This window comes from Kitasatospora purpeofusca (assembly GCF_034043715.1).
Classification (GTDB): Bacteria; Actinomycetota; Actinomycetes; order Streptomycetales; family Streptomycetaceae; genus Kitasatospora; species Kitasatospora purpeofusca_A.
In genome coordinates this window covers 1-50,471 of record NZ_JAXCLC010000069.1, presented here as the reverse complement: position 1 = coordinate 50,471, position 50,471 = coordinate 1, and the positions used below count along the sequence as shown (strand labels likewise).

Annotated in this window: 42 protein-coding genes; 13 read left to right on the top strand and 29 right to left on the bottom strand. The window is 72.2% G+C overall.

Going from position 1 to position 50,471, the window contains the following annotated elements; genetic code table 11:
- Positions 1-61: 61 nt before the first annotated feature.
- The 6 genes from SM793_RS28880 to rfbB form a co-directional block, all read right to left on the bottom strand.
- Positions 62-970 carry a glycosyltransferase family 2 protein gene (locus tag SM793_RS28880; RefSeq protein WP_320441242.1) on the bottom strand — a complete coding sequence of 303 codons (909 nt, stop codon included), beginning with the start codon at positions 968-970 and terminating at the stop codon, positions 62-64.
- Between the two features lie 5 nt (positions 971-975).
- Positions 976-1,374, bottom strand: a complete 399-nt coding sequence (locus SM793_RS28875; protein WP_320441241.1) for a DUF2304 domain-containing protein — start codon at positions 1,372-1,374, stop codon at positions 976-978.
- Entirely contained in the window at positions 1,371-2,060 is a 690-nt protein-coding gene (locus SM793_RS28870) for a glycosyltransferase family 2 protein (RefSeq protein WP_320441240.1), read from the bottom strand. The genes SM793_RS28875 and SM793_RS28870 overlap by 4 nt, the downstream gene beginning before the upstream one ends.
- A gap of 71 nt (positions 2,061-2,131) precedes the next feature.
- Positions 2,132-3,469 (bottom strand): hypothetical protein, encoded by a 1,338-nt coding sequence (locus SM793_RS28865; protein ID WP_320441239.1) that lies wholly within the window; start codon positions 3,467-3,469, stop codon positions 2,132-2,134.
- Positions 3,466-4,401, bottom strand: coding sequence for a dTDP-4-dehydrorhamnose reductase (gene rfbD / locus SM793_RS28860; RefSeq protein WP_320441238.1), 936 nt, complete (start codon positions 4,399-4,401; stop codon positions 3,466-3,468). Before rfbD ends, SM793_RS28865 begins: the two co-directional genes overlap by 4 nt.
- Positions 4,398-5,375 carry a dTDP-glucose 4,6-dehydratase gene (gene rfbB, locus SM793_RS28855; RefSeq protein ID WP_320441237.1) on the bottom strand — a complete coding sequence of 326 codons (978 nt, stop codon included), beginning with the start codon at positions 5,373-5,375 and terminating at the stop codon, positions 4,398-4,400. The genes rfbD and rfbB overlap by 4 nt, the downstream gene beginning before the upstream one ends.
- Positions 5,376-5,456: 81 nt before the next feature.
- Here rfbB and rfbA point away from each other — a divergent pair, with 81 nt between their 5' ends.
- Both rfbA and rfbC read left to right on the top strand, forming a co-directional pair.
- The gene (gene rfbA, locus SM793_RS28850; RefSeq protein ID WP_320441236.1) at positions 5,457-6,332 is read left to right on the top strand and encodes a glucose-1-phosphate thymidylyltransferase RfbA; all 876 of its coding nucleotides are present in this window, start codon (positions 5,457-5,459) and stop codon (positions 6,330-6,332) included.
- The gene (gene rfbC, locus SM793_RS28845; RefSeq protein ID WP_320441235.1) at positions 6,329-6,937 is read left to right on the top strand and encodes a dTDP-4-dehydrorhamnose 3,5-epimerase; all 609 of its coding nucleotides are present in this window, start codon (positions 6,329-6,331) and stop codon (positions 6,935-6,937) included. The genes rfbA and rfbC overlap by 4 nt, the downstream gene beginning before the upstream one ends.
- A gap of 81 nt (positions 6,938-7,018) precedes the next feature.
- Here rfbC and SM793_RS28840 read toward each other — a convergent pair whose 3' ends face one another.
- From SM793_RS28840 to SM793_RS28800, 9 genes are all read right to left on the bottom strand, one after another.
- Positions 7,019-7,477, bottom strand: a complete 459-nt coding sequence (locus SM793_RS28840; protein WP_320441234.1) for a GtrA family protein — start codon at positions 7,475-7,477, stop codon at positions 7,019-7,021.
- Positions 7,474-8,433: a glycosyltransferase family 2 protein gene (locus tag SM793_RS28835; RefSeq protein ID WP_320441233.1), complete on the bottom strand. Its 960-nt coding sequence runs from the start codon at positions 8,431-8,433 to the stop codon at positions 7,474-7,476. The genes SM793_RS28840 and SM793_RS28835 overlap by 4 nt, the downstream gene beginning before the upstream one ends.
- A gap of 125 nt (positions 8,434-8,558) precedes the next feature.
- Positions 8,559-10,616 (bottom strand): hypothetical protein, encoded by a 2,058-nt coding sequence (locus tag SM793_RS28830; RefSeq protein ID WP_320441232.1) that lies wholly within the window; start codon positions 10,614-10,616, stop codon positions 8,559-8,561.
- Between the two features lie 114 nt (positions 10,617-10,730).
- Positions 10,731-11,924, bottom strand: coding sequence for an elongation factor Tu (tuf, locus tag SM793_RS28825; RefSeq protein ID WP_320441231.1), 1,194 nt, complete (start codon positions 11,922-11,924; stop codon positions 10,731-10,733).
- 195 nt (positions 11,925-12,119) lie between these two features.
- Positions 12,120-14,225: an elongation factor G gene (gene fusA / locus SM793_RS28820; RefSeq protein WP_320441230.1), complete on the bottom strand. Its 2,106-nt coding sequence runs from the start codon at positions 14,223-14,225 to the stop codon at positions 12,120-12,122.
- A gap of 39 nt (positions 14,226-14,264) precedes the next feature.
- Entirely contained in the window at positions 14,265-14,735 is a 471-nt protein-coding gene (gene rpsG / locus SM793_RS28815; protein WP_030393278.1) for a 30S ribosomal protein S7, read from the bottom strand.
- Positions 14,736-14,737: 2 nt separating this feature from the next.
- A complete protein-coding gene (gene rpsL / locus SM793_RS28810) occupies positions 14,738-15,109 on the bottom strand; it encodes a 30S ribosomal protein S12 (RefSeq protein WP_014144289.1) in 372 nt (123 codons plus the stop codon).
- A 379-nt stretch (positions 15,110-15,488) separates the two neighbouring features.
- Positions 15,489-17,090: a DUF2142 domain-containing protein gene (locus tag SM793_RS28805; protein ID WP_320441229.1), complete on the bottom strand. Its 1,602-nt coding sequence runs from the start codon at positions 17,088-17,090 to the stop codon at positions 15,489-15,491.
- 312 nt (positions 17,091-17,402) lie between these two features.
- Positions 17,403-18,011, bottom strand: coding sequence for a DUF1707 and DUF4190 domain-containing protein (locus SM793_RS28800; protein WP_320441228.1), 609 nt, complete (start codon positions 18,009-18,011; stop codon positions 17,403-17,405).
- Positions 18,012-18,306: 295 nt separating this feature from the next.
- On the opposite strand from SM793_RS28800, the gene SM793_RS28795 reads away from it, so the two are divergent.
- From SM793_RS28795 to SM793_RS28745, 11 genes are all read left to right on the top strand, one after another.
- Positions 18,307-19,116, top strand: coding sequence for an ABC transporter ATP-binding protein (locus SM793_RS28795; RefSeq protein WP_320441227.1), 810 nt, complete (start codon positions 18,307-18,309; stop codon positions 19,114-19,116).
- Complete coding sequence (locus tag SM793_RS28790) at positions 19,113-20,795, top strand: transporter (protein WP_320441226.1); 1,683 nt, start codon at positions 19,113-19,115, stop codon at positions 20,793-20,795. The genes SM793_RS28795 and SM793_RS28790 overlap by 4 nt, the downstream gene beginning before the upstream one ends.
- Before the next feature lie 106 nt (positions 20,796-20,901).
- A complete protein-coding gene (locus SM793_RS28785; protein WP_320441225.1) occupies positions 20,902-21,642 on the top strand; it encodes an SIR2 family NAD-dependent protein deacylase in 741 nt (246 codons plus the stop codon).
- Positions 21,643-21,852: 210 nt separating this feature from the next.
- Positions 21,853-23,316, top strand: a complete 1,464-nt coding sequence (locus SM793_RS28780) for a methyl-accepting chemotaxis protein (protein WP_320441224.1) — start codon at positions 21,853-21,855, stop codon at positions 23,314-23,316.
- Complete coding sequence (locus SM793_RS28775) at positions 23,313-23,831, top strand: hypothetical protein (RefSeq protein ID WP_320441223.1); 519 nt, start codon at positions 23,313-23,315, stop codon at positions 23,829-23,831. Before SM793_RS28780 ends, SM793_RS28775 begins: the two co-directional genes overlap by 4 nt.
- Positions 23,832-23,881: 50 nt before the next feature.
- The gene (locus tag SM793_RS28770) at positions 23,882-24,541 is read left to right on the top strand and encodes a vWA domain-containing protein (RefSeq protein ID WP_320441222.1); all 660 of its coding nucleotides are present in this window, start codon (positions 23,882-23,884) and stop codon (positions 24,539-24,541) included.
- Positions 24,542-24,554: 13 nt separating this feature from the next.
- Positions 24,555-25,907: a protein phosphatase 2C domain-containing protein gene (locus tag SM793_RS28765; RefSeq protein WP_320441221.1), complete on the top strand. Its 1,353-nt coding sequence runs from the start codon at positions 24,555-24,557 to the stop codon at positions 25,905-25,907.
- Complete coding sequence (locus SM793_RS28760) at positions 25,904-26,890, top strand: hypothetical protein (RefSeq protein ID WP_320441220.1); 987 nt, start codon at positions 25,904-25,906, stop codon at positions 26,888-26,890. The genes SM793_RS28765 and SM793_RS28760 overlap by 4 nt, the downstream gene beginning before the upstream one ends.
- A gap of 131 nt (positions 26,891-27,021) precedes the next feature.
- The gene (locus tag SM793_RS28755) at positions 27,022-28,236 is read left to right on the top strand and encodes a cytochrome P450 (RefSeq protein ID WP_320441219.1); all 1,215 of its coding nucleotides are present in this window, start codon (positions 27,022-27,024) and stop codon (positions 28,234-28,236) included.
- A 20-nt stretch (positions 28,237-28,256) separates the two neighbouring features.
- The gene (locus SM793_RS28750; protein ID WP_320441218.1) at positions 28,257-29,258 is read left to right on the top strand and encodes an ADP-ribosylglycohydrolase family protein; all 1,002 of its coding nucleotides are present in this window, start codon (positions 28,257-28,259) and stop codon (positions 29,256-29,258) included.
- A 207-nt stretch (positions 29,259-29,465) separates the two neighbouring features.
- Positions 29,466-30,785, top strand: coding sequence for a serpin family protein (locus SM793_RS28745; protein WP_320441217.1), 1,320 nt, complete (start codon positions 29,466-29,468; stop codon positions 30,783-30,785).
- Positions 30,786-30,857: 72 nt separating this feature from the next.
- On the opposite strand, the gene SM793_RS28740 is transcribed toward SM793_RS28745, so the two are convergent.
- The 14 genes from SM793_RS28740 to rplK all read right to left on the bottom strand — a co-directional run bounded on the left by SM793_RS28740 (position 30,858) and on the right by rplK (position 50,313).
- Positions 30,858-31,982: an ADP-ribosylglycohydrolase family protein gene (locus tag SM793_RS28740; RefSeq protein ID WP_320441216.1), complete on the bottom strand. Its 1,125-nt coding sequence runs from the start codon at positions 31,980-31,982 to the stop codon at positions 30,858-30,860.
- Positions 31,983-32,130: 148 nt separating this feature from the next.
- Positions 32,131-33,450 (bottom strand): DUF2786 domain-containing protein, encoded by a 1,320-nt coding sequence (locus SM793_RS28735; protein ID WP_320441215.1) that lies wholly within the window; start codon positions 33,448-33,450, stop codon positions 32,131-32,133.
- A 178-nt stretch (positions 33,451-33,628) separates the two neighbouring features.
- Positions 33,629-34,246: a hypothetical protein gene (locus tag SM793_RS28730; RefSeq protein WP_320441214.1), complete on the bottom strand. Its 618-nt coding sequence runs from the start codon at positions 34,244-34,246 to the stop codon at positions 33,629-33,631.
- Between the two features lie 160 nt (positions 34,247-34,406).
- A complete protein-coding gene (locus tag SM793_RS28725) occupies positions 34,407-35,087 on the bottom strand; it encodes a response regulator transcription factor (protein WP_320441213.1) in 681 nt (226 codons plus the stop codon).
- Positions 35,084-36,340, bottom strand: a complete 1,257-nt coding sequence (locus SM793_RS28720) for a sensor histidine kinase (protein WP_320441212.1) — start codon at positions 36,338-36,340, stop codon at positions 35,084-35,086. Before SM793_RS28720 ends, SM793_RS28725 begins: the two co-directional genes overlap by 4 nt.
- Positions 36,341-36,449: 109 nt before the next feature.
- Complete coding sequence (locus SM793_RS28715; protein WP_320441211.1) at positions 36,450-37,130, bottom strand: hypothetical protein; 681 nt, start codon at positions 37,128-37,130, stop codon at positions 36,450-36,452.
- 175 nt (positions 37,131-37,305) lie between these two features.
- Positions 37,306-41,196 carry a DNA-directed RNA polymerase subunit beta' gene (locus SM793_RS28710; protein WP_320441210.1) on the bottom strand — a complete coding sequence of 1,297 codons (3,891 nt, stop codon included), beginning with the start codon at positions 41,194-41,196 and terminating at the stop codon, positions 37,306-37,308.
- Between the two features lie 101 nt (positions 41,197-41,297).
- On the bottom strand, positions 41,298-44,774 hold the full coding sequence (gene rpoB / locus SM793_RS28705; protein ID WP_320441209.1) for a DNA-directed RNA polymerase subunit beta: 3,477 nt from the start codon (positions 44,772-44,774) through the stop codon (positions 41,298-41,300).
- Positions 44,775-45,654: 880 nt separating this feature from the next.
- The gene (rplL, locus tag SM793_RS28700; RefSeq protein WP_320441208.1) at positions 45,655-46,038 is read right to left on the bottom strand and encodes a 50S ribosomal protein L7/L12; all 384 of its coding nucleotides are present in this window, start codon (positions 46,036-46,038) and stop codon (positions 45,655-45,657) included.
- A 90-nt stretch (positions 46,039-46,128) separates the two neighbouring features.
- Complete coding sequence (rplJ, locus tag SM793_RS28695; protein WP_320441207.1) at positions 46,129-46,692, bottom strand: 50S ribosomal protein L10; 564 nt, start codon at positions 46,690-46,692, stop codon at positions 46,129-46,131.
- Positions 46,693-47,043: 351 nt separating this feature from the next.
- Positions 47,044-47,922 (bottom strand): hypothetical protein, encoded by an 879-nt coding sequence (locus tag SM793_RS28690; RefSeq protein WP_320441206.1) that lies wholly within the window; start codon positions 47,920-47,922, stop codon positions 47,044-47,046.
- A gap of 143 nt (positions 47,923-48,065) precedes the next feature.
- Positions 48,066-48,896, bottom strand: coding sequence for a hypothetical protein (locus tag SM793_RS28685; protein WP_320441205.1), 831 nt, complete (start codon positions 48,894-48,896; stop codon positions 48,066-48,068).
- A 183-nt stretch (positions 48,897-49,079) separates the two neighbouring features.
- A complete protein-coding gene (gene rplA, locus SM793_RS28680; RefSeq protein WP_320441204.1) occupies positions 49,080-49,802 on the bottom strand; it encodes a 50S ribosomal protein L1 in 723 nt (240 codons plus the stop codon).
- Positions 49,803-49,878: 76 nt separating this feature from the next.
- Entirely contained in the window at positions 49,879-50,313 is a 435-nt protein-coding gene (rplK, locus tag SM793_RS28675) for a 50S ribosomal protein L11 (RefSeq protein WP_266269952.1), read from the bottom strand.
- Positions 50,314-50,471 lie beyond the last annotated feature (158 nt).

The window sequence follows — 50,471 nt, the reverse complement described above, 5'->3', positions numbered from 1 at the left end:
CGCCCCGCCCCCCCCCCCCCCCCCACGGCCGTTCTGCTCGCCGTCACCGGCGCGGGACGCCTCAGGCGTCGTGCCGCTGCCCCGAGGTCAGGGCGTGGCGGACGAGCACCTTGGCCCCGCCGCTCTTCCCGCGGCGCAGCGCGCCGGGCAGCATCGTCAGCGCGTGCAGGCGCGAGGCGCTGCGGAACCGGGCCGCCCGGGCGGCCTTCGGCCAGCCGCGGGCGTCCATCCGCTCCGCCACCGCGTTGAAGTACTTCTCCGCCTCGGCGAAGCGGGTGCCCGAGAACGCCTGCACGGAGGACTCGCTCACCGCGTGCCGGCGGTACTGGAAGACGACGGTGGTGTTGTCCACCATCATCGTCTCGCCGCGCTCCAGCAGGTCCACGACCAGTGCGAGGTCCTGGATGACCGAGTACTCGTCGCGGAAGTTGACCTGCCGCAGCACCTCGCCGCGCCAGCAGATCGACGGGAAGTACAGCCAGTTGCCGCGCAGCACGCTGGCCGCCAGCTCCTCGCCGCCCATCAGCCGCCGGCCCTTGACGCTCGGCGAGTAGAGCTTGTCCTTGACGTTGTCGGCCAGGCCGCTGGTGACGACACCGGCCCCGTCGATCACCTCGACGCCCGGCTGCACCATGCCCAGGTCGGGGTTGTCCTTGAGGACCGCCCGGACGGTCTCCAGGTAGTGCGGGTGCAGCAGGTCGTCGCAGCCCATGATGACCACGTGGTCCGCCGTGGAGAGCTCCACGCACTTCTGGAAGTTCTTGGTGATGCCGAGGTTCTGCTCGTTGCGCAGGTAGCGGACCCGGTCGTCGCCGAGCCCGGCGAACCAGCCCGGGACCTCGGGCTCCTTGCCGTCGTCGACGACGGTCAGCCGGAAGTCCGGGTCGCTCTGGGTGAGGATGCTGCGCACGGCGGCCTGCATCAGGGCCACGTCGCCGTAGTACGGCAGCATGAACTCGAAGGTGGCCATCGAGGTCAGACTCCGTCGCTGTTCACCGGGGCGGAGACCGGGAGGTCCAGGTCGAAGCGCTCCTCGTTCAGCCGGGCACCCTCGTTGATGGCCACGGTCCGGGCGAGGTCGGTGAGCTTCTTCTCCAGCGAGCGGAAGCGCAGGAAGGTGTTCAGGGTCAGGAAGCCCATGGCCAGGACCATCACGTACAGCACCAGGTCGGTGCCGCGGCCGACGCCCATCTTGTGGGCGAACCAGGTGACGTCACTGGGGCGCAGGATCGCGTAGATGTTCGCGACCACGAAGACGGAGAACGCGATGCGCTTCCAGGCCCGGGTGTTCGCGGCGTCCCAGCGCCGGATGAACATGAACGCGAGGACGACCGCGCCAGCGATCAGGACCAACTGGATCCAGAAGTAGTTCATCGGCGGCCACGCTCCCGAAGCGAGATGTCGAAGATGATGTTGACGCCGTTGATCAGGGACTGACCCTTGGCGCGTGAGTAGTCGGTGTAGAGGATGTCGACCGGGAGCTCGGCGACCCGCAGGTCCGCGCCGGCCAGGAAGCTGACGATCTCCGAGGCGTGGGCCATGCCGTTCATGGTGATCCGCAGCCGGCCGGCCGCCTCACGGTTGAGCACTCGCAGGCCGTTGTGCGAGTCGGTCAGCTTGAGCTTGCGGGCGGTGGGGCTGACCGTCGCGGCGGTCCGCAGGACCACTCGCTTGATCCACGGCACCTGGCCGTTCTGCTCGATGAAGCGCGAGCCGAGGACCACGTCGGCCTCGCCGGTGCGCAGCAGCGCGACCATCTTCTCGACGTCGGCGGTCTGGTGCTGGCCGTCCGCGTCGAAGGTGGCGAAGTACTTGGCGCCGTTCTGCGCCAGGGCGTAGGCCAGCCCGGTCTGCAGTGCGGCGCCCTGGCCGAGGTTGACCGGGTGCCGCACCAGGTGCGCGCCGGTGCTCATAATGTGCTTGGCGGAGTCGTCGGCGCTGCCGTCGTCGACCACAACGATGTTCGGGAACGTCTTGCGCGCTCCCTCCACAACGTCAGCGATCACCTGGCCTTCGTTGTAGGCCGGGATCACCAGCCAGACATCGTCGTACTGGGACATGGGGGCTCCATGTTCGTGGTGTCTCCCGCGCTCGTGCGCGGCAAAAATCCGTATGTCGGGGGGCGAGACGGTCATTCGCCGCTCACCCGGGCAGTCATGGTGGGCACAGCCTGCCCCGACGTACTCGGCGCGGTACCGGCCTGGTTCGCCGTCGAACCGGGGAAGCCGCTCCTGAGAGCGGCAAGCATACCGAGCACGGTCGCCACCGATCCGGCGGTGTACGCCACCACCACCCGGGTGGCGACCTCGCCGGGCATGAAGGTGATGCCGGCGAGTACGCCGGTGCCGAGCGCCCAGCAGAGCAGTTGCAGGTTGTGCCGCTTGAATACCATCAGCGCCTGACCCAGCACCATCGCGAACATGTACGCCACGGTGCCGGCGGACATCCAGAAGAAGTCGAGGTGCCCGAGCACCGGCTCGGCCCCGAACAGCAGCTGGATCAGCCGGGGTCCGAGGAGCACCGCCGGGATTCCGCCGAGCAGACCGAGGCCGCCGACCACGGCGCCGATCCGGCGAAGCATACCCGTGAAGGCCGCGCGGTCGCCCACCGCGATCGCCGCGGAGAGGCCGCTGAGCAGCGAGGCCTGGAGCGAGCCGAAGACGAAGAGCGGGACCCGGGCCAGCACGAGCGCGTTGAGCAGCGCCGCGATCAGGGCCGACTCCTCCGGGGCGAGCAGCTTGGTGCTCACCACCGCGGCGTTCACCACGACCTGCGACAGCAGGGTCGAGCAGATCAGCAGGCCGAGGCCGGAGCAGAGCTCGGACCAGGGGATCCGCGGGCCGGGCCGGACCGCCTTGAACAGCGGCGGCAGCGTCAGCACGGTGGCCGCGACCGGCGCCAGGGCGAGGATCAGGCTGAACGCCAGCGCGGAGTGCACCCCGGCCAGGCCGGCGCCGAACGCGAGTCCGATCCGCAGGCCGCCGTCGATGCCGAGCTGGGTGCCGTAGGCGCCGAACCGGCCGAGGCCGGCCAGCACACCGCGGGTGAGGTAGCAGACGGCCATGCCGGCGAACGCGCCGCCGAGGGCCAGCACCAGCGAGCGGTCGCCGTGGAACATCACATCGGCGATCTTCCGCGAGCCGATGCCGAGCCCCAGCAGGACGACGCCGAGGATCCCGCCGGTCAGCAACGTGGCACGGCGCAGCACCGGTGCCGCACCGTGGCCGAGCGCGGCGCGGGCGGCGACGATCCGGGTGAGTTCCTGCTCGATCGGGAAGAACACACCGATCCCGACGGACATCACGATCGTCCACAGCAGGGAGACGTTCGCCATGTCGTCGACGGAGAGGCTGTGGCCGGCCACCCCGAGGTGGATGTACGAGGCGGCACCGAGCACCACGGTGCCGCCGGCCACCGCCAGGGTTCCCGGCGGCAGCGCGGCGGCGACCTTGGTCAGCGGATTCTTCACTGAGACCTGTCACTCTCGGTCGAACGGGCCACCGCGCCCAGCTCGGCGAAGACCGGCGTGCCGAGCGCCTCGGCCAGCTGCTCCCGCCAGTCCGGCAGCGGGCTCAGCCCGGCGTCGGCCCAGCGGTCGTGGCCGAGCACGCTGAACGCGGGCCGGACGGCCGGCGTCACGTACGCGGCGGAGGTGGTCGGGCGGATCCGCTCCGGGTCCAGCCCGCTCAGCCGGTACGCCTCCCGGGCCAGGCCGTACCAGGTGGTCCGGCCGCCGCCGGTGCCGTGGTAGACGCCGGCCGGCGCCTGCCCGGCGAGCGCGGCCAGGCCGAGCGCGACGAGCTGACGGGCCAGGGCCAGCGACCAGGTCGGCTGGCCCTGCTGGTCGTCCACCACGTCGAGGCTGTCGCGCTGGGCGGCGAGCCGGAGCATGGTGGCGACGAAGTTCTTGCCGTGCTCGCCGTACAGCCACGCGGTGCGGACCACGTAGCCGTGCTCGGGGAGGAGTTCGGCCACGGCCTGCTCCCCCACCAGCTTGCCCCTGCCGTAGGCGTTGACCGGGCCGGTCGGCGCGGTCTCGGCGTACGGCTCGGTGGCGTCGCCGGGCAGCACGTAGTCGGTCGACACCTGGAGCAGGCGGGCGCCGGTCTTGGCGCAGGCGGCCGCCAGGTGGCGGACGCCGGTGCCGTTGACGGCGGTGGCGGCCTCCTCGGCCGTCTCGGCGCCGTCGACGTTCGTCCAGGCCGCGCAGTTGACGACGACGTGGTGGCCCTCGACGGCGGCCAGCACGGCCGCCGCGTCGGTGATGTCGAGGTCGGCCCGCCCGAGGGCGGTCACCTCGGCCGCCGGGTCGCCGGCCAGGACCGTCAGCAGGTCCTGGCCGAGCATCCCGGCCGCGCCGGTGACCAGCCAGCGGACCGGACCCGAGGAGGTCCCGGTCACTTCGCCAGAGCCGCCTTCGTCTTCAGCGGCTCCCACCAGGCGCGGTTCTCGCGGTACCAGGTGATGGTCTCGGCGAGGCCGTCCTCGAAGCGCACCTGCGGCTCGTAGCCGAGCTCCTCGCGGATCTTGCTGATGTCGATCGAGTAGCGCAGGTCGTGGCCCTTGCGGTCGGTGACGTGCTCGACCATGTCCCAGCCCGCCCCGGCGGCCTCCAGCAGCAGCCCGGTGAGCTCCTTGTTGGTGGCCTCGGTGCCGCCGCCGATGTTGTAGACCTCGCCGGCGCGGCCCTTGCGCATGGCCAGCTCGATGCCGCGGCAGTGGTCCGAGACGTGCAGCCAGTCGCGGACGTTGCCGCCGTCGCCGTACAGCGGCACCTTCTTGCCGTCGATCAGGTTGGTGGTGAACAGCGGGATGACCTTCTCCGGGAACTGGTAGTGCCCGTAGTTGTTGGAGCAGCGGGTCACCACGACGTCCATGCCGTGCGTGCGGTGGTAGGCCAGCGCCAGCAGGTCCGAGGAGGCCTTGGAGGCCGAGTACGGGGAGTTCGGCACCAGCGGCCACTCCTCCGTCCAGGAGCCCTCGCTGATCGAGCCGTACACCTCGTCGGTGGAGATGTGCACGAAGCGGCCGACGCCGTGCTTGCGGGCGGCGTCCAGCAGGACCTGGGTGCCGACGACGTTGGTCAGCACGAACGGGCCCGCGCCCGCGATGGAGCGGTCCACGTGCGACTCGGCCGCGAAGTGGACGACCACGTCATGCCCGGGCATGACGTCGTCGACGGCCGCGGCGTCGCAGATGTCGCCGCGGACGAAGGTGTAGCCGCTGTGCCCCGCGACGGAGGCCAGGTTGGCCTCGACACCGGAGTAGGTGAGCTTGTCGAAGACGGTGATCCGAGCTTCGGCGTCGGCCCCGAGGAGCTGACGGACGAACTCCGACCCGATGAACCCGGCGCCGCCGGTCACAAGGATGCGCATAATGCGCGCAGTCTATAGCCGTCCCGCACCCGCCCAGGACCCCGGCCGTACCCCCCGGCCGTTCTCGCATAAGGTGCACGCATGCGTGGAATCCTTCTGGCCGGCGGCACCGGCTCCCGGCTGTGGCCGCTGACTCGAGCGGTGTCGAAGCAGCTCCTCCCGGTCTTCGACAAGCCGATGATCTACTACCCCCTCTCGACCCTCGTGATGGCCGGGATCAGCGAGATCCTGATCATCACGACCCCGAACGACCGCGACCAGTTCGAGCGCCTGCTCGGCGACGGCTCCCAGCTGGGCCTCCGCCTGGAGTACGCCGTCCAGGAGAAGCCCGAGGGCATCGCCCAGGCGTTCGTCCTGGGTGCCGACTTCATCGGCGACGAGTCCGTCGCGCTGATCCTCGGCGACAACATCTTCCACGGCAGCGGCCTCGGCACCCGGCTCTCCGAGCACACCGACGCCAAGGGCGGCCGGGTCTTCGCCTACCCGGTGGCCGACCCGACCGCCTACGGCGTGGTCGAGTTCGACGAGGACGGCCAGGCCATCTCCATCGAGGAGAAGCCGACCGAGCCCAAGTCCCGGTACGCCGTCCCCGGCCTGTACTTCTACGACAACCGCGTGGTCGAGATCGCCCGCGGCCTGGAGCCGAGTGCCCGCGGCGAGCTGGAGATCACCGCGGTCAACGACGCCTACCTCCGGGCCGGCGACCTGCACGTGACGATCCTCGACCGGGGCACCGCCTGGCTGGACACCGGCACGTTCGTCTCGATGGTGCAGGCCTCGGAGTTCGTCCGGGTCATCGAGGAGCGCCAGGGCTTCAAGATCGGCTGCATCGAGGAGGCGGCCTGGCGGGCCGGCCTGATCGACGACGCGCGGCTGCGCGAGCTGGCCGAGCCGCTGCTGAAGAGCGGCTACGGCCAGTACCTGGTGGCGCTGCTGGACGAGGAGGGCACCCGATGAAGATCCGCGAGCTGTCGATCGAGGGCGCCTGGGAGCTCACCCCCCAGGTGCACGGTGACGCGCGTGGCCACTTCACCGAGTGGTACCGCTTCGACCGGCTCGCCGAGGTGGTCGGCCACCCGCTGCGGCTGGCGCAGGCCAACCTGTCGCTGTCCAGCCGGGGCGTCGTCCGCGGCATCCACTTCGCCGACGTCCCGCCCGGCCAGGCCAAGTACGTCACCTGCGTGCGCGGCGCCGTCCTGGACGTCATCGTCGACCTGCGGGTCGGCTCGCCGACCTTCGGCACCTGGGAGGGTGTGCGGCTCGACGAGACCGAGCGCAAGGCGGTGTACATCTCCGAGGGCCTCGGCCACGGGTTCTGCGCGCTGAGCGACGACGCGACGCTGACCTACCTCTGCTCGGAGACCTACAACCCGACCGGCGAGCACGGCGTGCACCCGCTGGACCCGGACCTGGGCATCGAGTGGCCGGCCGACGCGCCGCAGCTGTCCGCCAAGGACACCGAGGCGCCCTCGCTGGCCGAGGCGCTGGCGAGCGGCCTGCTGCCCGACTACAAGGCGGTCAAGGCGTTCACCGCCGAGCTGGGCCAGGCCCACCGGGCCTGATCCGGAACGCTCCGAACGAGAAGGGCCCGGCCGCGTCGAACGCGGCCGGGCCCTTCTGGTCGTCCCGGGCACCCACAGGGCTCAGCGGCCCCGGAACACCCAGACCTTCAGCAGCAGGAAGCGGACCACCGTGGCGAGCCCGTTCGCCAGCACCAGCCCGGCCACCTCGACCGGGCGGGAGGCGGCCGGCGCCAGCAGGTCGAGCAGTGCCAGCACACCGCTGCTCAGGCCGAGCGCGATCAGGAAGGCCACCGCCCCCTGGGCCTGGTGGCGCAGCGCGCCCTCGCTGCCGGTCACCCCGAAGGTGAAGCGCCGGTTGGCGGCCGTGTTGGCGACCGCGCTCACGGCCAGCGCGACCAGGTTGGCCACCTGGGCCGAGGCCGCCTGGCGCAGTCCCGCGTACAGCGCCAGGTAGAAGAGGGTGCTCAGCGCGCCGATCACCAGGAAGGACGGCAGCTGCCGCCGGGGAGCCCGGCCGGGTGGTGCCGGCGGCGGTGCGGGTGGCGGCGTCGACGGCGCCGGATCGCCGGTGAATGTCATCGAGAGTTGTCCTGGCGTTCATCGTCGACCGAGTCGTAGCCGACGAAGTAGGCCGGCCTGGCCTGCACCGCCGAGTAGATCCGCGCGGTGTACTCCCCCAGCAGGCCGACGCAGATCAGCTGCACCGCGCCGAGGAACAGCATCCCCATGAAGAGCGAGGACCAGCCGGGCACGGTGACGCCGATGGCGAAGGCGACGGCGGTGTAGACGCTCATGATCAGGCACACCGCGAAGCTCAGCAGGCCGAGCCAGGTGGCCAGCCGCAGCGGAGCGGCCGAGAAGTTCACGATGCTGTCCAGCGCGAGCCGGACCATCTTCCCCAGCGGGTAGTGCGTGCTGCCGGCCACCCGCTCCTCGCGGACGTAGACCACCTCCCCGCTCGGGAAGCCCAGCCACGGCACCAGCAGCCGGTAGACCGGCTGGTGCTCGGGCAGGGCCTTGAGCGCGTCCACCGCGGCCCGGCTGAGCAGCCGGTAGTCCCCGGCCTGGTTGGGCATCCGCTTCCCGACGAGCTTGCGCATCAGCCAGTAGTAGGCACCGGCCGAGCGCCGTTTGAACGAGCTGTCGGTGGTGCGGTCGCCGCGCACCCCGTAGACGATGTCGAGGCCCTGCTCGCGGGCCAGCGTGAACATCTCCGGGATCTTCTCCGGCGGGTCCTGCAGATCGGCGTCGAGGCTCACCACGTAGGCGCCGAGGGCGCGGTCGAGGCCGGCCTTCAGGGCGGCCTGGTGACCGGAGTTGCGGGCCAGCCTGATGATCCGGAACTCCGGCCAGTCCTGGCGGATCTTCAGCATCAGCACGGAGGTCGCGTCGGTACTGCCGTCGTCGACGCCGACCACCTCGTAGCCCACCCCGAGCGCGTCGAGGATCGGCCGCAGCCGCTCGACGGTCCTCGGCAGCGCCTCCTGCTCGTTGTAGATCGGCATGACGACCGACAACTGAGGCGCTGTCGACATGAATTGGTCCCGCTTTCGGCCGGAGCTGGTGGATCCTGGCCGACAATAGCAGCCGGTGCTGAGGCCGGGATGAGACCGGATGAGCAGGGCGTGAGAGCTGTTCCCGCTGGTCGGGGCGGGGGCGGTCAGACCCCCGGGAAGCTCCGGGCCCACGGGTGGACCCAGTCGTTGCCGGGCTTCGCCACCACCGTGACACGCGGACGGAAGCCGACGAGCTCCCGGCGGATCCGGTCGCCGGTCGCGGGGTCGGCCACCACCACGGTCATCGGCTCGCCCAGCTCCGACGCGGCCTTCCTCAGGTGCTCCATCGCCGCCCGGTGCTCAGGTTCCGGACGCTCGGCGGCGCCGATGTTCACCCAGTGCGTCTCGTAGAGCGGCAGCATGTCACCGCCGCGCGAACGCAGCAGGGCGGCGAGCCAGGTGGACTTGAGGTTCTTGTAGTCGTCGTTCGAGTAGAGCACCATCACCGGACCCTCGATGCCGTCGAGGTCGCCCATCACTGTGGCGCCGTGCCGGGGACCGATGTCGCTCCAGTCCTCCCCCCGGCTCCAGGCGGCCAGCGGGCTGTCGTGCCAGGCCGACGGCCTTCCCTTGAAGGAGTCCATGCCCCATTGGACGCCGGCGAAGAGACTGAAGGCGACCGCCACCGTGAGCACCGAGAGGAGACCCTCGCCGATCCGGTGCCGCAGCGTCGCGCGCCGGGCGGGCGGGGTTGCGCGCAGCAGCGGGCCGACGGCGCCGACCGAGACCAGCGCGATCACGATCCCGGTACCGGCCAGCTTCTCGAAGTAGTAGGAGACCTGCCCGATGGTGCGGATCTGCCACCAGGCGAAGCCGCCGACCGCGGCCCCGGTGGCGAGCACCACCACGAGCAGGGCCTGCCCGGTGGCGGTCCGCCGCAGGCTCGGCGACAGGGCGGCCAGCGCGCCCAGCAGCAGGCCGCCGACCATGATGGCCCGGTCCGCGCCGACGCTGGGGCCGCCGAGGTTGGAGGTACTGGCGACGTCGAGCTCGGAGAGCACGGACACCAGGCTGGGCAGGCCCGCGATGCCGAGCGCGACCGCGGCGGCCAGCGCGTGGCGCGGCCAGTACGCGCGCCGGAACCGGCGGCGGTGGACCACCAGGGCGCCGACCACGGCGAGGCCGGCCACGGCGCCGAAGAGGTTGTAGGCGTAGGCGACGGTGATCAGGCCGAGCGCCGCGACGAGCGGGAACTCGACCGTCCCCATCGCCGGCCGCACCATGAAGGCCGCGAGCAGGGTCACCATCAGCAGGCCGACGACGGTGGAGTCGAAGCCGTGGACGACCAGCTGGGTGTAGTTGCTGGAGAACACCAGCGCGGCGACCGTGCCGCACACCGCCGCCGTCCGCCAGCCCCGCAGTCGCGGGCCGCCGATCCAGCGGGCCGCCCAGACCAGGGCCGTGCCCAGCAGCGCGTACGCGGCCAGGACGTAGAGCAGGTAGCGGTTCATGGTGTCGAGCGGCGCGCCGAGGTCGGCGGCGGACCGCACCAGCGAGTCGACCCAGGCGAGCAGGAAGTGGGTGCCCTGCGGGTAGACCCCTTCGGCCGGCGACATCATGTACGCCTTGGCGGCCTCCTGGTGCAGGAAGTTGTAGCCGCCGACGTGCTGGATGCCCGCGAAGTAGGAGAAGTGGTTGAGCCGGTCCTCGGCGGTGGCCAGGAACTCCAGGCGCCAGCCCGGTCCCTTGCCGGTCAGCGGCGCGGACAGGTAGTGCCAGATCCCGTAGGCGGTACCGAGCACCAGGAGGTCGGACGGCCGCAGGCGCAGCGGCAGCCGGGGGGTGCGCCGGCCCAGCCACCCGGTGAGGGTCACCACGGTGAGGAGCGCGCCCGAGGTGGGGACGGGAGCGAGGCCCCACGGCCAGAGCGAGAAGAGCAGGCCGAGGGCCAGCACGCCGCCGGCGACGACCAGCGCGGCAGCGACCAGCCGGTCGAGCAGCACGCCGCCGACCCGGAGCAGGGAGCCGACGGCCAGCAGCAGCAGCGGCAGGACCAGCACGCCGAAGCCGACCCCGACGAGCGCGGCCGGAAGCGCCCAGGATGCGAAGAGGCAGCCGGCCAGGATCGGCAGGCTGCGCTCGGGGCTTCCGGGAGAGGGGTGTTCGAGGCTCGATTTTTTGACCGGTAGTGATACTTCCAACACGGAGAGTGCTCGCACCATGGTGTCGGATCCTATAGAGCGAAACCGCTCCGGACAAAAGCCGAGGGCCCGGCGAAGATCGCGAGATCTTCGCCGGGCCCTCCTCGACCAATGGTCGGGCGGTCAGAGCACCAATTACTTGATGATCTTGGTGACCTGGCCGGCGCCGACGGTCCGGCCACCCTCACGGATGGCGAACTTGAGGCCTTCCTCCATGGCGATCGGCTGGATCAGCGCGACCGTCATGCCGGTGTTGTCGCCCGGCATGACCATCTCGGTGCCCTCGGGGAGGGTCACGACGCCGGTCACGTCCGTGGTACGGAAGTAGAACTGCGGGCGGTAGTTGTTGAAGAACGGGGTGTGACGGCCACCCTCGTCCTTCGACAGGATGTAGGACTGGGCCTCGAAGTCGGTGTGCGGCGTGACCGAACCCGGCTTGATGATGACCTGGCCGCGCTCGACGTCCTCGCGCTTGATGCCGCGGAGCAGCAGACCGACGTTCTCACCGGCCTGGCCCTCGTCGAGCAGCTTGCGGAACATCTCGATGCCGGTGACCGTGGTGGTGGTCTTCTCGGTCTTGATGCCGATGATGTCGACGGTCTCGTTGACCTTGAGGATGCCGCGCTCGATGCGACCGGTGACGACGGTGCCACGACCGGTGATCGTGAAGACGTCCTCGATCGGCATCAGGAACGGCTGGTCCACGGCGCGGGCCGGGGTGGGGATGCTCTCGTCGACGGCGTGCATCAGGCCGAGGAGCTTCTGGCCCCACTCGGCGTCGCCCTCGAGGGCCTTCAGCGCGGAGACGCGGACGACCGGCAGGTCGTCGCCCGGGAACTCGTACTCGGAGAGCAGCTCACGGACCTCGAGCTCGACGAGCTCCAGGATCTCCTCGTCGTCCACCATGTCGGCCTTGTTCAGGGCGACGACGATGTACGGGACGCCGACCTGGCGGGCCAGGAGGACGTGCTCCTTGGTCTGCGGCATCGGGCCGTCGGTGGCGGCGACCACCAGGATGGCGCCGTCCATCTGGGCGGCACCGGTGATCATGTTCTTGATGTAGTCCGCGTGACCCGGGCAGTCGACGTGGGCGTAGTGACGCGCCTCGGTCTGGTACTCGACGTGCGCGATCGAGATGGTGATACCGCGCTGCCGCTCCTCCGGCGCCTTGTCGATCTGGTCGAACGGCGTGAAGGGGTTGATGTCCGGGTACGCGTCGTGCAGCACCTTGGTAATGGCCGCGGTCAGCGTGGTCTTACCGTGGTCGATGTGACCGATGGTGCCGATGTTGACGTGGGGCTTCGTCCGCTCGAACTTCGCCTTCGCCACTGAGTCCTCCTGAGGACAGTTCTGTACGCCGTGGTGACGTCAGTTGGTCTTTGATGGTTTTTGTGGGCTGTCCGGAGGACACCCCGTGCCGTCCCACTGAGTGGGGGGCCGGAGGCCCCGGGAGGATCCGACCGGATCCTCCCGGGTTGCCTCCCAATAGCCTAAGGGGTGGCTGTTGTCCCGAAAGTCGGGACGTTACTCGCCCTTGGCCTTCGCGATGATGTCGTCCGCGACGTTCCTCGGAACCTCGGCGTACGAGTCGAACTGCATCGAGTAGCTCGCGCGACCAGAGGTCTTGCTGCGCAGGTCACCGACGTAGCCGAACATCTCGGAGAGGGGCACCAGCGCCGTGACGACGCGGGCACCGTGACGCTCATCCATGGACCGGATCTGGCCACGGCGAGAGTTGATGTCGCCGATCACGTCGCCCATGTAGTCCTCGGGCGTGGTGACCTCGACGGCCATCATCGGCTCCAGGAGGACCGGCTTGGCCTTCCGGGCGCCTTCCTTGAAGGCCATCGAGCCGGCGATCTTGAACGCGAGCTCGGACGAGTCGACGTCGTGCGCCGCACCGTCGAGGAGCTTCACGCGAACGCCCTGGAGCGGGTAGCCGGCGAGGATACCGAACTCCATGGCCTCCTGGCAGCCGGCGTCGACCGACGGGATGTACTCCCGCGGCACGCGGCCACCGGTGACCTGGTTGACGAACTCGTAGCCCTCGGCCTGCTCGAGCGGCTCGATCGCGATCTGCACCTTGGCGAACTGACCGGAGCCACCGGTCTGCTTCTTGTGGGTGTAGTCGATGCGCTCGACGGCCTGACGGATCGTCTCGCGGTACGCGACCTGCGGCTTGCCGACGTTGGCCTCGACCTTGAACTCACGGCGCATACGGTCGACGAGCACCTCGAGGTGCAGCTCGCCCATACCCGCGATGATGGTCTGGCCGGTCTCCTCGTCCGTGTTGACCTGGAAGGACGGGTCCTCCTCGGCGAGACGCTGGATGGCAACGCCCAGCTTCTCCTGGTCACCCTTGGACTTGGGCTCGATCGCGACGCGGATGACCGGGGCCGGGAAGTCCATGGACTCCAGGATGACCGGGTGCTTCTCGTCGGACAGCGTCTCACCGGTGGTGGTCTGCTTCAGGCCCATGACGGCGATGATGTCGCCGGCGCCCACCGAGTCGATCTCCTCACGCTTGTTCGCGTGCATGCGGTAGATCTTGCCGATGCGCTCCTTCTTGCCCTTGACGGCGTTCAGCACCGAGGTGCCGGACTCCAGGCGGCCCGAGTAGACCCGGACGAAGGTGAGCTTGCCGAGGTGCGGGTCCGACATGATCTTGAACGCGAGCGCGGCGAGCGGCTCGTCGTCCGAGGCCTTGCGGGAGATCTTGACCGTGTCGTCGCCCGGCTTGGTGCCCTCGATGGACTCGATGTCCAGCGGGGACGGCAGGTACTTGACGACGGCGTCGAGCAGGGGCTGGACGCCCTTGTTCTTGAACGCGGTACCACAGAAGATCGGGGTGAAGTCCGAGTTCAGGGTGCCCTTGCGGATCGCGTCCTGCAGCAGCTCGACCGGGATGTCCTCGCCCTCGAGGGCGAGCTCCATGATCTCGTCGCTGACGTTCGACACGGTGTCGATCAGCTGCTCGCGGTACTCGTCCGCCTGCTCCTGCAGCTCGGCCGGGATGTCGACGATGTCGTACATCTCGCCCTTGGCCGCCTCGGCGGACCAGACCAGCGCCTTCATGCGGACCAGGTCGACAACGCCCTGGAAGTCCGCCTCGGCACCGATCGGCAGCTGCATGACCAGCGGGGTCGCGCCGAGGCGGTCCACGATGGTCTTGACGCAGAAGAAGAAGTTGGCGCCCGTGCGGTCCAGCTTGTTGATGAAGCAGATGCGCGGGACGCCGTAGCGGTCGGCCTGCCGCCACACGGTCTCGGACTGGGGCTCGACACCGGCGACACCGTCGAACACCGTCACCGCACCGTCGAGGACGCGGAGCGAACGCTCCACCTCGACGGTGAAGTCGACGTGACCCGGGGTGTCGATGATGTTGATGGTGTGGTCGGCATCGTCGACGGTCCAGTGACAGGTCGTCGCGGCCGACGTGATCGTGATGCCGCGCTCCTGCTCCTGCTCCATCCAGTCCATGGTGGCAGCGCCATCGTGGACCTCACCGATCTTGTACGACACACCGGTGTAGAACAGGATCCGCTCGGTGGTGGTGGTCTTGCCCGCGTCGATGTGCGCCATGATCCCGATGTTGCGGACCCTGGCGAGGTCAAGGGAGGTTGCAGCCATGGTGGCTCGTTCTCTCTCTGTCTAGTGACGGGGTACGGACTACCAGCGGTAGTGCGCGAACGCCTTGTTGGACTCGGCCATCTTGTGAGTGTCCTCGCGACGCTTCACGGAAGCGCCCAGACCGTTGCTGGCGTCGAGGATCTCGTTCATCAGGCGCTCGGTCATGGTCTTCTCGCGGCGGGCGCGCGAGTAGCCGACCATCCAGCGCAGCGCCAGGGTGCTGGCGCGGCCCGGACGGACCTCGACCGGAACCTGGTAGGTCGCGCCACCGACACGGCGGGACTTGACCTCGAGGGCGGGCTTGACGTTCTCCAGCGCACGCTTCAGCGTGACGACCGGGTCGGCGCCGCTCTTCTCGCGGACACCCTCGAGGGCGCCGTAGACGATCCGCTCGGCGGTGGAGCGCTTGCCGTGCAGCAGGATCTTGTTGACCAGCTGGGTGACGACAGGGGAGCCGTAGACCGGGTCGATGATGACCGGGCGCTTCGGGGCGGGGCCCTTACGAGGCATTCTTACTTCTCCTTCTTGGCGCCGTAGCGGCTGCGAGCCTGCTTGCGGTTCTTGACACCCTGGGTGTCGAGCGAACCGCGGATGATCTTGTAGCGGACACCAGGAAGGTCCTTCACACGACCACCGCGCACCAGCACGATGGAGTGCTCCTGCAGGTTGTGGCCCTCGCCCGGAATGTAAGCGGTGACCTCGATCCCGCTGGTGAGGCGCACACGGGCGACCTTACGAAGGGCCGAGTTCGGCTTCTTCGGGGTGGTCGTGTACACACGCGTGCAGACCCCACGGCGCTGCGGGGAACCCTTCAGCGCGGGAGTCTTGTTCTTCTCGACCTTGTCCTGCCGGCCCTTTCGGACCAGCTGCTGGATCGTAGGCACCGTTTCTCCGTTTTCTGTGTGCCAAGGCTTGGTGGAACTAACCTGCGGTGTCCCCCGCACACGGCCCCGTGGTCGACCCACGCGGTCGGGTGTGTTGGGTTTTTTCCGGCACGGAATCCCGTGGGCTGATGTACAGCGACGGCGCTCTACGCGCGGCGCGCCGTAAAAGACGCTCCGGCTCGGCGCGGCGACCGGTGTGCATGCACGCACAAGGACCCGGGGACACCCCAGGCACAAGGTCAGAGCGTACCTAGCGCATCGGGCTCGGTCAAAACAAATGGAACGTCGCAGGTCGTAGCGGTGGCGCCGGGGTCCCCGGCACCATGGCGGATGCTTATAGCACACGCCCTCCCGGCGCGCCGCGCAACTCGTCCCGCGCTCAGCCGACCGGCGTCGCCCGCCGGTCGTCGGCCCGACGCAGGACCCGCTCCCCGTCGACCGGCGGGTGCGGCGCCGGGGCCGTGGCGGACGGCGCGCGGTCGCCGGCCAGGGCGATCACGGCCAGGCCGGTCGCGCCGAGGCCGTAGGCCAGCAGCCAGAGCAGCCAGCTGCCCGGCGGGGACCAGTGCGCGGGGTGGATGAAGAACGCGCCGGCGGTGCCGACGGTGTTGCGGCGCAGCGTCCAGACGAAAGCGGCGACATTCGCCACCGTGAGGGTCAGGGCCATCCAGCCGATCAGGCGTCGCCACGGCAGCCCCCCGGACGGCACCCGCAGGGCGGCCACGGCCGCCGCCGCCATCGGCAGGCCGACCATGAAGGGCAGCAGGTAGCGGCCCTGCCAGACCATGCCGATCTTGGTCGCCTGGCTCGCCTGGGCGGCCACCGGCACCAGGACCAGCGCGACCATGATGGCCAGGACCACGAAGGCCTGCCGCGGGCGGCCGAAGCAGAGTGCCAGCAGGATCAGCAGGATCACCGCGGCCGGCCAGAGCAGCCAGGTGATCGCCGGGGCCGGGGTGTCCAGCCAGCCGAAGTCGCCGATCATCTGGTGGATGTAGACGAGCGAGTTGTCGAAGGTCCGCCGTGCGGCGTTCAGCGGGGTGAACCAGTCGGGGATCTGGATCACCGAATGGTCCGGGTGGGCCATCGCCCAGGCCATGGCGACCCCGGTACCGGCCAGCAGGAGCAGGCCCCACAGCCAGGTCGCCCTCGTCCGCACCACCATGCGGACGGCCGAGCGCTGGGCCAGCAGCAGCGCGCAGACCACCGCGCCGGCGAACCAGACCAGGCCGAGCGGGCGGATGTTGATCAGCACCAGGCCACCGATACCCAGCCGCAGCAGCCGGCGGTTCAGCAGGGCGCGGTCCGGTGTCATGAACATCGGCAGCGCCGCGCTCCAGACCAGTACACCGGCTGCGATCTCGGGGCCGCTCGGGTTCACCATGCCGCCCATGTACAGGGTCGTCGGCGTCAGGGCGGCGAGCAGTCCGGCGATCATGATCCCGCGGCGTCGCCACTCGGCGGCGGCGACCACAGCGCTGGCCAGCAGCCCGGCGCAGAACATCGCGGAGACCAGTCGCATCAGGTACAGCCCGAGCTCGCCGGAGACGAGCAGGCTGGGCCAGCCCACCACCGCGTAGTAGAGCGGGTTGTAACGGCCTGCCGCGGTGGTCACCTCGACGGTCTTCTCCGAGCTGCCCAGCGCCGGGGCGCAGTCGGCCGACTGCCACTGCTGGAAGGCGTAGCAGCTGTGCCGGGTGGACAGCTCGCGGTACCACTCGGGCAGCTGGACGCCGGTCTCGGCGAACTGGCCGTCCATGCCGGCGACCTGGTGCTTGACCATCACCTCGGTGCCGTTGACCTGCCCGCGGGCGACTGCGGCGGCCCGCACCAGGTGCGCGTACTCGTCCGGGGAGCCGCCCATCGGAGTGGACAGCGACCATGCCGAGCCGAGAACGACGAACAGGAGGAAGGAGATCCCCCACAGCCGTCGCGGGGAGTTCACCAGGCGGTCGGCTATCCGCTTGAAGGTCTTCGTCATCGGTCGGTTGGGATTAGGAGTCACTGCCGTCTCTTCGTGTCAGCATCGAGCCCGTCACCGGACTTTCTCCCCGGCGGCACTGTCACCGCCCGTCGAGGTCCTTCGAGCAGGTACCGGCGGGAATGAGATCGCGTCTCATGGAACCGCCCCGGGCACGAGGTCCGGGGCAGCCTTCCCGGCATCCTAAGGCTTGGTCCCCACAGCGGTTCACCCGGACCTTCACCTACCCGTCACACCTGGCGGGAGGGGTCGCCCGGACCCGCGACGGCGCGCTCCCGGACCGCCCCGTCGGGGCGCGCGCCCCCGGCCCCGTCAGCCGTAGACGCCCACCATCAGCATGATCATCGCCCAGAAGGCGATCGACAGCCAGCCGAAGACGATCCCGGTGACGGCCATCCCGTCACCCTCCTCGTTCCGCTCGGCCGCCTGCCGGCGTCCGATGTGACCGGTGATCACGGCCGGCACCCCGAGCAGGCCGCCGGTCGGCACGCAGAGCAGGCCGAGGACCAGCGAGGTCACCGCCACGGCGTTGGTCCGCCGCGGCGGCGGCGGGGCCAGGAAGGTCGGCGGCACCGGGAGGAGGACGGGCCCGGCCTGCGCCACCGTCATCTGCGGGGCGACCATCGGCCCGGACGGCAGGTCGGCGACGAGCCGGGCGAGCTGGCCGTAGGTCTGCGCGGTGCTGGCCGCCTCGAAGCGCTCGCCGTACTCGGCGGCGCTGAGCCGGCCCTCGGCGAACGCGGCCTTCAGCACGTCCACCGTGCGCTCGCGGTCCGCGGTCGCCGCCCGCATCGCCGACTGCGGCATCGCGACCTGCGGCACGCCGGTGTGCGGCATCGCGGGGTACGGCATCGCGGGCGGTCCCGACGCCGGCGGCCGGGCCGCCCCGAACTCCTGCTCACCCCACGGCTGAACGGCCATCCGCCACCTCCCGGTACCCCCGCACGACCACGGAGTCCCCCCGTTCGTCGGACTCTCATAGTGCAGGACGAACGGGGACTCCGAGTAGTTGCCGATTCTCCCGATCCGGTGAACCTCCGGTTCCGCCCGTCGTCCCCCCGCCGCACCGTTCACCCGTACGGTCCCGGCGCGCCTGGGGCACCGTCGCAGGAGACAGGCCGGGCCGGGCGGTGGCAGGCTGTCGTCGGGCCCCCCGTTTCGATCATGGAATGATCATCGGCCCCGACCGGTCCGACCACCAGCAGAGAGAGCCGCCATGCAGGCATCGGCGCCGCCGCCGTCCCCCGACCCGACCACCCCCGTGCGCTCGGCGGTGTCCATCCAGGGCCTGTGGAAGCACTTCGGGAGCCAGGCCGCCGTCGCCGGGCTCGGTCTGGAGCTGCCGACAGGGGCGTTCATCGGACTGGTCGGCCCGAACGGCGCCGGCAAGACCACCACACTGTCGATGGTCACCGGCCTGCTCCGGCCCGACCAGGGGACCGTGCTCATCCACGGCGCCGACGTCTGGGCCGACCCGGTCACCGCCAAGGCCCGGATCGGCATCCTGCCCGAGGGCCTGCGCATGTTCGAGCGGCTCAGCGGCCGCGAGCTGCTCCAGTACAACGGCCGGCTGCGCGGACTGCCGGGCGCCGAGGTCGACCGCCGCGCCGAGGAGCTGCTCGCCGTCCTCGACCTCGCCGACCACGCCGACAAGCTGGTCGCCGACTACTCCACCGGCATGCGCAAGAAGATCGGCCTCGCCGCCGCCCTGCTGCACAACCCGGACGTGCTCTTCCTCGACGAGCCGTTCGAGGGCGTCGACCCGGTCTCCGCCCAGACCATCCGCGGCGTGCTCAAGCGGTACGCGGCGGCCGGCTCCACCGTCGTCTTCTCCAGCCATGTGATGGAGCTCGTCGAACAGCTCTGCGACTGGGTCGCCGTCATCAGCGCCGGCCGGGTCATCGCCCACGGCCCGCTCGACACCGTCCGCGGCGGGCGCAGCCTGCACGAGGCGTTCCTGGACCTGATCGGCGTCCGCGAGGACGACGGCCGGTCACTGGACTGGCTCGGCGGGGGCGAGCGGTGAGCCCCTCCCCCGCCCCCCTCCCGGCCGCGGCCCCGCTCCCGGCTGCCGGTCCCCTTCCGACGGCCGGGATCCCCGACGGCCGGACGGTCGTCCGCACCCTGGTCTCGCTCAAGCTCCGGCTGCTGCGCAACGGGCTGCGCCGCAGCCGCGGCCGCGCCGCCCTGTACGTGCTCGGCGCCACGGTCGGCCTGCTGTTCGCGTCCGGCGTCGCCCTGCTGCTGACGGTCCTCCACGACCACGTCGAGCACGGCGCCGCCGGGGACGCGGGCGTCGTCCTGGCCGGCGCGCTCACCCTCGCCTGGGCGGCGATCCCGCTGTTCCTCTTCACCAGCGACGAGAGCGCCGATCCCACCCGGCTCACCATGCTGCCGCTGCGGCCCGGACCGCTGCTGCGCGGCTCGGCGCTCGCCGCGCTGCTCGGCCCCGGACCGCTGATCAGCCTGGTGCTGCTCACCGGCGCCGCCCTGTCCGGCGCGCACGGTGCCGCCTCGGCGGTGGCCGGCGCGGTCGGGGTGCCGCTCGCGGTGCTCACCGTGGTGACGCTCGCCCGCGCGGTCGCCGCCGGCAACGCCCGGCTGCTCTCCAGCCGGCGCGGCAAGGACTTCGCCGTCTTCGGCGGCCTGCTGTTCGCGCTGCTGGCGCAGATCGCCAACCTCGGCTCGCAGAGCGTCTTCGGCAGGGCGGGCGAGAACGGCGTCGACCTCGGCCCGCTGGCCCCGGTCGCCGCCGTGCTGCGCTGGATCCCGCCGGTCGGCGCCGTCGACGCGGCCCGCACCGCCGGCGAGGGGCGGTGGCCGCTCGCGCTGCTCCAGCTCGCCGCCACCGCCGCGCTGCTCGCCCTGCTGCTGCGGTGGTGGCGTGCCAGCCTGCAGCAGCTGATGGTCACCGCGGACGCCTCGACGGTGGAGGTCGTCCGCGGCGTGCAGCGGGCGCGGCGCGGCCCGCGCCTCCTGCCGGAGGGCCGGACCGGCGCGGTGATGCAGCGCCACCTGCGCTACGCCTGGCGCGAGCCTCGGGCCAAGGCCGCCGTCTTCACCAGCATCGGGATGACCCTGGTGATCTGCGTGCTGTCGATCGTCCAGGGCTGGTCGACGGTCTACCTGGTGGCGATGACCGGGATGTTCCTCGGGCTGCAGATGCTCAACCTGTTCGGCATGGACGGCTCCGCGTTCTGGATGGTCGCGGCCACCCTGCTGACCCCGGCGGACGCCCGGGACGAGCTGCGCGGGCGCGCGTTCGCCGTCCTCTCCTACGCCGTGCCGATCACCCTGGTGCTCGCCCTGGTGCTGGCCGCCGCCACCGGCGACTGGTCCGGGCTGCCGGCCGCCGTCGGCCTCGCGTTCGCCCTGCTCGGCAGCGGCCTCGCGATCGGCGCCGTGCTCAGCGTGCTCGCGCCGTACACCATGCCCGCCGACAACAACCCGATGCGCAACGCCGCACCGGGCCAGGGCGGGCTGGTGATGCTGAACAGCTTCGGCTCGATGTTCGGCAGCGCCGCCCTCGCCGCCCCGGTCGTCGGCTACCTGGTCTGGGCCCTCGCCACCGGCGCCGTCACCTGGCCGCTGCTGCTCGCCGGCCCCCTCTACGGCGCCGCCGTCGCCGCCCTCGGGCTGCGCCTCGCCGCCGGCCGTCTGCTGGAGCGCCTCCCGGAGGTTCTCGCCAAGGCCGTCGAACGCTGACACACCGGCACCGGGGCCGTCGGACCCCGGCCGGGGTCCGACGGCCCCGGCGGCCCCGGCGGATTTTCGGTGGCGGGCGGTCGGCGGGGACCGTAGCGTCCCGGGCATGAACGCCAAGCGCCCGCTGATCGCCGTACTCACCGGCGCCGGGATCTCCACCGACTCCGGTATCCCCGACTACCGCGGCCCGAACGGCCTGTGGCAGCGCGACCCGGGCGCGCAGCGGCTGGTCACCGCCGGACCGTACCTGTCCGATCCGGAGGTCCGCCGCCAGGCGTGGCGGATGCGGGCCGCGCCCGGCGCGCTCGCCGCCGAGCCGAACGCCGGGCACCGGGCGCTGGTGGCGCTGGAGCGGTCCGGGCTGCCGCTGCGGGTACTCACCCAGAACGTCGACGGACTCCACCAGCGGGCCGGGCAGACCCCGCGCAAGGTGCTCGAACTCCACGGCACCGCAAGGGAAGTGCAGTGCGTGGACTGCCGCGCGACCGGCCCGACGGAGCAGGCCCTGGAGCGGGTCGCGGCGGGCGAGCCGGATCCGGCCTGCCTCGCCTGCGGCGGGATCCTGCGCCCGCGCACCGTGATGTTCGGCGAGCAGTTGGACCCCGAGGTGCTCCGGCAGGCGGAGGCGGTCAGCGCGGCCTGCGAGCTGTTCATCGCCGTCGGCACCAGCCTGAAGGTCTACCCGGTGGCCGCGCTTCCGTACGACGCGGTACGGGCCGGCGCCCGGCTGATCGTGGTGAACGGCGAGCCGACACCGCTCGACGAGGCCGCCGAGGAGGTCGTCCGCGAGCCGATCTCGACCGCCCTGCCGGCCCTCGTGGAACGGCTGATCGCCCGCCGCGGCTGACCGCCCGCGCACGCCGGGCGCGATGCCGGAAAGGGCCGCGACCTTTCCGAACTCCCAAGTCCCGGTGGCCTGTTCTGCGCTACGCTGCCGCGCGGAGCGGCGTGGTCGGTTTCCGGCCACGGGGGGAGGCCGCGCGGGCGGGGCACGCCCGCGCGCCGCACCGGGGCACAGGCGTGCCCGCTCCGCGGCGGCGCGTACGAAGGAGCCCTCATGACCCCAGGCCAGTTGCTGGACCGCACCGCGCTCGGGGGCGGACTGCGGGCACTGGCCGACCGCCCCGGACTCGCGCACCGCCAGGAGGAGCTCCGCGAACTGGGCCTGGCGCTCTCCGGGGCCGGCGACCTGGACCGCTGGACCGAACTCGACCTGGTGCACAGCTTCGTCCGGCCGGAGAGCGTCCGGGCCGCGGTCCGGCCCCGGCCCGCGCCGAGGTTCTGGGCCTGGGCCGAAGTGGCGCTGGGCGGGCTCGTGTTCGTCCCCCTGCTGGTCACCTGGGGCGGGCTGATGCAGGCCAGCGGCGCCTACCGGGCACTGGTCGGCGCGGACCCCCGGCAGGCCGCGCGGCCCTTCCTCCAGCTCTGGCAGACCGGCTTCGAGGGCCGGCTGCCCGGCTGGGCCGGCTTCGAGGACATCGCGCGCTCCGCGACCCTCTTCATCGCGCTGCTGCTGGCGCTGTCCGTCGCGCACGGCCTGCGCAGGGCGGGCACCGAGCGCCGCGAGGCGGCGGCCGAGGCCGAGGCCGAGGACCTGCTGGCGGAGCTGGCGCCGCTGCTCACCCGGGCCCAGCTGGTGCTGAACGAGCGCCGCCGCTCGACGCCGCAGCGCTTCGCGGCCGAGCTCACCGGCGCGGCGGAGACCCTGGAACGGCTCGTCCGGCAGGCCGCCGACACCCAGCGCGACCTGAGCGGGGCGGCGCTGGCCGTCGAGCGCTCGGTCGCCGGGGCCGAGCAGCGGCTGGCCGAGGCGGGCGCGGCGGTGGACCCGCTGCGCCGGGCCGTCGACGGCGTGGAGAAGGCGGTCGGCGGCATCGGCCGGGCCGTCGACGGCGTCGGCCGGGCGGTGAAGGACAGCGGTGACCGGCTCGCCGGGACCGTCCGGGACGGCGCGGCGGCCACCGACAACCTGGTCCACCGGAGCGGTCGGCAGGCCGCCGACGCGGTCGACCTGGTCCGGCAGGCCACCGACCGGGTCGGCGCCGGACTCGCGGACGCCGGGGAGCGGGTGGAGGGCGCGGTGCGGGACCTCGCGGTCGCCCAGCGCGGCTTCACCACCGGCGCGGAGACCGTCGCGGACGTCGGCGGGCAGATGCTGGAGCGGCTCGACGGCCTGGCGCGGGAGGTCGTGGCGATGGCGGACCGGGTCGCCGCCGCGGCCTCGGCGGCCACCGCGGCGGCGGCCCGGCTGGACGCGGCGGCCGACCGGCGGGGCGAGGGGTCCCCGGGGATCGTCATGGTGAAGACCTCCGCCGGCCCCGGGCCCGACGAGGGCGCCGCCCGGTCCCGGGGCACCGCTGCCGCCTCCGCCACCGCCACCGCCGCCGCCCCGGGCGGCGGTGCGGCCTCCGGTACAGCCTCCGGGACGGCCTCCGGGACGGCCTCCAGTACCGCCGGCGACCTGGACGACCGGACGCTGCTCGACCTGGACGAGGTGCCGGTGCACGGGCAGGGCCGATGAGGGGCCGGTTCCGGACCACGCGGCCCGGCCTCCGCGGAACCCACCTGGTCGGCTGGCTGTTCGCCGACATGCTGCTGGTGCTCGCCCTGGTCGCGATGGGCGACCAGGGCGACCCGGTGGCCGCCGAACGGGCCGCCGCGACGCCCACCGCCACCCCGAGCGCGAGCGCCGCCCCGAGCACCGCGCCGCTCCCGACCCCCACCCCGACCGGGCCGCGCGGGGTCGAGCACGACCCGGTCAGCGTCGACGTGACCGGGGACGCCGCTGACACGGCGGGCCTGGCCGCGCAGATCCGCGCCGCCACCGAGCCCTACGCCGGACGGCAGGCCGCCGTGGTCCTCACCTTCGGCAGCAACCGCGACCCGGGCGCCGGCCAGGCGTACGCCCACACCGTCAACGGCCTGCTCGCGCAGGCCCGTCCGGAGATGTTCCGGGGCACCACCGCCCGGGACTTCATCTCGCTCGCGGACAACCCCCGGCACGCCTCGCTGGAGATCTACTTCTACACCGGCTGACCGCCACCCCGGCCGGCCGCCGACGCCCTGCCGTTCGAAGGAGAAGTGCAGTGCAGATCCTCCCGTTCTACGCCGTCTGCGACGAGTCCTCGTCCATGACCCTGTACATCGACACCCTCAACAAGGCGCTGTTCGAGCTCCACCAGGAGATCAGCACCAACCCGACCGTCGCCGACAAGACCCGGTTCGGGCTGATCGGCTTCTCCACCGACGCCCATGAGCTCCAGCCGCTGGTCGACCTGAGCGACCTCGAGGAACTGCCGGCCCTGGAGGCCTCCGGTCTGACGTCCTTCGGCAGAGTCTTCGACCTGCTCGGCCGGGCGATCGAGCGGGACGTGCGGGAGCTGAAGGGCGAGGGCCACGACGTCTACCGTCCAGTGGTCTTCTTCCTCTCCGACGGCGAGCCGACCGACACCGACTGGGAGCAGCCCTACCAGGACCTGCTCGCCGCCGCGTTCCGGCCGCACATCATCGCCTTCGGCATCGGCCAGGCCGACCGGGCGGTGATCGCCCGGGTCGCGACCTTCAAGGCCTTCATGCAGGAGGACGGGGACGCCGATGTGGCGCCCGCGCTGCGGGAGTTCGCGGCCAGCCTGACCCGGTCGATCGTGCGCTCGGTGAGCGGGGCGACCGCCGCCGGCACCGGTATGAGCCTCCAGGTCGACGACCAGCTGTCCGGCTTCACCACCGTCTCGCTCGACAAGCTCTGAGCCGGGCCGCCGGATGAATGCGCACGAGAGTCCGCCGCCGGCCGGCCGGGTGTCCGAGCCCGGGCCGCAGCACGCGCCGACCCGCAAGGGCGACCCGATCGAGGTCGCCGCCTCCGTCTACGAGAACTGGGACCTGGAGTCCCCGCCGGCCCCCGGCCCGGCCCCGACCCCCGCGCCCGACGAGGCCCTCGCGGGGCCCGTCGTCACCCCCGGGCGGGTGACGCCCGAGGACTTCCTGCCGCGGCCGATCGGCCAGGGCCCGGCCGCGGTCCGCGAGCCCTGGGCGGACCCGGTGTCGCCGCTCGGCGGCCCGGTCGAACCGGCCTCCGCCGCACCCCCGGCCGCACCCTCGGCCGGGACGGCCGCACCCACCGGACCCGAGACACCTGCCGACGCCGAGGCAGCCGCCGGACCCGAGGCGCCCACCGGCGCCGACCCGGTGGTCCGGCCGTCCTCGTTCCGGACCCCGGGACCGCTCGCCCACGTCGGCCGCAAGGCCCCCGCCTACCCCGCCGAACCGACCGACATCCCCGCCGTCCGCGGCGGCGACCTCTACGGCGTCCTGCTGCCCGACACCGTCGTGGACGGCGGCCGGTTCGGCCCGGTCACCGTCCGGGCCGCCTCCGTCCGCGGCGACTCGCACCGCTACGCGGCCGAGTGCCGGCAGGACGCCGCCCTGGTCGTCCGGGCCGGCGGGCTGCTGCTGGTCGCGGTCGCCGACGGCGTCGGCTCCCAGCCGCACTCCCACCACGGCTCCAACGGCATCGTCCGGCTGCTGGCCAAGCACGTCCTGCCGCAGGCGGACACCCTGCTGGGCCTCCTGCGGACCGGCGCCGCGGCGGACTTCGCCGGCCTGACGAGCCGGCTCGTCGCCGCCGCAGCCGAGGAACTCGCCCAGGAGGCCGAGCGGTTCGGGCATCCGCCGAAGAGCTGGTCGACCACGCTCCGGGCACTGCTGGTACCGGCCGACCCGGAGGTCCCGGCCCGAGGCTTCGTCGCGGTCGGCGACGGCGGACTGCTGCGTCTGCGCGAGGGCGGCTGGGAGAACCTCGACGCCGACGGGGACGGCGACGGCGACGACGGCCCGGGCACCCTGATCAGCACCCGGACGGACTGCCTGCCGGAGGCGTACGGGCTCGTCCGGACCGCGCTGATCACCGACACCCGCCCCGGCGACGTGCTGGTGCTCTGCACCGACGGGCTCGCCCTCCCCCTGGTCAAGGAGCCCGAGCTGCGGGAGTTCCTCGGCGGGCGCTGGGGCCGCGAGGTGCCCGGCCTGGCCGAGTTCCTCTGGCAGGCCCAGGTCCGGGTGCGCAGCTACGACGACGACCGCTCGGTCGTCTGCCTCTGGGAGGCGCCGGCATGACCGCCCCTGACATCGCCACCGCGCTGGCCGGCGGCGCGGACCTCGGCCTCGCCCTGCTGCCCGCCGGCCCCGAGGCCGGCCGGGGCGGTCAGGGCCTGGTACGGCGGCTGGACGGCGTCCCGGAGGTGCTGTTCAAGCGCTACCTGGAGCCCGGGCGGGTGCACGGGCCGGCCCTGGCCGAGCTGGTCGCGCTGCGGCTCGCCCTGCCGCCGGACGACCGGGACCGGCTGGACGCGCAGGCCGCCTGGCCGCTCTGCCGGGTGGTGGACGGCCCGCGCTGCGTCGGCTTCCTGATGCGCGAGGCACCCGCCTCGATGACCTGGCGGACGGCCTCCGGCGGGTCCAGGCTCACCGAGGCGCAGTACCTGCTCTACCCGGAGAAGCCCGCCACCCAGGGTGTCGCCCGCCCGGACCCGGAGCAGCGGCTGGCCCTGGCGCTGGAGCTGCTGGGGCTGATCGACCGGCTGCACCGCCTGGGACTGGTGATCGGCGACCTCTCGCACGCCAATGTGCTCTGGTCGGTGCGGCCCGGACCGGCGGTGCACCTGCTGGACTGCGACGGCATCCGCCGGGTCGGGGCGGCGCCGGTGCTGGAGCAGGCCGACACCCCCAACTGGTCCGACCCGCTCGCCCCGCACGGCGGCGCCGCCTCACTGGACAGCGACCGCTACAAGGCGGCCCTGCTGATCGGCCGGACCCTGGCACAGGACCCGTACCTGGCGCCGGGAGCGCCGCTCGATCCACTGCCCGGGGTGCTGACGGAACGACAGCTGGGCCAGGCCCGCCGGGTCTGGGAGCAGGCCGGCGGACCGTACGGGAGCCGGCCGGACCCGACCGCCTGGCTGCTGGCGCTCGGCGACCGGGGCAGCATCCCGCTCGCCCCGGCCGGGGCGCCGGTGCCGCGTCCGTCCCGGCCGGTCGACGCGCGGCTGTTCGACGGCCGGGCACCCCGGGGCAGCATCCGGCTGCAGCGGCCGGACTGACGAGGTCCGGAGTGACGGGGTCCGGACTGACAGCGTCCCGACTGACGGGGTCCGCCGCCCCTGGGGCCGGACGGAGCGCGTGCGTACGATGATCCTTCCGGCTCCCCCTCACGGCCTGGAGTGATCGACCGATGACGACGACGGTGAAGTTCGACCCCTGGTCGGCGGCGTTCGTGGCCCACCCCTACGACGCGTACGCCGAACTGCGCGCACAGGGTCCGGCGACGTACTTCGAAGCCACCGACCAGTGGCTGGTCCCGCGCTACGCCGACGTCGGCGCGCTGCTGCGGGACCGCCGCCTCGGCCGCACCTACACCCACCGGTTCAGCCACCAGGAGTTCGGCCGGCCCGGCCCCGACCCGGCGCACGAGCCGTTCCACACCCTCAACGACAACGGCCTGCTCGACCTGGAGGCCCCGGACCACACCCGGATCCGCCGCCTGGTCTCCAAGGCCTTCACCCCGCGCATGGTCGAGAGCCTGCGCCCGACCGTGCGGCGCCTGGCCGACGAACTCGTCGACGAGCTGCTCGCGGCCGGCGGCGGCGACCTGATCGCCGCCGTCGCCGAACCGCTGCCGGTCGCGGTGATCGCGGAGATGCTCGGAATCCCGGAGTCCGACCGGCACCTGCTGCGCCCCTGGTCGGCCGACATCACCGGGATGTTCGAACTCAACCCGACCGAGGAGACCGCCCGCCGGGCCGTCACCGCGAGCACCGAGTTCTCCGACTACCTCCGCGCACTGATCCGCGACCGCCGCACCGCCCCCGGCACCGACCTGATCAGCGCGCTGATCCAGGCCCAGGAGGGCTCCGACGCGCTCAGCGAGCAGGAGATGGTCTCCACCTGCGTCCTGCTGCTCAACGCCGGCCACGAGGCCACCGTCAACACCACCGGCAACGGCTGGTGGGCACTGTTCCGCAACCCCGCCGAACTCGCCCGGCTGCGCGCCGACGTGGACGGGCTGCTGCCCACCGCCGTCGAGGAGCTGATGCGCTGGGACACCCCACTGCAGATGTTCGAGCGCTGGGTACTGGAGGACATCGAGATCGGCGGCGTGACCGTCCCGCGCGGCGCCGAGGTCGCCCTGCTCTTCGGCTCCGCCAACCGCGACCCCGACCGCTTCACCGCCCCCGACCGCCTCGACCTCGGCCGCAGCGACAACCCGCACATCACCTTCGGCGCCGGAATCCACTTCTGTCTCGGCGCCCCCCTCGCCAGACTGGAACTCACCGAGTCCTACGGCACCCTGCTCCGCCGCGCCCCGGGCCTGCACCTGGTCCGCGAGCCCGAGTGGCGCCCGGGCTACGTGATCCGCGGACTCGAGGAACTGCTGGCCGAGGTGTGACGGAAGAGGGGGAGCGGGCCGTGGGCGACAAGGCGACGGGGGCACTGCTGGGACTGGCGATCGGGGACGCGCTGGGCAAGGTCACCGAGTTCTCGGAGGTCGAGCTGATCGCGTCGCAGTGGCCGGACTGGCGGCGGCTGCCGCTGCCGGACGACGGGCTGGTCACCGACGACACCCAGATGGCACTCGCCCTGGCCCGCGCCCTGCGCACCGCCCTGGCGGACGGGCCGCTCACTCCGCAGGGCCTGGAGCCGCCGCTGCGCGCCGAGTTCCTCGCCTGGTCGCGCTCGCCGCAGAACAACCGCGCCCCCGGCATGACCTGTCTGCGCTCCTGCGACCGGCTCGCCGCGCCCGGGGTGCGCTGGCAGCTCGCGAGCGACGTCGGCTCCAAGGGCTGCGGCGCCAATATGCGGGTCGCCCCGCTCGGCCTGGTCCGCGAGCTGACGACGACGCAACTGGCCGGCGCGGCCCAGCTCCAGTCCGGCCTCACCCACGGCCACCCGACCGCGCTCGCCGCGAGCGAGCTCACCGCGTACGCCGTCCGCAAGCTCGCCGAGGGCCTGCCGCCGACCGGCCTGCCCGCCGTGCTGCGGGCGTACGCGCTCTCCCGCCGGGGCCGGTACGACGCGCAGTGGCTCGACGACCTCGCGGCGCACGCCCAGGACCGGACCACCGAGGGTTTCGCCACCCGGGGCTGGGACGAGTGCCTGGCGGTGCTCGACCGGCTCGACGCCGCGCTCGCCGCGCCGGACGTCGAGGCCGACCCCTGCCTGGCCACCGGCGAGGGCTGGATCGCCGAGGAGGCGCTCGCCACCGGACTGCTCTGCTTCCTGCTGCTCCCGGACGACCCGGTGGCCGCCGTCCGCCGGGCCGCGTACTCCTCCGGGGACTCCGACTCGATCGCCTGCCTGGCAGGCGCCTTCGCCGGGGCCCACGCGGGCGCCGACGCCTGGCCGGCGACCTGGGTGGAGCGGATCGAGCACCGGGACGAGCTGCTGGAGTTCGGCGCGCTCTGGGACTGATCCGGGACTGACCACCGCTCGCCGCTGTTCGCCGCGGAGGCGGGCGGCGGGGCGGGCCGGTCGACCGGCAGGCCGCTGGAAGAGCCGGAGACACAGGTCGTCGTGCGGCCGAAGACCGGTGCGGGAACCGGGGCCGGGCGGGCCGCGTCGAACCGGCACCGAGGCGCGGGCACCGGCCCGTGCCGGGATCCAGGGGCGAGGTCAGCCATGTCCGCCACGACCGTCCGCACCCGCCGCCCGGCGGTACTCCTGCTCTGCTGCGCGGCCCTGCTCACCGCCTGCGGCTCCACCGGCGGCGGGACCGGGGTGGTTCGGGCCGAACCCGCCTCCCTGCCAGCCGCGGACCCGGCGGCGGTCGCCGCCACCGCGACGGCGACCGCCGCGTTCGGGCTCGACCTGCTGCACACCCTCACCGCCGATCCCGGCGCGGCCGGCCGCAATCTGGTGCTGTCGCCGTCCGGCCTCGCGACCGTCCTCGCGATGGTGCTGCCCGGGGCCCGCGGCGCCACCGCCGATCAGTTGGCCAAGGCCCTGCGCACCGGGCTCTCCCCCGAGCAGTACGCGCTCGCCACCGGCGCCCTGAACCGCTCCGGCGCGGACCAGGGCGGCAAGGGCGGGGCCGTCCTGCGGCGGTCCGACGACCTCTGGGCCCAGCGAGACTTCCCGCTCGACCCGCACTACCTCGGGGTGCTGGCCGCCGGCTTCGGCACCGGCGTGCGCAGCACCGACTTCCGCAAGGACCCGGAGGGGGCCAGGAAGGCCGTCAACGGCGTCGTCGAGAAGGCCACCGAGGGCCGGATCAAGGACCTCTTCGCCGAGGGGCAGATCAATCCGGACACCCGACTCGCGCTCACCGACGCGCTGTACCTCAAGGCCGACTGGGCCCGCCCGTTCAAGGCCGGGCGGACCGCCGACCTGCCGTTCCACCGCCTCGACGGCTCCGAGGCGCCCGTGCCGACCATGGCCGGCACCGAGGCGCTGCGCTATGCGGAGGGCTCCGGCGGCATCCTCGGCCAGCCCTGGCAGGCCGTCGAACTCCCCTACGCGGGAAGCACCCTGGCGATGGACCTGATCGTGCCCGCGCAGGGCGGCTTCACGGCGTTCCGCCAGGGGCTGGACCAGGCGCAGCTGGACCTCGTGCTGGGCGCGCTCGCCGAGCGGGCGGTCGACCTCACCCTGCCGAAGTTCCGCTTCGACAGCGGCGGCGAGCTCACGCCCGTGCTGAAGGCCCTCGGCGTCACCGCCGCGTTCGAGGACGACGCCGACCTCTCCGGCATCCCGGGGCCGGGCGCCACGGAGCGGCTCCGGATCGGCCCGGTGGTGCAGAAGGCCACCGTCCAGGTCGACGAGCAGGGCACCGTCGCGGCGGCCGGCAGCGGTGTCGGGGTGGAGGCCATGGCCGCGGCCCCGCCGAAGCAGACCGTCCAGCTGCACATCGACCGGCCGTTCCTCTTCCTGATCCGGGACACCGCCTCCGGCCTGCCGCTCTTCCTCGGCCAGGTCACGGACCCGTCGGCCGCGAAGTAACCCACGGCGCGCGCGGATCCGAAGGGGCCGAAGGGGGCCGGAGCGGGGCCGGAGAGTCCGGACGGCGGCCGGTCAGACCGGGTAGCGGTCCCCGAGCGCCGGATGGCCCGGCTCCCGGCTGCCGAACAGCACCAGCAGGTCGTCCGCCGTCCGCAGCAGCGCCTCCCGGCCCTCCACCGCCTCGGTCCAGTCGGCCGGCAGCCCCGAGGCACCGTAGGCGGCGCCGACCAGGTTTCCGCAGACCGCGCCGGTCGAGTCGCTGTCCCCGGAGTGGTTCACCGACAGCAGCAGCGCCGTCCGCGCGGGCTCGACGCCTTCGGCACCGTCGACGCCCTCGGCGCCCGCCAGCAGGCAGTACACCGCGATCGCCAGGCACTCCTCGGCGATCCAGCCGAGACCGACCCGCTCCACCGCCTCCGCCGACGGCCCGGACTCCTGGGCCACCCGCACCGCCCGCGCCAGCGCCTGCACCGTCTCCTTCGAGGCCGGCCACTCCCGGGTCTGCTCCACCGTCTCGCCGACCGCCGCCCAGGGCTCCGTACCGGCCGCCAGCCGCTCCACCAGCGCCGCAAAGGCGCCCGCCGCCAGGTAGCCGGTCGGGTGTCCGTGGGTCAGCTGCGCGCACTGCGCGGCCAGCCCGAACGCCTGCTCCGGCCCCAGCCGGCCGAGACCGAACGGTGCCGAGCGCATCACCGTGCCACAGCCCTTGGAGTGCGCGTTGATCGGTCCCGGCTGCCCCAGCGCCACCGGCGCCTCGAACACCGGGTGGTACTGCACCCCGGTCAGGCAGGCGTTGCCCGGCGCCCGCCGCGCGTACAGGAACGGCTCGCGCAGCAACCAGCCGTCGTACGGGTGGGGCAGCGGCTCGCGGTCGGGCGCGCCCTGCTGCTGGGTGAGCAGCCACCTCCGGTAGGCGCCGTGCACTGCCTCCGGCACCGAACCGCCGCCGCCCGACCAGCCCCGGACGAAGCCGCGGATCAGGCCCTCGGCGGTGAAGAGCGTCATCTGGGTGTCGTCGGTGACCTCGGCGACCAACCCGCCGCCCGGCAGGCCGGTCACCCCATCCGGCCCGAAGCGGTCCCGGATCTGGTCCAGCCGCTGGAACTCCACCGGCCAGCCCAGCGCGTCGCCGACCGCCCCGCCGAGCAGCGCGCCGCGCACCCGGTCCCGGTAGCCGGTCTCCGTAGTCGTCCTCACACTGCCCGCCCCTCGTCGGTCCCCGTGCCCTGTTGTACCAGGCGCCCGGATCCCGGCCGAGGCTCCCCGCCGAGCGACCCGCCCCGGGTCGGCCCCGGGACGGCCCCGAGTTCGGCTGCGGGGTCGGCCCCGAGGACGGCCCCCGGGGTCAGCCGCGGATCTCCCCCGAACGGCCGCGCAGGGACGCCCGGTCCGCCGCCGCCCGGCCCGCCGCCCAGCCCTCGCCGTCGCTCACCCGCACCCGCTGCGACACCAGCTTGGGGAACATCCGGCCGACCTCGTGGTCCACCGCCTCGGTCCGCGCCTTGAGGGCCGGCAGCAGCCGCTCGTCCGGGACCAGCTGCTCCGCCGTGCCGTCCTCGCGCAGGTGCCGGCCGGCCGCCGCGTCGCTGGTCGTCCGCTCGGTCGCCTCCGTCAGCCGCTCCCGGATCCGCGCCGCGTACGCGATCAGGAAGGACTGCCGGAACGCCTTGGTCCGGGAGGCCCCGTCCAGGTGCTGCCGGGCCCCGGCCTGCTGCATCGCGTGGGTGGCCTGCACCAGCAGCGAGGTGTACAGCAGCTCGACGCCGTCGAGGTCGGCGTCGAAGCCGATCACGGTGCAGAAGCCGAACTCCTTCGCCCACACCACCCGGCAGCGGTTGGCCGCCGCCGCGGCGTCCAGCAGCATCGTCTTGGGACTCTCGTACGGGTTGTCCACCCCGATCCGCAGCGCGCCCGGGGCGTGCGGGTCGGCGCCCTCGACGGCGAGCAGCGCCTCGTCGATGCTGTGCTGGGCCATCAGCTGCTGGGCCTTGGCGGTCAGCGCCTCGGCCTCCTCGGGGAAGTCGGTGGACTCGGCCTTCGCCAGCAGCGCGCGGATCCGCGACAGCATCCGGGGCTCGCCCGCCACCGGGCCGCGCTGCCGCTGCTCCGGGCGCGACGTGTGCGACGTGTGCGCCGACCGCCCGGGGGCGGGGCCGACCGGGGCGATCGGCGGCAGCCGGCCCCAGCTGCGCAGCAGCTCCAGCAGCACGGTGGCCAGCGCGAACCGGTCCAGCCGGTGCCGCTGGGCGAAGCCGGACAGGTACGCCTCGTCGGAGGGCCACCAGACCTCCGCCTCCAGCTCCCGCAGCTGCTCCTGCCAGCGGCGGTCGAGCGCGGCGACCGGGTGGCGACGGCCCTCGGCGGCGATGAGGTCCACGGCGAGCGCCAGGTGCACCGGCTTCAGTTCGCGCCGCACCACGCGCGCCAGGTCCGCCGGGCGCCAGCCGGCCGACCAGCACCGGCCGACCGCCGTGTCGGCATGGCCCAGCGCCGCCCGGCTCACCGCCGGCCACTGCCCGGCGGAGGCCGCCAGCAGTGAGGCGCCGGTGTCCAGCGCGAGGTCCAGCCTCTCCTCGGGGGCCGTCACCACCTCGCGCACCGCCGTGTCCAGCAGCACCCCGACGTCCCCGTCCCCGCCGCCGCCACTCTGTCCACGCCTGCCCACGCCTACCTCGTCCCACGAACGGTCCCGTGCATCTCCCGCCCATGATGCCGGACCGGCCCGCCGGACGTCGGCTCTCCAGCCCGGGCGCCCCGCCCGACGCCCCTGGCCGGCGCCTCTGCCCGACGCCCCGACCGTCCCCGCCCGGCTCCCCGACCGTCCCCGCCCGGCTCCCCGCCGCTCAGGCCGCGACCGGCCGGCGGACCCCCGGGCGGAACCCGGCCAGCGGGGCCAGCGCCACCAGCTGGCAGACCGCGGCGAGCGGGAGGAACGCCAGGTCAGCCGCCGTCAGCACGGTCGCGACGGCCATCAGCACCGGGCTCCACCAGCGCAGCACCCGCCCGGCACCGACCGAGGCGCCCACCAGCAGCGCCAGCAGCCCCAGGTGGAACAGCAGCGGGAGCGCCGAGTAGAAGAGCGGCTCGACGCCCGGCCGGCTCTGGACCGCCTCGAACAGGCGGTTCTGGTCGGCCTTGTCCACCGCCACCGCGCCGACGTACAGGTCGATCCCGATCTGTCCCAGCGAGGCGGCGAGCCCGGTAAGCGCCGCGCCCAGCACCACCCGCCCGGCCGTCCGGGCCCCGGCCGTCCGGCGCGGGCCGGGGGCCCGCTCCAGCGCCACCAGCAGCGGGGCGAACAGCAGCAGGGCCAGCAGCAGCAGGCTGTGGCCGACCAGCCAGCCGGGGCCGGGGTCGCGCGATCCGTCCAGCAGCCGGATGCCGCCGTACAGCGCCACCAGCACGGGGGCGGCCACGACGGCGACGGTGGTGGTGGGGCGGGCGGGCGGGACGGTGTTCACAGGGCACTCCTGACGAGGTGGGGCCGCCGGCCCGGCCGACGGCTCCGGCGACGGCCGGCACCACGGATCCTGTCCGCCGGGGCCCTCGTCGCGGATCGCCCGCACCGGCGAACCCGGCGGCTCCCCCGCGCGAGGGAGCCGGGAAGGGACCCAGCCTCGCTCAGCCCTCGCCGGCCACCACCGCGCCCGCCTCGTAGGCGAACACCACCGCGTGCACCCGGTCCCGCAGCCCCAGCTTGGCCAGCACATTGCTGACATGGGTCTTCACCGTGTGCTCGCTCACCACCAGCTCGGCGGCGATCTCGGCGTTGGACAGCCCCCGGGCGAGCAGCACCAGCGTCTCCCGCTCGCGGGCGGTCAGCTGCTCCAGCAGCCGGGACGGCGGCCGCGCCGGGCGCTCGCCGGAGCCGGGACGCCGGGCGGCGAACTCGCCGATCAGCCGGCGGGTCACCGAGGGCGCCAGCAGCGCCTCCCCGGAGGCCGCCAGCCGGACGCCGTGCGCCAGGTCGTCGCGGCGGACGTCCTTGAGCAGGAAACCGCTGGCCCCCGCGTACAGCGCGTCGAAGACGTAGTCGTCGATGTCGAAGGTGGTCAGCATGATCACCTTGGTGTCCGGGTACTCGGCGCACACCCGGCGGGCCGCCTCGAGACCGTCCATGACCGGCATCCGGACGTCCAGCAGCAGCACATCCGGGGCGTGCACGCGGACCGCCTCGACCGCCTCGGCCCCGTCCGCCGCCTCGGCGACCACCTCGATGTCCGGCTGCGCGTCCAGGATCATCCCGAACCCGGCCCGCACCAGCTCCTGGTCGTCCGCGACGACCACCCTGATCGGCTTCATCCGCCCGCCCCTCTCCCCGTACCCGCCCGGCCGACCGGGCCCGTCCCGACCACCGCCGCGTCCAGCGGCCCGACCACCGCCCCCACCACCGCCCCGTCCAGCGGCAGCCGGGCGCTCACCAGGAAGCCCCGGCCCTCCGGCCCGGGACCGGCCTCCGCCCGGCCCCCGCAGGCCGCCGCCCGCTCCCGGATGCCGACCAGCCCCCGGCCGCCGGAGAGGCCGCCCGGCTCCCGGTCCGACCGCGCCCGCACCCCGCGCCCGTTGTCGGACACCAGCACCACCAGCTCCGTCCCCTCCCGGACCACCCGGATCCGGATCCGGCCGGCCTCCGCGTGCTTGACCGTGTTGGTCAGCGCCTCCTGCACGATCCGGTAGCCGGCCGCCTCCACACCGGCCGGCAGCGGCCCGACCCGGTCGTCGAGTTCCAGCTCGACGGCCACCCCGGCCCGGCGCACCCGCTCGGCCAGCGCCGGCAGTTCGGCCAGCCGGGGCTGCGGCGCCAGCTCCGGCACCGCGCCGTCCTCCTTCAACACCCCCAGGACCCGCCGCAGCTGGACCATGGCGTCCCGTCCGGAGTCGGCGATGGTGTCGAAGACCTTCACCGCCCGGTCCGGATCGGTGCGCACCACCAGCGGCCCCGCCTCGGCCTGGATCACCATCAGCGAGACGGCGTGCGCCAGGATGTCGTGCATCTCCCGGGCGATCCGGGCGCGTTCCTCGGCCACCGCGCGGGCCGCGTCGCTGGCCGCCCGCCGACCGGCCTCCCGGGCCCGCTCCGCCTCCACCGCCGCCAGCCGGCGCAGCTCCCGCGCCAGGCAGCCGAAGACGAACGCCCCGACCGAGGTGAGCAGCGAGAACAGCGCGCCGTTCGGCGAGTGCGTGCCCACCACATTGGCGACCACGGTCACCGCCAGCACCGTCCAGCGCTGCCGCTCCCCGGCCCGGTCGGCCACCGTGTAGAGCGCGATCACCGCGTACAGCGGCAGTTGCGGCATCGCCGAGTGGGCGAGCACCGAGAGCGCCGCCGACAGCCCTCCGCTGAGCAGCAGCACGGTGACCGGCGCCCGCCGCCGCCAGGGCAGCGGCAGGGCCGTCCCGATCGCCAGCAGATAGACCCACCAGTCCCAGGCGGTGTCGTCGTGGTACACCGACCAGAGCGAGATCGCCGCCGAGCCCACCGCCAACAGGCCGTCGACCACGTACGGATCGACCCCGGTCAGCCGGGTACGCCATCGCGCCACCGGTTCCGTCACAGCTTCTCCCCCGTACCCGGGGAACCCGTCCCCGCCCAGAAGATCATGCCCGACCGGCAGCGCGGTGGGCAGTCCCGGCCCCGCCCCCGGTGACCGCCCCGCCCCCGGCTCAGCCACCGGTGACCGCCACGCCCCCGGTCCCCGCCCGCGCCGTGATGCTGCGGGACGCGCCGACCTGCCGGGGCACCGTCACCTCGACCCCGCCGACCCCGGTCCCGGCGTCCACCGCGTACGGCTCCCCGCCGGGCACCGAGACCCGGACCCCGCCGGTCTCCGACCGGGCCTCCACCGAGACCGGGCTCGCGGCGAAGGAGAGCTCCACCCCGCCGGTCTCCGCGATCACCCGCACCCGCGCCGAGGTCAGGCCGCTCGCCTCCACCCCGCCGACACCGGCCGTGGCCCGCACCTCCCCGGCCAGGCCGCGCAGCCGGATCCCGCCGGTCCCGCTGTTCAGCCGCACCGCCGTGCCGGCCGGGACGGTCACCTCGTAGCCGACCCCGCAGTCCGAGCAGTCGTACGCCAACCGGAGCGTGCCGTCCACCAGCGAGTGCCGGGTCCGCGGCGGGTCGCCCCGGAAGTCCTGCTTCTCGACCACCCGCAGGGTGTCCCCGGCCCGGACCTCGATGCCGCCGGTCCGCCCGTCCACCACCAGCTCGTCGACCGGCCCGGCCACGCCGTAGGAGACCGTCAGCCGTTCGCTGTCCTCCTCCCGGTCCCAGAAGCAGCCGACCGAGCCCAGCGCCACCGCCCCGGTGATCGCCGCCGCCCCCAGCACCCGTCGCACGTCCATGCCCGTGTCCTCCACCCGTCCTCGTTCCGACGGTTCCGAGCCTGACGGGCCCGGCCCGGGCGGCGCCTCCCCCGCCGGACCGGTATCCCGGACTCCCCCGCGCGAGGGAGTCCGGGAACGCCGCAGGGCGGCCACCCCGTTCGGGGTGACCGCCCTGCGATCAGGAACCTTCGACTCAGCCGGTGTAGGGGCCGTAGTCGTAGTCGTCCAGCGGGACCGCCTGGCCGGAGCCGGCGCCGAAGGGCGACAGGTCGTAGTCGTCGTAGCCGACGGCCGAGTACATCGCGGCCTTGGCCTCCTCGGTCGGCTCGACCCGGATGTTGCGGTAGCGGGGCAGACCCGTACCGGCCGGGATGAGCTTACCGAGGATGACGTTCTCCTTGAGGCCCAGCAGCGGGTCCGACTTGGCGTGGATCGCCGCGTCGGTGAGGACCCGGGTCGTCTCCTGGAAGGAGGCGGCCGACAGCCAGGACTCGGTGGCCAGCGAGGCCTTGGTGATACCCATCAGCTGCGGACGGCCGGAGGCGGGGTGACCGCCCTCGGAGACCACACGACGGTTCTCGGTCTCGAAGCGGCCGCGCTCGACGAGCTCGCCCGGGAGCAGCTCGGCGTCGCCCGACTCGATGATCGTCACGCGGCGGAGCATCTGCCGGATGATGATCTCGATGTGCTTGTCGTGGATCGACACGCCCTGCGAGTTGTAGACCTTCTGGACCTCGGCGACCAGGTGGATCTGGACGGCGCGCTGGCCCATGATCCGCAGCACGTCGTGCGGGTTGGTGGCACCCATGGTCAGCTTCTGGCCGACCTCGACCGCCTCGCCCTCGCTGACGAGCAGCTTCACACGCTTCGAGACCGGGTAGGCGATCTCGTCGGTGCCGTCGTCCGGCGTGACGACCAGCTTGCGGGTCTTCTCGGTGTCCTCGATGCGGACCCGGCCCTGGGCCTCCGAGATCGGGGCCACACCCTTGGGGGTACGGGCCTCGAAGAGCTCGACGACACGGGGCAGACCCTGCGTGATGTCGTCACCGGCCACACCACCGGTGTGGAAGGTACGCATGGTCAGCTGGGTACCGGGCTCACCGATGGACTGGGCGGCGATGATGCCGACCGCCTCACCGATGTCGACCAGCTTGCCGGTGGCCAGCGAGCGGCCGTAGCAGAAGGCACAGGTGCCGACGGCCGACTCACAGGTCAGGATCGAGCGGGTCTTGACCTCGCTGATGCCGTGGCGGATCAGCTCGTCGATCAGCACGTCACCGAGGTCGGTGTTGGCGGTGGCGAGGAGCTTGCCGTCCACCGTGATGTCCTCGGCGAGCATGCGGGCGTAGACGCTGGTCTCGACGTCGTCCGTCTTGCGCAGGACGCCGTTCTCGACCGTGCCGATCGCCAGCTTGAGGCCGCGCTCGGTGCCGCAGTCCTCCTCGCGAATGATGACGTCCTGGGAGACGTCGACCAGACGACGGGTGAGGTAGCCGGAGTCGGCGGTACGGAGAGCGGTGTCGGCCAGACCCTTACGGGCACCGTGGGTCGAGATGAAGTACTCGAGAACGGTGAGGCCCTCACGGAACGACGCCTTGATGGGACGGGCGATCGTCTCGTTCTTCGCGTTCGACACCAGACCACGCATACCGGCGATCTGGCGCATCTGCATCATGTTTCCTCGAGCGCCCGAGTCCACCATCATGAAGATGGGGTTGGTCTTCTCGAAGTTGGCGTTCATCGCCTCGGCGACCTCGTTGGTCGCCCGGGTCCAGATGCCGATGAGCTCCTGCTTGCGCTCGTCGTTGGTGATCAGACCGCGCTCGTACTGCTTCTGGATCTTCTCGGCCTGCGCTTCGTAGCCCTCGAGGATCTGGGCCTTCTGCGGCGGGACGACGACGTCCGAGATCGAGACGGTGACACCCGAGCGGGTGGCCCAGTGGAAGCCGGACGCCTTCAGGTTGTCCAGGGTCGCCGCGACGGTGACCTTGGGGTAGCGCTCGGCCAGGTCGTTGACGATCGCGGAGAGCTGCTTCTTGCCCACCTCGTAGTCGACGAACGGGTAGTCCTCGGGCAGCAGCTCGTTGAAGAGCGCGCGGCCCAGGGTGGTCTTCAGGCGGAAGGACTCGCCCTCGAACCAGGACGACTGACCGTCCTCCTCCAGCGGCGGGGTCCAGCCGCGCGGCGGCACGGTGCCGATCGGCAGGCGCAGCTCGATCGGAGCCTGGACGCCCAGGTCACCGGCGTCGAAGGCCATGATCGCCTCGGCGGTCGACGAGAAGGTGCGGCCGGCGCCCTTCACGTTGTCGCGGTCCGAGGTCAGGAAGAACAGACCGAGCACCATGTCCTGGGTCGGCATGGTGACGGGGCGACCGTCGGCCGGCTTCAGGATGTTGTTCGAGGACAGCATCAGGATGCGGGCCTCGGCCTGCGCCTCCGCGGAGAGCGGCAGGTGGACGGCCATCTGGTCACCGTCGAAGTCCGCGTTGAACGCGGTGCAGACGAGCGGGTGGATCTGGATGGCCTTGCCCTCGACCAGCTGGGGCTCGAAGGCCTGGATGCCGAGGCGGTGCAGGGTGGGCGCACGGTTCAGCAGAACCGGGTGCTCGGCGATGACCTCTTCGAGGACGTCCCACACGACCGGGCGGGCGCGCTCGACCATGCGCTTGGCCGACTTGATGTTCTGCGCGTGGTTCAGGTCGACCAGGCGCTTCATCACGAACGGCTTGAAGAGCTCCAGCGCCATGGCCTTGGGCAGACCGCACTGGTGCAGCTTGAGCTGCGGGCCGACGACGATGACCGAACGGGCCGAGTAGTCGACTCGCTTGCCGAGCAGGTTCTGACGGAAACGACCCTGCTTGCCCTTCAGCATGTCGCTGAGGGACTTCAGCGGGCGGTTGCCCGGACCGGTGACCGGACGGCCGCGACGGCCGTTGTCGAACAGCGCGTCGACGGCCTCCTGGAGCATGCGCTTCTCGTTGTTCACGATGATCTCGGGCGCGCCGAGGTCGAGAAGTCGCTTCAGGCGGTTGTTGCGGTTGATCACGCGGCGGTACAGGTCGTTCAGGTCGGAGGTCGCGAAGCGGCCACCGTCCAGCTGCACCATCGGACGCAGGTCCGGCGGGATGACCGGGACGCAGTCCAGCACCATGCCGTTGGGCTTGTTGGTGGTCTGCAGGAACGCGGAGACGACCTTGAGGCGCTTGAGCGCACGGGTCTTCTTCTGGCCCTTGCCGGTGCGGATGATCTCGCGCAGGCGCTCGGACTCCTCCGCCAGGTCGAAGGTCTCGAGGCGGTCCTTGAGGGCCGCCGCGCCCATCGAGCCGGAGAAGTAGGTGCCGAAGCGGTCGCGCAGCTCGCGGTAGAGCAGCTCGTCGCCCTCGAGGTCCTGGACCTTGAGGTTCTTGAAGCGGGCCCACACCTCGTCGAGGCGGTCGAGCTCGCGCTGCGCGCGGTCGCGCAGCTGCTTCATCTCGCGCTCGGCGCCCTCGCGCACCTTGCGGCGCACATCGGCCTTGGCGCCCTCGGCCTCCAGCTCGGCGAGGTCGGTCTCGGCCTTCTTGGCGCGCGTCTCGAGGTCGGAGTCACGACGGTTCTCGATCTGCTGACGCTCGACCGAGACGTGCGCCTCCAGGGACGGCAGGTCGCGCTGACGGCGCTCGTCGTCCACCCAGGTGATCATGTAGGCGGCGAAGTAGATGACCTTCTCGAGGTCCTTCGGCGCCAGGTCCAGCAGGTAGCCGAGGCGGGACGGCACACCCTTGAAGTACCAGATGTGCGTGACCGGGGCGGCCAGCTCGATGTGGCCCATCCGCTCACGGCGCACCTTGGCGCGGGTCACCTCGACGCCGCAGCGCTCACAGATGATGCCCTTGAAGCGGACGCGCTTGTACTTGCCGCAGTAGCACTCCCAGTCCCGGGTCGGACCGAAGATCTTCTCGCAGAAGAGTCCGTCCTTTTCGGGCTTCAGGGTGCGGTAGTTGATGGTCTCCGGCTTCTTGACCTCGCCGTGCGACCACTGGCGGATGTCGTCGGCGGTGGCCAGGCCGATGCGGAGCTCGTCGAAGAAGTTGACGTCAAGCACTGGTCGTCAAGCCCTCTTTCGTAAGTCGAGAGTCGTTCATGTGGTCTGAGGGGGGCCTGGGGGCGGGCCGGCTGCTGGGTGAGCAGCCGGCCCGGCCTCCGTCAGACCTCTTCGACGCTGCTCGGCTCGCGCCGGGACAGGTCGATGCCGAGCTCCTCGGCGGCGCGGAACACGTCCTCGTCGGAGTCCCGCATCTCGATGGACTGGCCGTCCGAGGACAGCACCTCCACGTTGAGGCAGAGCGACTGCATTTCCTTGATGAGCACCTTGAAGGACTCGGGAATGCCGGGCTCGGGGATGTTCTCGCCCTTGACGATGGCCTCGTAGACCTTCACCCGGCCGAGGACGTCGTCGGACTTGATGGTGAGGAGCTCCTGCAGCGCGTAGGCCGCGCCGTACGCCTCAAGGGCCCACACCTCCATCTCACCGAAGCGCTGACCACCGAACTGCGCCTTACCACCCAGCGGCTGCTGGGTGATCATCGAGTACGGGCCGGTCGAACGGGCGTGCAGCTTGTCGTCGACCAGGTGGTGCAGCTTGAGGATGTACATGTAGCCGACCGAGACCGGCATCGGGAACGGCTCGCCGGAGCGGCCGTCGAACAGCCGGGCCTTGCCGGTGGAGTTCACCAGGCGCTCACCGTCACGGGTGGGCGTGGTGTGGTCCAGCAGGCCGGTGATCTCGTCCTCGCGGGCGCCGTCGAAGACCGGGGTGGCGAGGTTGGTGCCACCGTCGACCTGGTCGGCGCCGATCGCCTGGAGGCGCTGGGCCCACTCCTCGGCGAGGCCGGAGACGTCCCAGCCCTGCTTGGCGAGCCACCCGAGGTGGATCTCCAGGACCTGTCCCGGGTTCATTCGGGACGGGACACCCAGCGGGTTGAGGATGATGTCGACCGGGGTGCCGTCCTCCAGGAACGGCATGTCCTCGACCGGCAGGATCTTCGAGATGACGCCCTTGTTGCCGTGACGGCCGGCGAGCTTGTCACCGTTGGTGATCTTGCGCTTCTGGGCCACGTAGACGCGGACCAGCTGGTTGACGCCCGGGGGCAGCTCGTCGCCCTCTTCGCGGTCGAAGACGCGGACGCCGATGACCTTGCCGGACTCACCGTGCGGCACCTTCAGCGAGGTGTCGCGGACCTCACGGGCCTTCTCGCCGAAGATCGCGCGGAGCAGGCGCTCCTCCGGGGTCAGCTCGGTCTCGCCCTTGGGCGTGACCTTGCCGACCAGGATGTCGCCGGTGACGACGTCGGCGCCGATGCGGATGATGCCGCGCTCGTCGAGGTCGGCGAGGACCTCCTCGGAGACGTTCGGGATGTCCCGGGTGATCTCCTCGGGGCCCAGCTTGGTGTCACGGGCGTCGACCTCGTGCTCCTCGATGTGGATCGAGGAGAGGACGTCGTCCTGCACGAGGCGCTGCGACAGGATGATCGCGTCCTCGTAGTTGTGACCCTCCCAGGACATGAACGCCACGAGCAGGTTCTTGCCGAGGGCCATCTCGCCCTCGTCGGTGCAAGGACCGTCCGCGAGCACCTGGTTGACCTCGACCCGGGCGCCCTCGTCCACGAGCACCTTCTGGTTGAAGGCGGTGCCCTGGTTGGAGCGGGTGAACTTGGCGGCGCGGTACGTGGTGTACGTGCCGTCGTCGTTCGCCACGGTGACGTAGTCGGCCGAGACCTCCTGGACGACACCGGCCTTCTCGGCGGTGATGACGTCCGCGGCGTCGACGGCGCAGCGGTACTCCATGCCGGTACCGACCAGCGGAGCCTCGCTCTTCAGCAGCGGCACCGCCTGGCGCATCATGTTCGAGCCCATGAGCGCGCGGTTGGCGTCGTCGTGCTCGAGGAACGGGATCATGGCGGTCGCGACCGACACCATCTGGCGCGGCGAGACGTCCATGTAGTCGATCTCGGTGCCGGGGATGTAGTCGATCTCGCCGCCACGGCGGCGGACCAGGACACGCGGCTCCGCGAAGGTCAGCTCCGCCGTCAGCGGGGCGTTGGCCTGCGCGATGACGTAGCGGTCCTCCTCGTCGGCGGTGAGGTAGTCGACCTGCTCGGTGACGACACCCTCGATGACCTTGCGGTACGGGGTCTCGATGAAGCCGAACGCGTTGACCCGGCCGTAGGAGGCGAGCGAGCCGATCAGACCGATGTTCGGGCCTTCGGGGGTCTCGATCGGACACATGCGGCCGTAGTGCGAGGGGTGCACGTCACGGACCTCGAAGCCGGCCCGCTCACGGGACAGACCACCGGGGCCCAGGGCGGACAGACGGCGCTTGTGGGTCAGGCCCGACAGCGGGTTCGTCTGGTCCATGAACTGCGACAGCTGGCTGGTGCCGAAGAACTCCTTGATGGAGGCGACGACCGGCCGGATGTTGATCAGGGTCTGCGGCGTGATCGCCTCGACGTCCTGGGTGGTCATGCGCTCACGCACGACCCGCTCCATACGGGCGAGACCCGTACGGACCTGGTTCTGGATGAGCTCGCCCACGTTGCGCAGACGGCGGTTGCCGAAGTGGTCGATGTCGTCGACCTCGACGACGATGTCGCGGCCGGACTCGTCCTGCCACTCCACCTCGCCGGCGTGCAGCTTCACCAGGTACTTGATCGCACCGATGATGTCGGGCTCGGTGAGCACACCGGAGTCCAGGGACTCGGCGTTGCCCAGCTTGCGGTTGACCTTGTACCGGCCCACCTTGGCGAGGTCGTAGCGCTTCGGGTTGAAGTAGAGGTTCTCCAACAGCGTCTGCGCGGCCTCGCGCGTCGGCGGCTCCCCGGGACGCAGCTTGCGGTAGATGTCGAGCAGCGCGTCGTCCTGGCCCTGGGTGTGGTCCTTCTCCAGGGTGGCGCGCATCGACTCGTACTCGCCGAACTCCTCGAGAATCATCTCGTTGGTCCAGCCGAGAGCCTTGAGCAGCACGGTGACCGACTGCTTGCGCTTACGGTCGATGCGAACGCCGACCATGTCGCGCTTGTCGATCTCCATCTCCAGCCAGGCCCCACGCGAGGGGATGACCTTGCAGGAGTAGATGTCCTTGTCGGACACCTTGTCCAGGGTGGAGTCGAAGTACACGCCCGGCGAGCGGACGAGCTGCGACACGACGACACGCTCGGTGCCGTTGATCACGAACGTGCCCTTGTGGGTCATGAGCGGGAAATCGCCCATGAAGACCGTCTGAGACTTGATCTCACCGGTCTCGTTGTTGGTGAACTCGGCCGTGACGAAGAGCGGGGCCGCGAACGTGAAGTCGCGGTCCTTGCACTCGTCAATGGAGTTCTTCGGCGGCTCGAAACGGTGGTCGCGGAAGGTCAGCGACATCGACCCGCTGAAGTCCTCGATCGGCGAGATCTCCTCGAAGATCTCCTCCAGACCGGACTTCGTGGGGACGTCCTGACCGTTGTCCAGCGCCCGCTCGACCCGGGTCTTCCAGGCCGCGTTACCGAGCAGCCAGTCAAAGCTCTCGGTCTGCAGGGCCAGGAGGTTAGGGACCTCGAGGGGCTCCTTGATCTTCGCGAACGAGACGCGGAGCGGGGCGGTGGATGCGGCGGAATTGTTCGAGGCGTTGCGCGGCGCGGCCAAGAGGGGGGTCCTTCCGAGGGCTCGGAGCTCACTACGCGCGTACCGGCCGGGCCTTCTGGGCTCGGTCCCACCTCCCTCGCCGCTGGCCTCCGCCGAGGTCGAAACCTCAGGTCAGAGCCGCTTTGCGGAGGCGGTGCCAGACCCCTTCAGGGCAACGCAAACTCCGGGCGACGAGTCACGGAGCAGCTAACAGGCAGCGCAAAGGGACAGTGTAGCCAATGGCGACACTGCTGTCCAGCTCTGATTCGGAGACCGAATCGGAGACTCCTCCCGGTTGCCGTCTGGGCGCGAACGCCCTTCTGGTACTGCAGTGGCCCGGACTCGTCCGGGCCCACGACTCACGTGGAGTCACTTCCCTCCGGAGCCGCCGGTTATGCATCCGGCGGTCGACCAACCGGTGGCGGACTCGCGCCTCGAGAATCGCGCGCGCCGCCGGGTTCGTCAAGGGCCCGCCTCCGGTGCGGGCCTCGTCCCTTTCATCGCTCCGGGCCACCCCGGCGTTACAGAAGCCGTGGTCGGGGCCGTAGCCGATGACAGCGATCACCATACCCGTCCGCACCGACAGTGCCGAGTGCCCGATCAGCCACACCCGCGTGTCCGGCCACGGACCGCCTACGGACCGGCCTGGGAGCGGCCGGGGACCGGCCACCGACCCGTACGGGAGCGGCCGAGGACCCGGCCGGGGGACCGGGCACCGACCGGCCGTCCCGGGCCCGGCGGCCACCGGGGCGGCGGGCCCGGGACGACCGGGCAGCGGCCGAAAAGCGGCCGGAGGCCGGCCGGACACCGGCCCGACGGCGCCGGGAACGCAAAAAAGCCGGGCCGACCACCCGCAAGGGTGATCGGCCCGGCCCACTGCCCCCTCAGAGGGGGCGGCGAGTCACTTGACGGTGACCTTGGCGCCGGCGCCCTCGAGAGCGGCCTTGGCCTTCTCGGCAACGTCCTTGGCAACCTTCTCCAGGACCTTGGCACCAGCGGTGTCAACGAGGTCCTTGGCCTCCTTCAGGCCGAGGGAGGTCAGGGTGCGCACCTCCTTGATGACCTGGATCTTCTTGTCGCCCGCACCCTCGAGGATGACGTCGAACTCGTCCTGCTCCTCGACGGCCTCGGCAACGGCGCCCGGGCCGGCGATGCCGGCAACGGCGACCGGAGCGGCGGCGGTGACGTCGAACTTCTCCTCGAAGGCCTTCACGAACGCGGCCAGCTCGATGAGGGTCAGGTCCTCGAACTGCGCGAGCAGCTCGTCCTGGGACAGCTTCGCCATGATTGGCGTCCTTCCACTAAATCGGCAGGTGGTGCCGGATGTACGGGTTGGCGGGCGTACGGGCCCGCAGCGAGGCAGAGCCTCGGCCGATTACTCGGCCGCGGTCTCCTCGGCGGCGGGAGCCGGCGTACCGGCACCGCCCTGCTCGACCTTTTCCCGAAGGGCCTCGACCGTGCGGACGAGCTTCGAGGGCAGGGCCTGGAAGAGCGCGGCAGCCTGCGACTGCTTGCCCTTCATGGCGCCGGCCAGCTTGGCGAGCAGCACCTCACGGGACTCGAGGTCCGCGAGCTTCTTGATCTCGTCGGCGGACAGCGCCTTACCATCAAGGACACCGCCCTTGATGACGAGAGCAGGGTTCTCCTTGGCGAAGTCACGCAGAGCCTTCGCCGACTCCACCGGGTCACCGGTGACGAAAGCGACAGCCGTCGGACCGGCGAACAGGTCGTCGAGCTCCGTGATCCCGACCTCGTTGGCCGCGATCTTGGTCAGCGTGTTCTTCACCACGGCGTACTGGGCGTTGTCACCCAGCGAGCGACGCAGGGTCTTGACCTGCTTCACCGTCAGACCGCGGTACTCGGTCAGCACCGCAGCGTTCGAGCCACGGAAAAGCTCCGTGATCTCGGCGACGGCAGCAGCCTTGTCGGGCCTAGCCATAGGCTTACGCCTCCTTCCGTGATGTCGAAATCAGGCCGACCGCGAGAGTCGACCATTCGCGCCTCGGACCGCCGGACGGAGGAGAAACCTCTGCGGAAAAGCAGATGAGCCCCGGTGCGCAGGCGCACGGGGCTCGTGGTGAACTCGACGGATCCACGTGCGAGGCACGCGACCCGGAGGTCGAAGCTCCAAACAATCCTGCGCGGGCTGCCCGCGCACGAGGCGCGGATCCTTCGGTCACGCACTCCCTGACGGGGGCAGCGCGACAACCAGCGGTCTTTGGCTTCCGCCACAGTAGCCGGACGCCGCCGTCCGGGGCAAATCGCCCCTGGCGACGGCGGCGGGACGGGCTCAGCGGGCCGTCGGCGGGGTGCTGCGGGTGCCGGTGTCCACGGTGTCCGACTCGGCCGGGGCCTGTGCCGAGAGCGGGCCGCCGGGCTCGGTGTAGAGCACCGAGTCGTCCAGCCGGCCGCTGTCGCCCGCCCCGGTCCGTTGGAGCCGGACCAGCTGGTCCTTGTCGTTCAGCCACAGGTCCAGGGTGAGCGAGGCCGAGCCGCCGGGTGCCAGCGCGGTCCGCAGCCCCTCCCGGCGGGCCTGGCTCAGCTGGGTCTGCGCCGCCGCGTAGCGGGCCGCGTCGGTACTCACCCGGTAGTGCTCCACCGTGGAGTCCTCGAACTTCTCCTCGCCGACGTACTGGGCGGTGGTCCCGTCGGCGGTCGCGGCGGCCAGCGCCACCACCGGGTTGAGCAGGTCGATCAGCCCGGCGTACGGGATCTCCCGGTGCCCGTCCGGGCCCGGCGCCCCGGCGAACCGCTCCCAGTGCCGCCCGCCCAGCCGGGCCGCGGTGGCCGCGTCACCACCCTCGTAGGCGACGGTGTCCACGACGATCAGCTGCTCGGCCGACGCCGGGGTGGAACGTCTGACCTGGAGCGCGGTCTTCGGCTGCCAGAACAGCGGGCCGGAGCCGGCGTCCGAGCCCAGCCGATAGCTCACCTTGGCGCGGCGCGCGGTCTGCATGGCCAGCTGGGCCGAGAGCAGCATGCCGTGCGGCGAGCGGTCGGTCGGCTTGGCCGGCCAGGTCGGGGAGGCGCTGCTGGGTGTCGGGGTCGGGGCGCCGGACCCGGTCGGCGAGCCGCCCGGGGCCGGTCCGTCCGCACCGCCGCACCCGCTCAGGCCGCCCGCCAGCACCGCGGCGGCGACCACCGCCGCCAGCCGCTGCCGCACCGCCATCCAGGCCTCCCCGTCGGATCCGTCCTCGGCGGACCGTCACCCGGGCCGGCCCGTCCGCTCCCGCCCACCTTGCCACCCGGGCCCGCGCGGCTCCGTGGCACCCCCCGCCACTCGGCCGCACCGCCCGTCGTGGGCCGGCCGGTTCAGCCCGCGGGGGTCGGCACCGCGACGGGGGCCCCGGCGGGCGCCTCGGCGGTGGCGCTGTCGGCCGGCTCGGCGCCCTCGGCGATGTCCGTGGTGGTCACCACGGCGCCGGACGCGCCCCTGGCCGTGGACCGCATCCGCAGCAGCCGATCCCCCGGCGCCACCCAGAAGTCGTACTCGACGGCCGCGACCCCGCGCCGCTCGTAGTAGTCGATCATCTCGTTCAGCCGGGCCGGGCTCAGCCCCTCCTCGGCGCCGAAGTAGTCCGCCACCGGTGCGGCGCCCCGGTAGTGCGCGACCGTCCCGCCGTTCAGCTCCTCGGCGCCCAGCGGGGTGAGCTTTCCGGTCAGCGCCATCAGGCGTGCCGACCCGCCCGGGTTGGCCAGCAGGCCGGTGATCCAGCCGCCGGACCAGCCGGTCCGTCCGCCGGAGACGGCCCGCGGGTCCAGCGACTCCGCCCGGTCCCGGTCCGCGGTCCGGGGCGCCGCGCCGGTGTAGCCGAGGTCCAGGACGCCGTCCCGGCCCCGCAGCCGCCCGGTGCCCAGCTCGTCGTCGACGGTCAGCTCGGCCGAGTCGTGGGCGCCCCAGGAGACCGTGCCGCTCGCGCTCCGCCGACCCGCCGGGCCCTCCTCGACCGCCTGGATCCGCGCACCGCCGGCGTCGTCCAGCCGTTGCGAGGCGGACAGCAGCACCTGCCGGGGCGGCCGGACGGTGGGCCGGTCGCTGATCGGGGTGCGGTCGCCGGAGACGGCCAGCACACTGCACGCGGTGAGGCCGGCGGCGAGCAGCAGCAGGGCCGCCCCCTTGGCGGCGGGGCGAAGGGCGGGCACGGCACACTCCGGCGGTCGGACGGCGGCGGGCTCCCTCGGCCGGGAACGCGCGGGCGGACCGGCCGAGCGTACGACGGACCGTGCGCCCGCTCCCCGGGCAGGGGGTACCGATCGGGAAACGACGGCGGGCCCGCACCCCCCGGCGAAGGGGGTACGGGCCCGCCGTACGAAGGTCGGCTGCGATCAGACCGCGGCCGGGTCCTCCTCGGTGAGGAGGTTACGGGTGCGGTTCGGGTCCACCAGGATGCCGGGGCCGATGGTGGTCGAGAACGCGGTCTTCTTGATGTAGCGGCCCTTGGCGGCGGACGGCTTGGCGCGGAGCACCTCGTCCAGCGCGGCGGCGTAGTTCTCGACCAGCTGCTCGTCGGTGAAGGAGGCCTTCCCGATGATGAAGTGCAGGTTCGAGTGCTTGTCGACGCGGAACTCGATCTTGCCGCCCTTGATGTCGTTGACAGCCTTGGCGACATCCGGGGTGACAGTGCCGGTCTTCGGGTTCGGCATCAGACCACGGGGACCGAGCACGCGGCCGAGGCGGCCGACCTTGCCCATGAGGTCCGGGGTGGCGACGACGGCGTCGAAGTCGAGCTTGCCCTTCGCGACCTCGTCGATGAGCTCGTCGGCACCGACGATGTCGGCGCCCGCAGCACGCGCGGCCTCGGCACGCTCGCCGGTCGCGAAGACCAGGACCCGAGCGGTCTTACCGGTGCCGTGCGGGAGGATCACGGTGCTGCGGACCATCTGGTCGGCCTTGCGCGGGTCGACACCCAGACGCATGGCGACCTCGACGGTGCCGTCGAACTTGCTGGTGCTGGTCGCCTTGGCGAGGCGGATGGCCTCGAGGGGGGCGTAAAGGCGCTCGCGGTCGACCTGGGCGTCCGCGGCCTTCAGGGCCTTGCTGCGCTTCATAGCTGCTCCTGAATGGTGAATGGAGTTGTGGTGTCACGGGCCTGCGCGGGCCCTACCACGGGGACGAGAAGGGTGATCAGCCCTCGACCGTGATGCCCATCGACCGGGCGGTGCCGGCGATGATCTTGGACGCGGCGTCCAGGTCGTTGGCGTTCAGGTCGGGCATCTTGGTCGTGGCGATCTCGCGGACCTGGGCCGCGGTGAGCTTCGCGACCTTGGTCTTGTGCGGCTCGGCCGAGCCCTTGTCGACACCGGCGGCCTTGAGGATGAGGCGCGCGGCCGGCGGCGTCTTCGTGATGAAGGTGAAGGAACGGTCGTCGTAGACCGTGATCTCCACCGGCACGATCATGCCGCGCTGCGACTCGGTCGCAGCGTTGTAGGCCTTGCAGAACTCCATGATGTTGACGCCGTGCTGGCCCAGCGCGGGGCCGACCGGCGGCGCCGGGTTGGCCGCGCCGGCGTTGATCTGGAGCTTGATGAGCCCCGTGACCTTCTTCTTCTTGGGAGGCATGTCTCTCCGGGTCCTTCCGAGAGGTGATTGCTGGTGTGTGCGGACACGGGGCGACACCCGGTCGCCAGCACACACATCGGACCAGGCTAACGCCTAGGCGTCGCTGGAACAAAACGGATTCGGGGCGGGGCCCCCCGCCCCCCCCCCCAACCCACCAT

Coding starts and splice junctions, on each gene's coding strand:
- SM793_RS28880 (WP_320441242.1), bottom strand. CDS start 970: ATGGCCACCTTCGAGTTCATGCTGCCGTACTACGGCGACGTGGCCCTG.
- SM793_RS28875 (WP_320441241.1), bottom strand. CDS start 1,374: ATGAACTACTTCTGGATCCAGTTGGTCCTGATCGCTGGCGCGGTCGTC.
- SM793_RS28870 (WP_320441240.1), bottom strand. CDS start 2,060: ATGTCCCAGTACGACGATGTCTGGCTGGTGATCCCGGCCTACAACGAA.
- rfbB (WP_320441237.1), bottom strand. CDS start 5,375: ATGCGCATCCTTGTGACCGGCGGCGCCGGGTTCATCGGGTCGGAGTTC.
- rfbA (WP_320441236.1), top strand. CDS start 5,457: ATGCGTGGAATCCTTCTGGCCGGCGGCACCGGCTCCCGGCTGTGGCCG.
- rfbC (WP_320441235.1), top strand. CDS start 6,329: ATGAAGATCCGCGAGCTGTCGATCGAGGGCGCCTGGGAGCTCACCCCC.
- SM793_RS28840 (WP_320441234.1), bottom strand. CDS start 7,477: ATGACATTCACCGGCGATCCGGCGCCGTCGACGCCGCCACCCGCACCG.
- SM793_RS28835 (WP_320441233.1), bottom strand. CDS start 8,433: ATGTCGACAGCGCCTCAGTTGTCGGTCGTCATGCCGATCTACAACGAG.
- SM793_RS28830 (WP_320441232.1), bottom strand. CDS start 10,616: ATGGTGCGAGCACTCTCCGTGTTGGAAGTATCACTACCGGTCAAAAAA.
- fusA (WP_320441230.1), bottom strand. CDS start 14,225: ATGGCTGCAACCTCCCTTGACCTCGCCAGGGTCCGCAACATCGGGATC.
- rpsG (WP_030393278.1), bottom strand. CDS start 14,735: ATGCCTCGTAAGGGCCCCGCCCCGAAGCGCCCGGTCATCATCGACCCG.
- SM793_RS28805 (WP_320441229.1), bottom strand. CDS start 17,090: ATGACGAAGACCTTCAAGCGGATAGCCGACCGCCTGGTGAACTCCCCG.
- SM793_RS28800 (WP_320441228.1), bottom strand. CDS start 18,011: ATGGCCGTTCAGCCGTGGGGTGAGCAGGAGTTCGGGGCGGCCCGGCCG.
- SM793_RS28795 (WP_320441227.1), top strand. CDS start 18,307: ATGCAGGCATCGGCGCCGCCGCCGTCCCCCGACCCGACCACCCCCGTG.
- SM793_RS28785 (WP_320441225.1), top strand. CDS start 20,902: ATGAACGCCAAGCGCCCGCTGATCGCCGTACTCACCGGCGCCGGGATC.
- SM793_RS28780 (WP_320441224.1), top strand. CDS start 21,853: ATGACCCCAGGCCAGTTGCTGGACCGCACCGCGCTCGGGGGCGGACTG.
- SM793_RS28775 (WP_320441223.1), top strand. CDS start 23,313: ATGAGGGGCCGGTTCCGGACCACGCGGCCCGGCCTCCGCGGAACCCAC.
- SM793_RS28765 (WP_320441221.1), top strand. CDS start 24,555: ATGAATGCGCACGAGAGTCCGCCGCCGGCCGGCCGGGTGTCCGAGCCC.
- SM793_RS28760 (WP_320441220.1), top strand. CDS start 25,904: ATGACCGCCCCTGACATCGCCACCGCGCTGGCCGGCGGCGCGGACCTC.
- SM793_RS28755 (WP_320441219.1), top strand. CDS start 27,022: ATGACGACGACGGTGAAGTTCGACCCCTGGTCGGCGGCGTTCGTGGCC.
- SM793_RS28745 (WP_320441217.1), top strand. CDS start 29,466: ATGTCCGCCACGACCGTCCGCACCCGCCGCCCGGCGGTACTCCTGCTC.
- SM793_RS28725 (WP_320441213.1), bottom strand. CDS start 35,087: ATGAAGCCGATCAGGGTGGTCGTCGCGGACGACCAGGAGCTGGTGCGG.
- SM793_RS28715 (WP_320441211.1), bottom strand. CDS start 37,130: ATGGACGTGCGACGGGTGCTGGGGGCGGCGGCGATCACCGGGGCGGTG.
- rplL (WP_320441208.1), bottom strand. CDS start 46,038: ATGGCGAAGCTGTCCCAGGACGAGCTGCTCGCGCAGTTCGAGGACCTG.
- rplJ (WP_320441207.1), bottom strand. CDS start 46,692: ATGGCTAGGCCCGACAAGGCTGCTGCCGTCGCCGAGATCACGGAGCTT.
- SM793_RS28690 (WP_320441206.1), bottom strand. CDS start 47,922: ATGGCGGTGCGGCAGCGGCTGGCGGCGGTGGTCGCCGCCGCGGTGCTG.
- rplA (WP_320441204.1), bottom strand. CDS start 49,802: ATGAAGCGCAGCAAGGCCCTGAAGGCCGCGGACGCCCAGGTCGACCGC.
- rplK (WP_266269952.1), bottom strand. CDS start 50,313: ATGCCTCCCAAGAAGAAGAAGGTCACGGGGCTCATCAAGCTCCAGATC.